This window comes from Rubrivivax sp. JA1055 (assembly GCF_020966565.1).
Lineage (GTDB): Bacteria > Pseudomonadota > Gammaproteobacteria > Burkholderiales > Burkholderiaceae_C > Rubrivivax > Rubrivivax benzoatilyticus.
The window spans coordinates 167,016-223,133 of record NZ_JAJKFP010000003.1; the positions used below are offsets into that span (position 1 = coordinate 167,016).

The window sequence follows — 56,118 nt, forward strand, 5'->3', positions numbered from 1 at the left end:
GCACGATCGCCCACGCGCAGAAGCTCGTCACCGAGCACGAGATGGGCGAGCTGTTCAAGGTGATCGGCTTTGCAAGGGGGCTGCCGGATTTCGCTCCCGTCGGGTTCGCCGCCGGCGACCGCACGCACACGCTGTAGCCGCGATGCGCTGGCTGCTGGTCTTCATCGTCGCCTGCCTGATCTTCAATAGCCTGCAGCACTGGTTCGCCAGGCTCGGGCTGGGCCGGCTGCCGGGCGACCTGCGCTTTCGTGTCGGCGGGCGCGACTGGTTCGTGCCGATCACCAGCTCGCTGGTGCTGAGCCTGATCGTCGGGCTGATCTCGCTGGTCGTCTGAGCCGGCGCTACAGCGCCGCGCCGACGGCGTCGGCCCGGGCGAGCTGGATCGCGGCGGCGATCTGCGGCCCCTTGGCGCCGCGGGCCGCGGCGGCCGCCGCCACGGCCGCGGTGTCGACACCGCGTGCGGCCTCCAGCAGCGCCGTCAGGCGTTCACGCTGCGGATAGGGCCGGTCCTCGAGCCCGCTGCGGCCGCGGGCGTCGCATTCGCAGGCCCACAGCGCCTCGGCAAAACGTTCCGGGCGGCGGAAGGCGTCGCAGCGTTCGAGCAGGCGCACGATGGCGGCGGCGCCGAACTCGTTGCTGCGGTGGAGGTTGCCGTGCTCGCGCGCGACCAGGTCGGCCAGCTCGCGGCAGGGGTTGGGCACACGCCAGCGATCGGCCACCGCCCGCGCCAGCGTGGCGCTGCGGCCTTCGTGGCCCAGGTGGCGCGGCAGCACGTCGGCCGGCGTCGTGCCCTTGCCCAGGTCGTGCATCAGGCAGGCCCAGCGCACCGTCAGCGGCGCCTGCAGCCTGGCGGCCATGTCCAGCACCAGCATCGTGTGCACGCCACAGTCGACTTCCGGGTGGTGCTCCGGCGGCTGCGGCACGCCCCAGAGCCGGTCGAGTTCGGGCAGCAGCCGCGCCAGCGCGCCGCAGCGGCGCAGGATCTCGAACATGCGGCTGGGCCGGGCCTCCATCAGCCCGCGCGACAGCTCCTGCCAGACCCGCTCGGGCACCAGCGCGTCGACCTCGCCGTCGGCGACCAGGCGTTCGAGCAGCGCCTCGGTCTCCGGCGCGACCGTGAAGTCGGTGAAACGCGCCGCCAGCCGCGCCAGGCGCAGCAGGCGCACCGGGTCCTCGACGAAGGCGTCGGAGACGTGGCGGAAGATGCGCGCCTGCAGGTCGCGCTGGCCGCCGTGCGGGTCGACCAGCGTGCCGTCCTCGGCGCGCGCGATCGCGTTGATCGTCAGGTCGCGGCGCAGCAGGTCGTCTTCCAGCGTGACCGACGGGTCGGCGTGGATCGTGAAGCCGCGATAACCCGGCGCCGACTTGCGCTCGGTGCGCGCCAGCGCGACCTCCTCGCCGGTCTCGGGGTGCAGGAAGACCGGGAAGTCGCGCCCGACGGGGCGAAAGCCCGCGGCGACCAGCTCCTGCGGCGTGCTGCCGACGACGACCCAGTCGCGGTCGCTCGCCGGCAGGCCCAGCAGCGCGTCGCGCACCGCGCCGCCGACGACGTAGAAACGTCCGCTCATCGGCTGCTGCGGTACGGTTCCTCGTCGGCGATGAAATCGGCTTCGGCCAGCGCGTCGGCGATCCAGGCGGCGACACCCGGCGCGGCGAGCACCCGCCGCACGTAGGCGCGCGTGGCGTCAGACACCGGCAGCGCGTAGCTCACGAGCCGCGTGCAGACCGGCGCGTAGAACGCGTCGGCGGCGCCGAACTCGCCGAACAGGAAGGGGCCGCCGCTGGCGTCCAGCGCCTCGGCCCACATCGCCTCGAGCCGCGCAACGTCGCGCTGCAGCGCCGGCTGCTCGGCCCACAGGCGCTCGCCGACGTCGGGCAGCGCGGCCTCGATGTTCATCGCGCAATGCCGGCGCAGCGCGCCGAAGCCGCCGTGCATCTCGGCGCACAGGCTGCGCGCCCGCGCCCGCTGCTTCGCATCGGCCGGCCAGACGCCGGCCTGCGGGAAACGTTCGGCCAGGTACTCGGTGATCGCCAGCGTGTCCCAGACGGCGAAACCGTCGTCCAGCAGCACCGGCACCAGCCCGGCCGGGCTGACGGCGGCGACCTGGCGGCGGAAGTCCGAGCCTTCGGCGAAGTCGAAACGCAGCTTGCGTTCGTCGAAGACGATGCCCAGCTGGCGCATCAGCACCCAGGGCCGCATCGACCACGACGAGTAGTTCTTGTTGCCGATCACCAGTTGCAGGCTCATCTCGGGCGTTCTTTCGTTCAGGACGTTCAGCCGCGGCGCGCGTGCCCGCGCCAGCGGTCGTAGCGTGCACGCCCGAAGGCGCGGCCCAGGTAGGCGGGTGCGATCGCTTCCATCGCCGCCGGCGTGATGCCCAGCGCCTCCAGGCCCGGCAGCTTGCCGCTGGCGACGTTGGCCACGCGCATCGAGTCGAGGTTGTCGCGCGACATCAGCGGCGTGCCCGGCATCATCTCCATCAGCAGCGCCTGCAGCCGGCCGACGGCGTCGGGCAGCGGGAACTGCGGCCGTTCGTGGCCCGACCAGCGCCCGGCCAGGCGCACGATCTCCGACAGCGTGTAGACCTTCGGGCCGGCCAGCTCGTAGACCTGGCCGATCGTCGCCTTGTCGTCCAGGCAGCGCACGATGGCCGTCGTGACGTCCTCGATCCACACCGGCTGCATCTTCGCGCCGCCGCCGGGCAGCGGCACGAACGGCGCCATCGCCTGCAGCTCGGCAAAGACGTTGAGCACACGGTCCTCGGTGCCGAAGATCAGCGACGGCCGCACGATGGTCAGCGCGACGCCGGGCGACTGCAGCGCGGCTTCGCCCTCGGTCTTGCTGCGCAGGTAGTTCGACGGCCCGCCGGCGCCGACACCCAGCGCGCTGACATGCAGCACACGCCGGCCGCCGGCGGCGGCACAGGCATGCGCGATGCGCCGCGGCAGCTCGACGTGCACGCGCTGGAACTGCTCGCGGCTGCCGTGCAGGATGGCGATCAGGTTGATGACCGCGTCGGCCTGGGCGACCAGGCGTGCCAGCGTGCGCTCGTCGTGCACGTTGGCCTCGACGAGCTCGACGGTGGGCAGCGAGCGCAGCACGACGCCGTGCGAGAGGCGGCGCGTCGGCACGATGACGCGGCCGCCGCCGCCGCCGTTGCGCTCGACCAGCCGTTCGACGAGCGAACGGCCGACGAAACCGGTACCACCGAGGACGAGAACGTTCTTCATGGTTCAGGGGAGGTCACGATCGACGGGAGGGGCATTCGGGGCGGGCGGGCCGATCGGGCCGCCCAGCCGGGCCTTCAGCGACGGCGGGGTGCCGCCCAGCACGGCGGAATAGTAGACGGCGTTGGACAGCACCTTCTTCACGTAGTCGCGCGTCTCGCCGATCGGGATCGCCTCGACCCAGGCGGCGGGCTCGACGGCCGGCGCGTCGCGCCAGCGCCGCGGACGGTTCGGGCCGGCGTTGTAGCCGGCGGTGGCCAGCGGCTGCGAGCCGGCGAAGTCGTCCAGCACCATCTTCAGGTAGCTCGTGCCCAGCAGCAGGTTGGTGTCCGGGTCGGTGAGCATCGCCGGCTTGTAGTCCAGGCCGATGCGGCGCGCGACGATGCGCGCGGTGGCCGGCATCACCTGCATCAGCCCGCTGGCGCCGACGCTCGACTGGGCGACGGTGATGAAGCGCGACTCCTGGCGGATCAACCCGAAGGCGTAGGCCGGGTCCAGGCCGACGCGGCGCGCGGTCTGCGTCAGCGCGGTGCGGTGCGGCGTCGGGAAGCGCTGGGCGATGTCGATCTCGGCCTTGCTGCGGTCGCTGGTGAAGATGCAGCGGTCCCAGACCTCGCGCTCGCAGGCCATCTGCGCGGCGGCGAGCAGGTCGCGCTCGGCCAGGCCGCGCAGCGAGAAGTTCCACTCGCGCTGGCCTTCGCTGCGCAGGCCCAGGTCGATCAGCTGCAGCGCGCGTGCGAAGCCGGGGTTGAGGCGCGCCGCCTCGCGTTCGGCCGGCTGCAGCGTGCGCGGCGGGGGCGGCAGCACGAACGGCAGCCCCAGATCCTCGGCGGCGAGCTGGCCGTAGAAGTGCATCTGGCCGGCGATCGACTGCAGCATCGCACGCGCCGCCGTGCGGTCGGCCTCGCCGGCGGCGCCCGCCGCGGCGCTGGCGGCCATCGCGCGCGAGCGCCAGTAGACCCAGGCCGCGTCGGCGCGTTCGCCCGGGCTCATGGCGTCGATCGCGCGTGCCAGCAGCGGCCAGCGGTCGGGCGCGTCGCCGGCACGCAGCGCCGCGCGTGCACCCCAGGCCAGCGTGTCGTCGCTCCAGCCGGGGGCCGAGGCGCCGGCCAGCGTCCAGGCGCGGCGGTAGTGGTCCAGCGCCTGCGGCTGCTGCAGCACCGCCGTCCACTTGCCGGTGAAGGCCCAGGCGAAGGCGGCGTCACGCCGGCCCAGGCGCTGCTCCCAGCCGCCGGCGGCGAGCTGCGCGGCGGCGGCCGGCGGGTCGTTGGACGCCAGCTTCAGCAGCGCCAGCAGCGCCACCGCCGGCGCGGTGTCGGTGCGCGCCAGCGTGCGCGCCGGGTTGGCCACCGCGTCGTCGACCGCCTTCGTGGTCTCGGGGCCGAGCAGGGCCACCGCGGCACGCAGCGAGCGCTGCCCGCGTGCCGAGTTCTGGCGCTCGAGCTCGAAGGCCAGGCGGGCCTGCTGCCAGACGTCGTCGGCGTTGAAGCGCCCGGCGGTGAACATCGATTGCGCCAGCAGCGTGCAGCCGTCGTCGGCCTCGCGCTGGGCGTACCAGGCTTCCAGCGCGGCCTGGCGCACGTCGCGGCCAGCCTGGTGCTCGATCAGCCGCGTGTAGCAGGTGACCTCGCGGTCGTCGTTCATGCGAAAGCGCGGCACGTCGCGGGCGAAGTTCGCCCAGTCGCGGCGCTTGCCGAGTTCGAGCAGCCAGTCGTTGCGCAGCCGGTCCTCGACGTACTGGCCGCTCCAGCGGCGGTAGAAGGCCTCGACCTCGGTGGCGTCGGCTTCGCGCAGCCGGCCCGACAGGTCCCAGTAGTCGACCCAGGGCGCCAGCGGGTGCGACGCGAACAGCGCCGCGGTGCGCAGCGCCGACAGCCGGGCGCGGTCGCCCTTCTGCGCCGCGGCGCGGGCGTCGAGGATCAGGTCGTCGCCGGTCTGCGCGCGGGCAGCCGGCAGCACGAAAGCCAGCGCGAGCGCGGCGACGGCGACGGTGCGCGCGGGGGCCCGGCGGATGATGCGATGCAGGGCGGTCATGGCTCGGAATCTAGCGGATCGCGAGTAACCGTCGGCCCGCGGCGCGATCAGGCCGACTCCAGCGCGGCCCGCGTGGCGAGCGCCTGCTCGAGCACCCAGTCCTCGAAGGCGGCGAGTTCGGGCCGCTCGCGCCGTGCCGGCCAGCGCACCAGCCAGTAGGCGAACGGCGAGCGCAGCCGCCCGGCCGGACCGAAGGGCTCGACGAGCTCGCCGCGCTCCAGCGACTCGCGCACCAGCGCCAGCCGGGCCAGCGCCACGCCCTGGCCGGCGGTGGCGGCCTGGATCTGCTGGTAGGTGTAGTTCAGGTAGAGCCAGCCGCGCGGCTCGAGGTCGGGCACGCCCTTGGCGGCGAGCCAGTGGCGCCAGCTCAGGTACTCGACGCTGGGCAGCTGCGAGTCCTCCTCGAGCAGCGTCATCGGCGCCAGGTCCTCCGGGCGCGCGAGCGGGCCGAGCGCGGGGCTGGCCACCGGCGTCAGCACTTCGCCGAACATCGGCGTCGAGCCCGGCGGCGCGTCATCGGGGTGGCAGTAACGCAGCGCGAGGTCGAGCTCCGGGTCGTCGAGCTCGACGATGGCGTCGGTGGCCGAGACCCGGATGTCGATGCCCGGGTGCTCGCGCTGGAACTGCTGCAGCCGCGGCAGCAGCCACATCGACGCGAACGACGGCCAGGTCGTCAGGTTCACCTGGCGCCGGCCCTGGGCGACGCGGATCTGGTGCACGGTGGCGTCCAGGCGGTCGAGCAGCGGCGCGACGGTGCGCAGCAAGGCCTCGCCGGCGCTGGTCAGCTCGACGTGGCGCGTGCCGCGCAGCAGCAGCGGCACGCCGATCTCGTCCTCCAGCGAGCGGATCTGGCGGCTGATCGCCGGCTGCGACAGGTGCAGCTCGTCGGCGGCGGCGCGAAAGCCGAGCCGGCGGGCGACCGCCTCGAAGGCGCGCAGCGGGCCGATCGACAGTGGGCGTTGGCGTGGGCGATTCATGCGCTTTGATTATCAATGCGGCGCAGATTTTCGATTGGACCCGGGGTCTTGCGCTGCCGAAAATAGCGGCCAGGCAGTCGAATTCTGGAGTCCGCGATGTCGCAAGCCGTCATGAGCAATCCGCATCAAAACGCACCGTGGGAGTGGGCCGTCGGTCCGGCCATGGCGATGCGCGTGCCGGCGGCGAACCAGCCGCGCTGGCTGGTGGTCTCCGAAGGCCGTGTCTGGCTGACGCGCAGTGGTGCCGGCCCCTACGAAGCCGACATCTGGCTGGACGCCGGCCAGCGCCACGAACTGCCCTGCGGCAGCGAGTGGGTCATCGAAGGCTGGCCCTCGGCGCAGGTCGAGCTGCTCGAGGCGCCGTGCAAGGCGCCGGCGCGTCGCCCGGCGCGTCCTGGCCGCTGGCACGCGCCCTGGGGCGCGGCGCACGCCGCCTGATTCGGCGCCGGAAGCCGCGCCGCAGCGCTCGGTGAACGGGGCCGGGCGCATCGCGCCCGTCTAGGCTGGCCGGGCGCCAGGCCTCACAATCGGAGGTCATGAACCTGCCGTTCCCGCTGCCGCTGCAGCCCTCCCGCGACAAGAAGACGCTGAGGCGCCAGCTCCAGGCCGAACGGCAGTCGCTGGTCGACCGCCACCAGCGCTCGGTGCACCTGCAGGAGGTGCTGCGCGTGTGGCTCATCGGCCGCGTCGAGAACACCATCGGTGCCTACTGGCCGATCAAGGGCGAGTTCGACGCGCTGCCGGCGCTGTACCGCTGGAGCGAGGCCGAGCCCGACCGCCGCATCGGCCTGCCGGTGATGGACCGCGAGACCAAGCAGCTGCGTTTCCATGTCTGGTATCCGGGCTGCCCGATGGAAGAGGACGCCTACGGCATCCCCAAGCCCAAGGACACCGAGCAGTTCGAGCCCGGCCTGCTGCTCGTGCCCTGCGTCGGTTTCGGCCCGGGCGGCGTGCGCCTGGGCTACGGCGGCGGTTTCTACGACCGCACGCTGGCGACGCTGCAGCCGCGGCCGCTGACCGTCGGCGTCGCCTATGCCCACGGCTTCGTGCCCTGGCTCGAGGCCGAGCCGCACGACGTGCCGCTGGACGTCGTCCTCACCGAGGACGGCGTGCACTGGCAGCATCCCGACATCTGAGCGCCGTGCGGCCGCCCGCCGCGCCGGGTGGCCCGTCCTCGAAGACGTCTTCCGGGCGTCGCAGGAGTCCACGATGAGCCAACTGGGTCGCCACCGTGCGCTGCACCCGCTGTCTGCCGCCCTGGCGGCTGTCGTGCTGGCGGTCCTGTCCGCCTGCGGCGGTGGTGGCGGCGGCGGCGGGAACGCGGTGGAGGGCACGCTGTCGGTGTCGTCCAACCTCGTCGTCGACGGCGACACCAACGACCCGAACCAGCGCCGCGTCGCCAACGACGACGCCGACAGCGCGCAGCCGATCGCCGCCACCAGCCAGGTGATGGGCACCGTCAACCTGGCCGGCGCCGGGCCCGCCGGCGCCAGCCGCGCCGGCGGCGATCCGGGCGACTTCTTCCGCGTGACGCTGGCCGCCGGGCAGACGCTGCAGCTGGACTTCACCGCCGACTCCGCCACCAACGACCTCGACCTGTACGTCTTCCGCCGCAACGGCGACTCGTACCTGCTGGTCGGCGTGTCCAACGGCGTGTCGCTGTCCGAGTGCGTGCGCATCAGCGCGGCCGGCGAGTACGTCGCGCTCGTCGACGCCTACGCCGGCGGTTCGCTCTACAACCTGCGCATCGCGGCGGCGGGGGCTTCCGGCGCGTGCTTCAACTCGACGGTCACCGGCGGTGCCGGGCCGCTCGTGCCGGGGCAGCTCGTCGTCGGCCTGGACGCCGGCAGCGCGCGCGTGCACGCCGCCGGCGCGCTGTCCCGGACCCACGGGCTGGCGCTGCTGGAAGGCGGCGTGGCGCCCGGGCGGGTCGGCCTGATGGCCCTGGCCGCCGACGAGAAGACCCGCCGCCGCGGCCTGCTCGCGCTGGCCGGCGCCGACGAGGCGGCCTGGCGTGAGGCGCGCCGCCCGGCCTGGATGGACCGCCTGTCCGCCGACTCGCGGCTGCAGGTCGAGACGCTGCAGTACGCCAAGCGCCTGGCGGCGAGCGGTGCCTTCGATCACGTCACCGTCAACCGCCCGCTGCGCGCCACGGCGCTGGTCGGCCGTTTCCCGCCGGACGACCCGCGCTATTCGCTGCAGCGCTGGCACTACGAGCAGATCGCGCTGCCGTCGGCGATGGACACGCTGGTCGCCATCGAGCCGCAGCCGACGCAGCGGCCGATCGTCGCGGTGCTGGACACCGGCATCGTCGCCGAGCATCCCGACTTCGCCGGCCAGATCACCCCCGGCTACGACTTCATCCAGGACCCGGCCTCGGCGGGTGACGGCGGCGGCCTCGACGCCGACCCGGACGACCTGCGCAGCGCCGCGTCGCAGCCGTCGTTCCACGGCACCCACGTTGCCGGCACCGTGGCCGCGGCCAGCTTCAACGGCGACGGTGTCGCCGGGGTTGCGCCGATGGCGCTGGTGATGCCGCTGCGTGTGCTCGGCCGGGGTGGCGAGGGCACGTTCTACGACGTCCTGCAGGGCCTGCGCTACGCGGCGCGGCTGGCCAACGACTCGGGCCGGCTGCCCGAGCGGCGCGCCGACGTCGCCAATCTCAGCCTGGGCGGCGCCGGCATCGCCTGCGACGCCGCCACCGTCGCGCTGCTCGGCCAGGTGCGGGCCCAGGGCACGCTGGTCGTCGCGGCGGCCGGCAACGACTCGGCGCGCGACGCCGGGCGGGTGGCGGCGGTGAACTACCCCGCCAACTGCGCCGGCGTGCTCGCGGTCACGGCCACCGACGCGCAGCGCGGCCTGGCCTACTACGCCAACGGCGGGGTCGAGGTGGCGCTGGCCGCGCCCGGCGGCGACATGCGCGTCGCGACCACCGGCAGCGGCCTGCCCGACGGCGTCTACAGCACGCTGGCCGGCTTCGATGCCGGCGGCGTGCGCGTGCCGACCTACGGCGCCTTCCAGGGCACCTCGATGGCGACGCCGCACGTCGCCGGCGTGCTGGCGCTGATGCGCTGGGTCCACCCGGCGCTGACGGTCGACGAGGTGGACGCGCTGCTGCAGTCCGGGCAGCTGAGCGACGATCAGGGGGCGGCCGGCCGCGACACCGCCTACGGCTGGGGCATCGTCAACGCGGCCAAGGCGGTGCGGGCCGCGCTGGCGCTGAAGAACGGCGGTGCCGTGCCCGGGGCGCAGGGCGTCCTGGAGACGCAGCCGTCGGCGCTGGACTTCGGCACCACCACGACCGGCCTGGACTTCGTCGTGCGTGCCACGGCCGCCACCGACGAGACCGTCACCGGCGTCGCGGCCGACAGCGTCGCGGTGACGGTCGCCGCCGTCGCGGTGGACGCGGCCGGCCTGGGCCGCTACCGCGTCACCGTGGACCGCAACGCCCTGGCCGCAGGCGTCTACACGCCGACGGTCACGGTGCAGACCAGCCGCCGCACGCTGAGCGTCACGCTGGCCGTGCAGAAGCTGGCCGCCACGACAGGCGTCGACATCGGCCCGATCTACGTGCTGGTATACGACACCGCGACCCGGGAGGTGGTGCGGCGAGGCCTGGTGCGCGCCAGCGGCGGCGTCTACCGCTACCGCGTCGACGGCGTGCGCTCGTCTTCGGTGGCGATCGTCGCCGGCAGCGACTACGACAACGACGGCAGCCTCTGCACCAGCGGCGAGGCTTGCGGCGCCTACCCGGTGCTGGGCGCGACCTTGACCCCGGTGGACCTGACCGGCGACCGCAGCGGGCTGGACTTCCTGCTGTCGGCGCTGGGGGCCGCAAACGCGGAGGCCGCCTCGCGGGCGGCCTCCTGGAAACGCTAGGACGTTGGACACGCGGCCCGGCATGGCCGGGCTCGCGGGGGCATCAGAAGCGCTTGCCGATGCCGATGCCGACGAGCAGCGGGTCGACCTTGAAGGTGCCGTGGTCGGTGCCGCCGATCGAGACGTCGGTGCGGATCTGGACCTTCTTCACGTCGACGTTGAACAGCCAGCCGTCGCCCAGCGGAACGTCGACGCCGACGTTCAGCGCCGCGCCGAAGCTGTTCTTGTCGATCTTCGCGCCGGGAACGTCGAGGTCGACGCTCGAGAAGCGGGTGTAGTTGATGCCGGCGCCGACGTACGGGCGGAAGCCGTTCAGGCCGGTGAAGTGGTACTGCAGCGTCAGCGTCGGCGGCAGGTGCTTCAGCGTGCCGATCTTGGCGCTGCCGGCCTTCACGTCGTGCTTCTGCGGGTAGGTCAGGATCAGCTCGGTGGCCAGGTTCGGCGTCCAGAAGTAGGTGATGTCCACTTCCGGGAACGTCTTCGAGTTGGCGTTGAGGTCCAGGTCCGTGCCCTTGTTGGCCGGATCCAGGTACAGCGCGCGGCCGCGGACGATCCAGGAGCCGGAGTCGTCGGCCTGGGCCTGGGCCAGCGGGGCGGCCAGACCGGCCGACAGGGCGACGAGGGCGAGCGCGGTGCGCTTGAACATGGAGAAACTCCTCAACTTTTGATCTGGCCACATGGCCTGGATCAATTTGGCGCGCCTGCGCAAACGTCAACTTTGAGCTGGCGCAAAGCCCTAGGGGCAAACACCAGTTCCGCCGGCTCTTGTGTTGCTCTTGACCGACGTCAGGCGTCTTGAGCCAAGCCGAGTCTGCGGCAGATCTCCAGCGAAAGCGAGGACTGGTTCAGCGTATAGAAATGCAGCGCCGGAGCACCGCCGGCGATGAGCCGTTCGCACAGCCGCGTGACGACCTCGATGCCGAAGGCGCGCACCGACGCGGTGTCGTCCATGAAGCCTTCCATCTTCAGCGCCACCCAGCGCGGGATCTCGATGCCGTCGCGCGCGGCGAACTGGGCGATGCGCGCGTAGTTGTGGATCGGCATGATCCCCGGGACGATGGGCACACGCACGCCCAGCTTGTGCACCTCGTCGACGAAGTGGAAGTAGGCGTCGGGGTTGAAGAAGAACTGCGTGATCGCCGAGTTGGCGCCGGCGCCGACCTTGTTCGCGAAGTGCTCGAGGTCGCGGCGCGCGTAGCGCTGCTGCGGGTGGTATTCGGGGTAGGCGGCGACCTCGATGAACCAGTCGTCGCCCTGGGTGCGGCGGATGAACTCGACGAGGTCGCTGGCATAGCGGAACTCGCCCGCGGTCGCGGTGCCGCTGGGCAGGTCGCCGCGCAGCGCGACGATGCGGCGGATGCCCTGCTCGCGGTAGGTGGCCAGGATCTCGGCGATGTTGGCTTCGGTGCTGCCGACGCAGGACAGGTGCGGCGCGGCCTCGTGGCCCATCGCGGCGATGGCCTTGACGGTGTCCAGCGTGCGCTCGCGCGTCGTGCCGCCGGCGCCGTAGGTGACGCTGAAGAACTCGGGGTTCACCGCCGCCAGATCCTGGACGACGGTGCGCAGCTTGTCCGCGCCGACCGGCGTGTTCGGCGGGAAGAACTCGAAGCTGACGGGCGTGGTGCTCATGGGCGAACTCGCGGGCGGGCATGAGAGAAGCGGGCCGTGTCCGCCTCTTGGCGGAACAGCGGCCCATCAAGCAAGCGCCGCGACCCGGCTCTGCCGGGCCGCGGGGGAGCGCCGAAGGCGCTGCGGGGGCTCAGTACCGGTACGTATCCGGCTTGTAGGGCCCTTGCTTGGGCACGCCGATGTAGGCCGCCTGCTCTTCGGTCAGCTCGGTCAGCTCGGCGTTCAGCGTCTTCAGCTGCAGGCGCGCGACCTTCTCGTCGAGGTGCTTGGGCAGCACGTAGACCTTGCCGACCTCGTAGTAGTCGCTGTGCGTGAACAGCTCGATCTGGGCGATCGTCTGGTTCGCGAACGACGAGCTCATCACGTAGCTCGGGTGGCCGGTGGCGCAGCCCAGGTTCACCAGGCGGCCCTTGGCCAGCATGATGATGCGCTTGCCGTCCGGGAAGATGACGTGGTCGACCTGCGGCTTGATCTCCTCCCACTGGCACTTCGCTTCGAGCGACGCGACGTCGATCTCGTTGTCGAAGTGGCCGATGTTGCAGACGATCGCGTTGTGCTTCATCTTCGCCATGTGGTCGAAGGTGATGACGCTCTTGTTGCCGGTGGCGGTGACGAAGATGTCGGCCTTGTCGGCGGCCCAGTCCATCGTCACGACGCGGTAGCCTTCCATCGCCGCCTGCAGCGCGTTGATCGGGTCGATCTCGGTCACCCAGACCTGGGCCGACAGCGCGCGCAGCGCCTGCGCGCTGCCCTTGCCGACGTCACCGTAGCCGGCGACGACGGCGATCTTGCCGGCGACCATCACGTCGGTGGCGCGCTTGATGCCGTCGACCAGCGACTCGCGGCAGCCGTAGAGGTTGTCGAACTTGCTCTTCGTGACCGAGTCGTTGACGTTGATCGCGCGGAACAGCAGCGTGCCCTTGGCCGACATCTCGTTCAGGCGGTGCACGCCGGTCGTCGTCTCCTCGGTGACGCCGATGATCTCGGCGCTCTTGCGGCTGTACCAGGTCGGGTCGACGGCGAGCTTGGCCTTGATCGCGGCGAACAGGCAGGTCTCTTCCTCGCTCGTCGGCTTGTCCAGCACCGACAGGTCCTTCTCGGCGCGCTTGCCCAGGTGCATCAGCAGCGTCGCGTCGCCGCCGTCGTCGAGGATCATGTTCGGGCCTTCGCCCGGCGTGCCGGCGGGGCCGAACTCGAAGATGCGGTGGGTGTAGTCCCAGTAGTCGGTCAGGTTCTCGCCCTTGTAGGCGAAGACCGGCGTGCCGCGCTCGACCAGCGCCGCGGCGGCGTGGTCCTGGGTCGAGAAGATGTTGCACGAGGCCCAGCGCACCTGCGCGCCCAGCGCCTGCAGCGTCTCGACGAGCACCGCGGTCTGGATGGTCATGTGCAGGCTGCCGGTGATGCGCGCGCCCTTGAGCGGCTGGCTCTCGGCGTACTCGCTGCGGATGGCCATCAGCGCGGGCATCTCGCACTCGGCGATGTTGAGTTCCTTGCGGCCCCAGGCGGCGAGCGACAGGTCGGCGATCGCGTAGTCGGGGTGGTGCTGTGCTTTCAGGACGGCGTTCATCACGGGGCTCCAGTTCGGTTGGAACCCGCGCGGCAGGCGTCAGGGGAGGTTCAAGCGCATCGCCCACCACCCACGACGTCAGTCGTGCGGGTGAGCGCAGTTGCAATGGGGGTGAGATTTCCGAGCCTGGCCTCAAGCGGGTGAGGTTGCAACGCTCCTCGGAAACGGTGCGCGATTGTAGCCACGGGCCGGCCGCGCGCGAAACGGCGCCGGCCCGCGGCCGGGGTCAGGCGTCGGCGGCCGGCGTGAATTCGTCCGCGCGGAAGCTGGCGATCGCCGCGCGCCCGACGAGCAGCGTGTCGACCGTGCCCAGCGTGTGCAGGTCCTTGTTCGAGTACGGCAGGCGGTGCAGCAGGTAGCGCATCGCGTTCAGGCGCGCGCGCTTCTTGCAATCCGACTTGATGACGATCCACGGCGCGTCCGAGGTGTCGGTGTGCAGGAACATCGATTCCTTGGCGCGGGTGTAGTCGTCCCACTTGTCCAGCGAGGCGACGTCGATCGGCGACAGCTTCCACTGCTTGAGCGGGTGGGCGCGGCGCTCCTTGAAGCGGCGGCGCTGCTCGTCGCGGCTGACCGAGAACCAGAACTTGAACAGGTGCACGCCGCTGCGCACGAGATGGCGCTCGAACTCCGGCGCCTGGCGCATGAACTCGTCGTACTCGTTGTCCGAGCAGAAGCCCATCACGCGTTCGACGCCGGCGCGGTTGTACCAGCTGCGGTCGAAGAGCACGATCTCGCCGCGTGTCGGCAGGTGCTGGATGTAGCGCTGGAAGTACCACTGGCCGCGTTCGACGTCGCTGGGCTTCTCCAGCGCGACGACCCGCGCGCCGCGCGGGTTCAGGTGCTCCATGAAACGTTTGATCGTGCCGCCCTTGCCGGCGGCGTCGCGGCCCTCGAAGAGGATCACGACACGCTGGCCGGTCTCCTTGACCCAGGCCTGCAGCTTCAGCAGCTCGACCTGCAGCCGGTACTTCTGGCGCTCGTAGCTGCGCCGCGACATCAGGTTCTTGTACGGGTAGCCGCCGTCGCGCCAGCCGGGGCGCAGCTCGAGGTCGGGGTCGACGCCCTCGGGGACGACGGTCTCGCGTGCGAACAGCAGCCGGCGCAGCGCCTTGGCCTCGTCGGGCGAGGCGCCGGCGATCAGCGCCTGCATCTGGCGCAGCCACTCGCCGTCGGGGCCGGCATCGCCGTTGGCGTGTGCGGCCAGCACGTCCTTCAGTGCCATCGCGGTCGCGGTCTGGTGGCGCTCGGCGGCGCGCTGCACGACGCTGGCCTCGATGGCCGGCGCCGACAGCGTCGGCGCGGTGTCGCCGCTGGCGACGGCACGCGGGCGACGGGGGCGTCGCGCAGGCTTGGGGGGCGGGGGGCTTGCGGCAGAATCCTGGGCCATGAGACGCGCTCGCGACGTTTCGACCTGCCCATGATCGACCGTCCAGCCGAGCTGTCAATTATCTTGAGTCAAGCCGTCGACCTCGTCCCCGCCGCACTTCACGGCAGCCTCGGCGTCTTCACCGACATCGACGACACGCTGACCGCCGACGGCCGCATCGACCCGCCGGCCGCCACCGCGCTGGCCGAACTGCGGGCCGCCGGCGTGCCGGTGATCGCGATCACCGGGCGGCCGCTGGGCTGGTGCCTGCCGCTGCTGGGCGCCTGGCCGCTGGACGCGATGGTCGCCGAAAACGGCGGCGCGGCGCTGATCCCCGACGGCGACGGTGCACGCGTCGAGTTCGCCCAGCCCGCGGCCGAACGCGTGCACAACGCCGAGCGCCTGCGCGCCGCCGCGGCGCGCGTGCTGCACGAGGTGCCGGGCGCGACGCTGGCGCGCGACAGCGACGGCCGCGTCACCGACATCGCCGTCGACCATTCCGAGTTCGCCCGGCTGGACGAGGCGCAGATCGAGACCGTCGTGCGCCTGATGCGCGACGAAGGCCTCACCGCCACCGTCAGCTCGATCCACGTCAACGGCTGGATCGGCACGCACACCAAGCTGAGCGCGGCGCACTGGATGCTGCGCCGGCTGTACGGGCGCGAGCTGGCCGGCGAGATCGACCGCTGGGTCTACGTCGGCGACTCGACCAACGACCAGCTGATGTTCGGGGCCTTCGAGCGTTCAGTCGGCGTCGCCAACCTGCGGCGCTTTGCCGCCCAGCTGCACACCTGGCCGCGCTGGATCACGCGGGGCGAGCGCGGCGCCGGCTTCGCCGAGGTCGCGCAGGCGGTGATCGCCGGCTTCGGGCGCTGATCAGGCCAGCGCCAGCGGGCCCAGGCGGCGGTACGGCGCCTCGATCAGCTCGCGGTGGTGCCAGCCGCGCGCCGAGCGGATCGGGTGCTCGGCGGCGTACTGGCCGTCCTCGGACGCCAGCTCGACGTAGAGCACCGGGCGGCGCTTGATCTTGCGTTCGCAGACGTAGACGAACAGCGCCTCCGGCCGCGGCTCGGCCAGCAGCTCGGCCAGCGTCGCGCGGCGCAGGCCGTTGTCGGCCAGGCGTTCCGGGTCCGACGCGGTGCCGGCCACCGGCGCGATCCAGGTCGAGCCCAGCAGCTCGCCGGGGATGCAGGGGTCCATCTCGATGCCGTACAGCTGGCCCTCGATGGTCATGCCGCGGCGCACGTTGGCCTGCAGCGGGCGGAACAGCTCGCGGAAGACGATGTTGATGTCCGCCGACTCCATGAAGCGGTGCTGGCGGTCGCCACGGTGCTCGTGCAGCGGGGCGCCGAAGAGGTCGTCGAGGTGGGCCATGCCTGACTTTCGGCTGTCCGGCGAAGTCGTTGAGCGGGAAAAGCCGGGCAAAGGTCGCGTTGTGTCGCGCGACAAGCGGCCCGCGGCATGCCTGCGGCGACAATCCGGGCCCTCCGTCCGACTTCCGCCCCATCCGTCATGAGCACCGTCATCGGCACGCCGCTGTCCCCGTCCGCCACCCGTGTCCTGCTGCTGGGCAGCGGCGAACTCGGCAAGGAGGTACTGATCGCGCTGCAGCGCCTGGGCGTCGAGACGATCGCCGTCGACCGCTACGAGAACGCGCCCGGCCAGCAGGTCGCGCACCACGCGCGCACGATCACGATGAGCGACCCCGAGCAGCTGCGTGCGCTGCTCGAGGCCGAGAAGCCGCAGCTCGTCGTGCCCGAGATCGAGGCCATCGCGACGCCGGTGCTCGAGCAGCTGGAGGCCGAAGGCCGCATCCGCTGCATCCCGACGGCGCGCGCCGCGCGCCTGACGATGGACCGCGAAGGCATCCGCCGCCTGGCCGCCGAGACGCTGGGCCTGCCGACCAGCCCCTACCGCTTCTGCGATTCGCTGGAAGAACTGCAGGCGGCGATCGACGGCGGCATCGGCTACCCCTGTGTCGTCAAGCCGGTGATGAGCTCCAGCGGCAAGGGCCAGAGCAAGATCGACGGCCCCGACGGCGTGAAGAAGGCCTGGGATTACGCGATGGCCGGCGGCCGTGTTGCCGGCGGCCGCATCATCGTCGAGGGCTTCATCGATTTCGATTACGAGATCACCCAGCTCACCGTGCGCGCGCTGGGTGCCGACGGCCAGCCGCAGACGCATTTCTGCGACCCGATCGGCCACGTGCAGGTCAGCGGCGACTACGTCGAGAGCTGGCAGCCGCATCCGATGAGCCCGGCGGCGCTGGCCGCCTCGCGCGACATCGCCAAGAAGATCACCGACGACCTGGGCGGCTTGGGCCTTTTCGGCGTCGAGCTCTTCGTCAAGGGCGACCAGGTCTGGTTCAGCGAGGTCAGCCCGCGGCCGCACGACACCGGCATGGTGACGATGGCCACGCAGTGGCAGAACGAGTTCGAGCTGCACGCGCGCGCCATCCTCGGCCTGCCGGTCGACGCCTCGCTGAAGAGCCCGGGCGCCAGCGCCGTGGTCTACGGCGGCGTCGACGCCGCCGGCATCGTCTTCGACGGCGTCGCCGACGCGCTGGCCGTGCCGGGCAGCGAGCTGCGCCTGTTCGGCAAGCCCGAGAGCTTCGTCAAGCGCCGCATGGGCGTGGCGCTGGTGCACGCCGACGACGTCGACACGGCGCGCGAACGCGCCAAGCTCGCAGCGTCGAAGGTCCGGCCGCGGGTGGCCTGAGTCGGGAAGGCCGGGGTCAGAACGCCGGGGAAGGCCGGGGTTAGGTCTTGTGAGACCTGACCCCTCTTGCCGCGGCGGGGCGTGCAGCCCGGCAGCGCCGCCGCTTTTCCTGCGCCAACGAAAACGCCGGCGCGAGGCCGGCGTCGGGTGCAGCGGAGGTCCGCGAAAAGCTGGGGTCAGGTCTCGTGGAGGTCTGGGGTCAGGTCTCGTGAGACCTGACCCCTCTTGCCTGACCCCTCTTGCCGCGGCGGGGCTTACAGCCCGGCGGCTGCGCGAAGCGCCGCAGCCTTATCCGTGCGCTCCCACGTGAATTCCGGCTCTTCACGGCCGAAGTGGCCGTAGGCGGCGGTCTTCTCGTAGATCGGGCGCAGCAGGTCGAGCATCTGGATGATGCCCTTGGGGCGCAGGTCGAAGTGGGTCTCGACCAGCTTGGCGATCTCGGCGTCGGAGATGACGCCGGTGCCTTCGGTGTAGACCGTGATGTTCATCGGCTTGGCGACGCCGATCGCGTAGGCGACCTGCACCTGGCACTGGCGCGCCAGGCCGGCGGCGACGACGTTCTTGGCGACGTAGCGCGCGGCGTAGGCGGCCGAGCGGTCGACCTTGGACGGGTCCTTGCCCGAGAACGCGCCACCGCCGTGCGGGCAGGCGCCGCCGTAGGTGTCGACGATGATCTTGCGGCCGGTCAGGCCGCAGTCGCCTTGCGGGCCGCCGATGACGAAGCGGCCGGTCGGGTTGACCAGGTAGCGCGTGTCCTGCAGCCATTCCTTGGGCAGCACCGGCTTGATGATCTCCTCGATGACGGCCTCGTAGAAGCTGGCCTTCAGCTTGGTGGCGGTCTCGCTCTGGTCGGGGTGGTGCTGGGTCGACAGCACGACGGTGTCGATCGAGTGCGGCTTGCCGTCGACGTAGCGCATCGTCACCTGGCTCTTGGCGTCGGGGCGCAGGAAGGGCAGCTTGCCGTTCTTGCGCAGCTCGGCCTGGCGCTCGACGAGGCGGTGCGCGTAGTAGATCGGCGCCGGCATCAGCTCGGGCGTCTCGTCGCAGGCGTAGCCGAACATCAGGCCCTGGTCGCCGGCGCCGGTGTTCAGGTGGTCGTCGGACGCGTGGTCCACGCCCTGGGCGATGTCGTTGCTCTGCTTGTCGTAGGCGACGAGCACCGCACAGCCCTTGTAGTCGATGCCGTAGTCGGTGTTGTCGTAGCCGATGCGCTTGATCGTGTCGCGCGCGACCTGGATGTAGTCGACGTGCGCGTTGGTCGTGATCTCGCCGGCCAGCACCACGAGGCCGGTGTTGGTCAGCGTCTCGGCGGCCACGCGGCTGCGCGGGTCCTGCTTGAAGATCGCATCGAGGATCGCGTCCGAGATCTGGTCGGCCACCTTGTCGGGATGGCCTTCGGAGACGGATTCGGAGGTGAAGAGGAAATCGTTCGCCACTGCTGAAAAGCTCCTGTCTGTCTGTCTATCGAACCCTGACTTCGCGATCGTCGGGGTCAGATGCATCTGGAGCCGCGGCGAACGCTTTAGCGGATTTGTTGAGCCAACACCACCCGAAGCGGCGTCTCGCCCGGCGGGGCCTCGGTATCCTTCGGCTCCCGCGTCGCCCCGCAAGTTGTCCTGTTAACTCGGCGACGGCCGGATCATACAAGCATGTTTTTCCTGGTTCGCTGGCTGTCTCGCCGTTCCTTGCGTTTTCTCCACGTCCTGGGCGCTTTCCTTGGCTGGCTGGTCTACTGGGCTTCGCCGTCCTACCGCCGCCGCCTGGACGCCAATGCCGCGCTGGCCGGGCTGACCGCGGCCGAGCGCCGCGAGGCGGTGGCCGATGCCGGCCGCCTGGTGATGGAGGTGCCGCGCCTGTGGCTGCGCCCGCGCGAGCAGCCGATCGCCGACCCGGTGCGCTGGGAAGGCGCCGAGCTGATGGAGTCGCTGCTGGGCCGCGGCAAGGGCCTGGTGCTGCTGACGCCGCACATGGGCAGCTTCGAGATCGCCGCCCAGGCCTACGCCGAACGTTTCGGCGCGCGCCAGCCGCTGACCGTGCTCTACCGCCCGGCGCGCAAGCAGCTGCTGCGCGAGCTGGAGGAGACCGCACGCGCGCGCCCGGCGCTGGCCACCGCACCGGCCACGCTGGCCGGCGTGCGCCAGATGCTGCGGGCGCTGAAGAAGGGCGAGACCGTGGGCCTGCTGCCCGACCAGGTGCCGCCCGAAGGCCAGGGGGTCTGGGCGCCGTTCTTCGGCCAGCCCGCCTACACGATGACGCTGGCCGCGCGCCTGGTGCAGCAGACCGGCGCCGCGGTGGCCATCCTCTGGGCCGAACGCCTGCCGCGTGGTGCCGGTTACGTGGTGCGCCTGATGCCGATGCCGGTGCCGCTGCCCGAGGACGGCGGTGACGAAGCGGGTGCGATCGCCGTGAACCGCTCGATGGAAGCCGTCATCCGCCTCAAGCCCACGCAGTACCTGTGGGGCTACCACCGCTACAAGGCGCCGCGCAGCGGCGCGTCCTCATGACTCTGCTGTCCCGCGCCGTGCTGGCGCTCGTCTGGCTGCTGCATTGGCTGCCGCTGGGGGTGCAGGCCGCGCTCGGCCGCGGCCTCGGCGCCCTGTTCTTCCGCCTCGCCGGCTCGCGGCGGCGCATCGCGCTGCGCAACCTGGAGCTGTGTTTCCCCGACAAGCCCGCCGCCGAGCGCGAGCGCATCGCGCGCGAGCACTTCGGCTGGCTCGGCCGCAGCCTCATCGAACGCGGCCTGCTCTGGTACGCCCCCCCCGAGCGCCTGAAGCGCCTGATCCACGTCGAAGGCCAGGTGCACCTGGCCGACGAGAGCGAGCGCCCGGTGATGTGGCTGGTGCCGCACTTCCTGGCGCTGGACGTCGCCGGCGCCGCCACGCAGCTGTTCCAGCAGCGCTGGGTGGCCTCGATCTACCAGCGCCAGAGCAATGCGGTGATGGACGCGGCGATGCGCGCCGGGCGGCTGCGCTTCGGGCGCGGCGAGGTGTTCTCGCGCCAGGAGAGCGCGCTGCCGCTGGTGCGTGCCGTCAAACGCGGCGCGGCCTTCTTCAACCTGCCCGACATGGACTTCGGCCGCCGCGAGGCGGTGTTCGTGCCGTTCTTCGGCGTGCCGGCGGCGACGCTGACGGCGCCGTCGAAGATGGCGCGCGGGCTGAAGATGACGGTGCAGCCGGTGGTCGCCGAGTTCCTGCCCGGCGGTGCCGGCTACCGCGTGCGTTTCCTGCCCCCGTTCACCGACTGGCCCAGCGACGACGCCGAGGCCGACGCCCGGCGCATGAACGAGTGGATCGAGAGCGAGGTCGTGCGCAACCCGTCGCAGTACCTCTGGGTGCACAAGCGGTTCAAGACCCGCCCCGAGGGCGAGCCCGGGCTGTACACGAAGCGATAATCCGCCGATGCGACTGCGCTTCACCAAGATGCACGGCGCCGGCAACGACTTCGTCGTGCTCGACGCCACCGGCGCGCCGCTGGCGCTGTCGCGCGAGCAGATCCGCCGGCTGGGTGACCGGCGCTTGGGCGTCGGCGCCGACCAGATCCTCGTCATCGAGCGCAGCACGACGCCCGGCGTCGACTTCCGCTACCGCATCTTCAACAACACCGGCGACGAGGTCGAGCAGTGCGGCAACGGCTCGCGCTGCTTCGTGCGCTACGTCGTCGACCACGGCCTGACCGACAAGACGACGATCCGCGTCGAGACCGTCAACAACCTGCTCGAGCTGTCGCTGGCCGCCGACGGCCGCGTGCGTGTCGACATGAACCGCCCCGTCTTCGACCTGGCGCGTGTGCCCTTCGACGCCAGCGGGCTGATGCCGCGCCTCGTCAACGGCTTCGAGCTCTGGCCGCTGGCCGACGCCGGAGTCGAGGTCGCCGTGCTGTCGATGGGCAACCCGCACGCGGTGATGCGTGTAGCCGACGTCGACGCCGCGCCGGTGGCCGCCGTCGGCCCGCGGGTCGAGAGCCATGCGCGCTTCCCGCGCCGCGTCAACGCCGGCTTCCTGCAGGTCTTGTCGCGCAGCGAGGTGAAGCTGCGTGTCTACGAGCGCGACGCCGGCGAGACGCTGGCCTGCGGCACCGGCGCCTGCGCCGCGGTCGTCGCCGGCATCCGCCTGGGCTGGCTGGACCGCCGCGTCGAGGTGCACGCGCGCGGCGGCGACCTGCTGATCGAGTGGCCCGACGACAGCGCCTCGGTGCTGATGACCGGCCCTGCCGTGACCGTCTTCGAAGGAGAAATCGAGCTGTGAACCTCCAGGGCATCACCGAGAACGACATCGCCGAGTACCTGGCCAACACGCCCGGCTTCTTCGAGCGCCACGCCGAGCTGCTGTCCAGCGTGCAGCTCACCAGCCCGCACGGCCAGCGCGCCGTCTCGCTGCAGGAGCGGCAGATGGAAATGCTGCGCGACCGCATCAAGGGCCTGGAGATGCGCATCGTCGAGATGATCCGGCACAGCCAGGAGAACGTCGGCATCGCCGAACGCCTGCACCGCTGGACACGCGCGCTGCTCGTCACCGCCGACGCCGCCGCGCTGCCCGCGGTGCTGGTCGACGAGCTGCAGCACCAGTTCATGATCCCGCAGGCCGCGCTGCGGCTGTGGAACGTCGCCCCGGCGCACGAAGGCCAGCGCTTCAGCGAGCCGGTCAGCGACGACGTGAAGAGCTTCGCCGACAGCCTGTCGCAGCCGTACTGCGGCGTGAACGCCGGTTTCGAGGCCGTGAGCTGGCTGCCCGAGCCGGGCGCCATCGCCTCGGTGGCGCTGATCCCGCTGCGCGGCGCGGCCGGCAGCTTCGGCCTGCTGATCCTGGGCTCGCCCGACCCGACGCGCTACAGCGCCGACATGGGCACCGAGTTCCTGGTGCGCATCGGCGACACCGCGGGAGCGGCTCTCTCGCGTCTGACGGCCTGAGCCCGGCGATGGGCGCCACGCTGCCCGACGACGTGCAGCGCTGGCTGGACCACCAGGGCGTCGAGCGGCGGCTGGCGCCGCGCACGCTGGCGCTGTACCGCGACGCCCTCGGCCGGCTGGCGGCCTCGGCCGCAGCCGACGGCGTCGAACTGCGCGCCGCCCAGCCGCACCACGTGCGCCGCTGGATGGCGCAGCTGCGCACCGCCGGCCTCGCGCCGCGCAGCATCGCCCTGGTGCTGTCGGCCTGGCGCGGGCTGTACCGCTGGTGGGGCCGCGAAGGCCTGGTGCCGGCGAATCCGGTCGACGGCCTGAAGGCGCCCAAGACCGGCAAGCCGCTGCCCAAGGCGCTGCCGGTCGACCAGGCCGTCGCGCTGGCCGAAAAAGAGAACGAAGACGGCGACACCCGCCTGGCGGCGCGCGACCACGCGATCGTCGAGCTGCTCTACGGCTGCGGGCTGCGCATCGGCGAGCTGCTGGCGCTGGACGTGGCGCCGTCGGCCACGGCCGCCGGCTGGATCGACGCCGAAGACGCCAGCGCCCACGTGCTCGGCAAGGGCCGCAAGCGGCGCAGCGTGCCGGTGGGCGCCAAGGCGCTGGAGGCGCTGGCCGCCTGGCTGGCGGTGCGCGGGCAATTGGCCGCGGCCGGCGAGCCGGCGCTCTTCGTCAGCCGGCGTGGCGAACGCCTGTCGCAAGGCGCGCTGCGCGCACGCTTGAAGCAGATCGCACTGCAGGCCGGGCTGCCGACGCACGCGCACCCGCACATGCTGCGCCACAGCTATGCCAGCCATCTGCTGCAGAGCAGCGGCGACCTGCGTGCGGTGCAGGAGCTGCTGGGCCACGCCAGCATCTCGACGACCCAGGTCTACACCCAGCTCGACTTCCAGCACCTGGCACGCGCCTACGACGCCGCGCATCCGCGGGCCAAACGCAAGACGCCCGAAGGCGGCTGAGGCCGCGCCGGCGGTCTGGGGTCGGCGGTCTGGGGTCAGGTCTCAGCGGTCAGGGGTCAGGTCTCGCAAGACCTGACCCCGTTCTTCCGCTCTTCAGCGGCCGTCAGGGGTCAGGTCTCACGAGACCTGACCCCGTTCCTCCCGTTCCTCCGAGACCTGACCCCGTTCTTCTGAACCCGTTCTTCAGGGCGCGGCGACAATCGCGCCCATGAAAACGATCCGACTGCGCGAAGGCAAGGAGCGCTCGCTGCAGCGCCGCCACCCCTGGGTGTTCCAGGGCAGCATCGAAAAAGGCAAGGCCGACGCCGGCGAGACCGTTCGGGTGGACGCCGCCGACGGCAGCTTCCTCGCCTGGGGGGCCTACAGCCCGAACTCGACGATCCGCGTGCGCGCCTGGAGCTTCGAGGCCAGCGAACGCATCGACGCCGACTTCTTCCAGCGCCGCATCGCGCGTGCGCTGGCGCTGCGTGCGCGCCTGCCGGTGGCCAGCGACGGCGTGCGCCTGATCCACGGCGAAGCCGACGGCCTGCCGGGCCTCGTCGTCGACCGCTACGGCGACCTGCTGTCGGTGCAGTTCCTGTCGGTGGGCAGCGTGCGCTGGAAGGACGTGATCGCCGACGCGCTGATGGCGCAGACCGGCGCGCGCGGCCTGTATGAACGCTCCGACGCCAGCGTGCGTTCGCTCGAAGGCCTGGAGCCGGTGACCGGCTGGCTGCGCGGCGGCGGCGGCACCGAGGTCACGATCCGCGAACACGGCTGGAAGCTGACGCTGGACGTGGCCACCGGCCACAAGACCGGCTTCTACCTCGACCAGCGCGACAACCGCGCGCGTTTCGCCGAGCTGGTGCGCCAGCAGGGCGCCCAGCGCGTGCTGAACTGCTTCTGCTACACCGGCGGCTTCAGCGTCGCGGCGCTGGCCGGCGGTGCGCGCCACGTCACCAGCATCGACTCGTCGGCGCCGGCGCTGGAGCGGGTGCAGGCCCACGTCGAGCTGAACGGCTTCGACGCCGCGCGCAGCCGCACGCAGGACGCCGACGTCAACCAGTTCCTGCGCGACGAGCTGAAGGCGGGGCAGCGCTACGACGCCATCGTGCTCGACCCGCCGAAGTTCGCGCCCACCGCGGCGCACGCCGAACGTGCGTCGCGCGCCTACAAGGACATCAACCGCCTGGCGCTGAAGCTGCTGGAGCCGGGTGGGCTGCTGCTGACCTTCAGCTGCTCGGGCGGCATCAGCGCCGACCTGTTCCACAAGATCGTCGCCGGCGCGGCGATGGACGCCGGTGTCGATGGCGCGATCCTGGCCCGGCTGGAAGGCGCGCCCGACCACCCGACGACGCTGTTCTTCCCCGAGGGCGAGTACCTGAAGGGGCTGGCGATCGTCAGGCAGTAGCGCCGGCGTTCAGCGGCCGCTCGGGGTCAGGTCCCGCAGGACCTGACCCCAGACTTCAGCGGCCGCGCACCAGTGGCTGCTCGAGGCTGCTCGGGGTCAGGTCCTGAGGGACCTGACCCCAGGCTTCCAGGCTTCCCCAGGCTTCCAGGCTTCTGACCCCAGCCTTCCTGGCCTCACCGCCCCCCGCGCACCATCGCCATCACCTTCTGCACGTCCAGCGTGCGCGCCTGCTGCTGGATCTGCGGCGCGTACTGGCTCTGCATGCCGCGCGCCTGCTGCAGCAGCTCGGTATAGGTGCTGCGCAGCATCTCGGTGGAGAAGGTGCGCCCGCCGGCGTAGTAACGCTTGGCGACCTGACCCAGCGCCCAGGTCGTCGCGAAGCTCAGCCCTGAGCTGACGGCCTGCTTGCCGAGGCCGCCGAGCAGCCCGCCGCCGACGCGCCCGAGCAGGCCGCCCAGCAGCTTGCGCCCGGCCTGCTCCAGGTATTGCGAGGTGAGGCCGACGCCGGCGGTGGCCAGGAAGTCCTTCACGTGGCCGCTGTCCAGCGGGTAGCCGTAGGCCAGGCCGACGCGGTGCACCAGCTTCATCTGCAGCGGGATGATGGCCAGCGTCGACAGCGACTCGGGCAGCAGCTCCAGCGCGCCGTTCAGGATCGCGGCGTTGAGGATCGCGCGGTCCAGCTCGGCCTCGTCGACCGCGGGCCGGGCCGGGCGCGCCACGGTGTCCGCCGCGGCCGCCGGCGCAGCGGCCTCCACCACCTCGCCGGCGACGTCCGCCGACGCCAGCGTCTCGGCCTGCGCCGCGTAGGCGCCGGCCTCGCCGTCGTCGAGGCCGAGACGACGCGCCAGGTCGGCGAGGAAGGCGCGCTCGGCATCGCTCTGCGTGCCGTCGGCGTCGCAGACGCCCACTGCCATCTCGTAGGCCAGCTGGCGCGCGTCGGCGCTGCTCAGCGCGGCGGCGGCCGCGGCCACGTCCACACGCTTGAGCAGCACGTCCTGCACCAGCGACGGCAGGTCGACAGCCGCGTCCTGCGCCAGGCCTTCGGCGATGCGGCGGATCTGTTCACGCTCGCGTTCGTGCTTGCGGCCGTCGGCGAAGGCGGCGAGCAGGGCGATCGTCAGGACGGCGCGGGTGTCGGCGGTGTTCATCGGGCGGTGGCGGCGGGTGTTGACGCGCGCACTCTAGCGAGTGCGCGTTGTCCGCTGCGCCGCGGGTGCTTGCCGCGTCAGCGTGCCGGCGCCGGCAGCGGCAGCCGCGGGTCGAACTTGGCGCGCTTGACGCTGAAGAAAGCCTTCACGTTGCGCACGTTGGCGTCCTGCGTGAACAGGCGCTGCACCAGCGCGTGGTAGCCGGCCATGTCGGCGGCGTGCACGACGAGCACGAAGTCCGGCCCCGGCGACACGCGGTAGCACTGCTGCACCGCGGCGTCGCCGGCGACACGGGCCTCGAAGGCGTCCAGGTGCTCGGCGCCCTGTCGGTCCAGCGTGATCTCCACCAGCGCCGTCAGCCCGGCGCCCAGGCGTTCGGGCGAGAGCAGCGCGACGCGGCGCTCGATGACGCCGCCGTCGACCAGCCGCCGCACGCGCCGCAGCGCCGTCGCTGGCGAGGTGTGGGCGCGTTCGGCCAGTGCCTGGTTGGACAGCGAGGCGTCGTCCTGCAGCAGCTCGAGCAGGCGGTAGTCGGTGGCGTCGAGATCCATGACGAAAGGATATGCCATCCGATGTGAAGTAACGAAATAAAATGCCGATACCTCATTCGTGTGGGTGAATCGTTCACGATCACGCCATCAATGAACGAAAACTTCATCCGCCCCGGCCTAGCATCCGGCCACCGAAGTTCGAAAGGTTGAATCCATGTGCGGCATCGTCGGCGCGGTCAGCACGCGCAACATCGTCCCGATCCTGATCGAAGGCCTGAAGCGGCTGGAGTACCGCGGCTACGACTCCTGCGGCGTGGCCGTGCACCAGGACGGCGAGCTGCGCCGGGCGCGCAGCACCTCGCGCGTGGCCGAGCTGGAAGCCAACGTCGCGCATGACGGCATCGCCGCCACCACCGGCATCGCGCACACGCGCTGGGCGACGCACGGCGCGCCGCTGGTGCACAACGCCCACCCGCACTTCTCGGCCGGCCCCGGCGCCGAGGGCCCGGGCCGGATCGCGCTGGTGCACAACGGCATCATCGAGAACCACGACGAGCTGCGTGCCGAGCTGCAGCAGCGCGGCTACGTCTTCGCCAGCCAGACCGACACCGAGGTCATCGCCCACCTGGTGCACCGCTATTACGAAGGCGACCTGCTCGAAGCCGTGCAGCGTGCGCTGCCGCGGCTGCGCGGCGCCTACGCGATCGCCGTCTTCTGCCGTGACGAGCCGCACCGCGTGGTCGGTGCGCGCCAGGGGTCGCCGCTGGTGCTGGGCGTCGGCGAAGGCGAGAACTTCGTCGCCTCCGACGCGATGGCGCTGGCCGGCGTCACCGAACGCATCGTCTACCTGGAAGAAGGCGACGTCGTCGACCTGCAACTGGGCCGGGTGTGGATCAGCGCCGCCGACGAGCAGGGCCGCTACCGCGCCGTCGAGCGCGAAGTGCGCACCGTCGCCGCCTACAGCGGCGCCGCCGAGCTGGGGCCGTACCGGCACTACATGCAGAAGGAGATCTTCGAGCAGCCCAAGGCGATTGCCGACACGCTGGACGCGGTGCCCGGCATCAGCCCCGAGCTGTTCGGCGACGGCGCCTACCGCATCTTCAAGGACGTCGACCGCGTGCTGATCCTGGCCTGCGGCACCAGCTACTACGCCGGCAGCACCGCGCGCTACTGGCTGGAGTCGGTGGCCGGCATCCCGACGACGGTGGAGATCGCCAGCGAGTACCGCTACCGCGACAGCGTGCCCGACCCGCGCACGCTGGTCGTCACGATCAGCCAGAGCGGCGAGACCGCCGACACGCTGGCCGCGCTGAAGCACGCGCGCAGCCTGGGCATGAAGCACACGCTGACGATCTGCAACGTCGCCACCAGCGCGATGGTGCGCGAGTGCGAGCTGGCCTACGTCACACGCGCCGGCGTCGAGATCGGCGTCGCCAGCACCAAGGCCTTCACGACCCAGCTCGTCGCGCTGTACCTGCTGACGCTGGCGCTGGCGCAGGTGAAGGGCCGGCTGACCGACGAGCAGGAAGCCGCGGAGCTGAAGGCGCTGCGCCACCTGCCGCTGGCGCTGCAGGCCGTGCTGGCGCTGGAGCCGCAGGTCATCGCCTGGAGCGAGGACTTCTCGCGCAAGGAGAACGCGCTGTTCCTGGGCCGCGGGCTGCACTACCCGATCGCGCTGGAAGGCGCGCTGAAGCTCAAGGAGATCAGCTACATCCACGCCGAGGCCTACCCGGCCGGCGAGCTGAAGCACGGCCCGCTGGCGCTGGTGACCGAGCAGATGCCGGTGGTGACGGTGGCGCCGAACGATGCGCTGCTGGAGAAGCTGAAGAGCAACATGCAGGAAGTGCGCGCCCGCGCCGGCCAGCTCTACGTCTTCGCCGACGCCGACAGCCACATCGCCAGCGACACCGGCGTGCACGTCATCCGCATGCCCGAGCACTACGGCCGGCTGTCGCCGATCCTGCACGTGGTGCCGCTGCAGCTGCTGGCCTACCACGCGGCTTGTGCGCGGGGGACGGATGTGGACAAGCCGAGGAATCTGGCGAAGTCGGTGACGGTGGAGTGAGGGGGCGCCGCAGCCCTGACATGACGGAATATGGCCTGTCATAGTTTGAATAAGGCCTGTCGGGATGCGGGTTGCGCAGCCCGAGTGGTACAGGCTGGCGTATTAGTGGTCTTCTGAATGCGGAGGTGCAGAGAATCCTCCCCTTGCGTCCAACCTAAAGCAGAACTTGGGACTCCGGGTAGCCTAGGGCGTTGAGTTTTGGGCGGAAGCTTGTAGTTCTCGATCGAACGGTGGAAGGGCAAGAGGGGGTGTCCTCCGGTCCAGCTGGTTGCAGTTTCGACGGCACGCGAATACCCGGGGCAGTGCCGTCTCGTGCGGCGCCTATTTCATTGTCGGGTCGCTTAGGTTTGGACGCTAGCGGGCTGCTAAAAAAGGCTTGGCATGCCAGTTGCCATGGTGTCTATCTGTCGAGCCTTTGTCAGGTTGATCCGCGCAATCAGTCGCGCGCCCTGAGGCCGTTCTTAAACAGCCTGTTACGTAAAAGCGACGTTCACCGCTCTTGCGTCGAATGTAACGCAGATTAATCCCTCTCTGTTTGCGTTTGCGTAATATTGGATGGTCGGGTAAGCTGCTGCGGTCCGTCAAGTGAGGCTGGGGGAGTTGGTAATGGCTCGCGGTAGTGATGCCGTTACTGAGGCCCTGAGCCTGTGTGTTTGCCAAGTCTGAGGTTGGCGCTGCAGGTTACGCCCAGGAGGGCATGCAGAAGTAAGTCCCGGCATATCAAATTCTTTGCGCCGACATAATGCAGATGCCTCGGGTTTATCGCTGGCGAGCAGCGTTTCTCCGAGCAAAAACAAAAGTTCCCGATGATTATTCCTGACTGCGCGCCTCTAGCCCGGCACGGCGAGATGCCAATCACCGATGCAGACCGTCTACAAGCGATTGACTGGTCCTTCTCGGTTCGAGGTAAAGCCTCAAAAGTTGAGGCCATCCACCCGTATCCAGCCAAGTTCATTGGCGAAATTCCCGCTGCGTTCCTGTCTTCACTTCCTATCCCCGCCAACACGGCAGTGTTGGATCCATTCTGCGGGTCGGGTACAACTTTGCTTGAGGCGCAAAAGTTTGGGCGACCCTCGGTCGGCATTGATCTCAACCCAATCGCATGCCTCATCTCAAGAGTAAAGACTTCACCGCTGGCAGATGGTTTTCTTGAGGCTGTGCGGCAACTCTCTGAAGACGCTCAAGCAGTCAAGAGACCTTCCATTCCTGATATTCCAAACATTGATCATTGGTTTGAGGAGGGGATTCAGAAAGCAGTCGCTGCTTTGGCGGTAACTGTTGCGAAGCCATGCTACGAGCCTTGGCGGGATGCGCTTCGCCTGGCCTTGTCTAGCATATTGGTGAGAGTTTCAAATCAAGATAGTGATACTCGGTATGCTGCGGTGAATAAAGGCATCGTGCCTGCCGACGTTTTCGCGCAATTTCAGCTGGCTGCTCAAAAGATGAGCAAAGCACTGGCAACTCGTTCTTGGACGCTTCTCAGTGCCAAAGTCATTGAGTCTGATGTTTTGCGAGTTACGCCGGAGAAAATTGGTGTGCCTGTGGGTCTGATGGTTACCTCTCCGCCGTATCCAAATGCCTACGAGTACTGGCTTTATCACAAGTATCGGATGTGGTGGCTCGGGTTTGACCCGATCGCCGTTAAAGAACAGGAAATTGGTGCCCGTGCCCACTTCTTTAAGAAGCATCACCACACGGCCGAAATGTTTGTGGATCAGATGCGCGGCACCTTGGAGCTTGTCAATTCAGTTCTCGTGCCTGGCGGATACGCTTGTGTGGTTGTGGGTCGCTCAAGGATTCATGGGAAAATTCATGACAACGGCGCCATGATTTACGATCTGGGCTTGAGCATGGGTCTTGAGCCCATCATCAAGTTGGAGCGAGAAATCAATTCAAGTAGAAAGTCTTTTAATCTCTCCCACGCAAACATTAAGACTGAGACTGTGTTGGTCTTGAAGAAGAGGTAAGATGACTTCGCTCATTTGGCATAACTACAAGTATTTCCCTTACGAAAAAGACTTGGCGGCGCGGGAGATATTCGCCCTGCTTGGTGCTGGGGCTGTGGAGTTGACGAACATTGGGGCTACGGCGCAATCGTGTGCGACACCTTCCAATGCGTCTCGGCTAGTCTACTTTTCTTCCTTTGAAGACTCGCGGACTGGTGAACACCTGCCCACGCGGCAGGCGCTGTTAGAGCGGGTCAGTGGAAACGGGCGCAACCGGCAGTCGACTCGCTATTCTGCGCACGGGTTGCACGAGTACAAAGGCAAGTTCAATCCGCAAGTTGCGAAGGCACTTCTGAATATCTTTGGAGTGAAAGAAGGCCAATGGGTTCTAGACCCGTTCTGCGGAAGCGGCACTTCGTTGGTGGAGGCATCTCATCTGGGCGTAAACGGGGTTGGCACAGACATAAACCCTCTGGCGGTGTACTTGGCGAATGCAAAGGTTCTTGCTCTCTCAGTGGCGGCCAAAGATATTGAGCGGGCTTCGAAGCAGGCGTTGGCTTCGATTGGCAAGATGCGCAAGCGCGCGGTGCGGAAAGACGCGCGCCGTGAATACCTTGAGTCGTGGTTTCCGGCTGAGAACCTGAACGACATTGAGGCGCTTCGACTGGCGCTGCAAGAGCAGGACTGCGAGAAGTCTGGAATTTTGTTGGCGGTGGCATCCAACCTTCTGAGGGACTATTCTTTGCAGGAGCCGGGCGACCTTCGTATCCGCCGCCGCATTTCCCCATTCCCAGGGCAGACCTATCTCGCCGCCTACGACGAAGCCGTCGCGTCGTTCGTTCAAAAGTTGTCAGCTTCGCAGGATGTCTTGGGACTCGTAAAACCCGTCACGAAGGCCTGCTTGATGGACTCCCGCCAGTCCTTGGAAAGAACCAAAGAAATTGCTACCGCAGGTTTTGACGCCGCATTGACCAGCCCGCCGTACGCTACAGCGCTTCCCTACATTGACACCCAGCGCCTATCCCTGGTGTGGTTGGGACTGCTTGAGCCATCCGAAATCTTGGCGCTCGAGGCGCGGCTAGTGGGCAGTCGAGAAATTCGGGGTACAGGAAAAGCAGAGTTGCTGTCTTCCCTCGAAGCTAATAAAGCAGATTTGCCCGCTGAAGAGGCTGCCTTGTGCGTCAGGCTTCAGCAGACTTTGACCGAGCAAGACGGTTTCAGGCGCCAGGCGGTGCCTCGCTTGCTCTACAGATACTTCGCCGACATGGCTGAGTCCTTCGCTTCTGTGCGAAGAGTCATGAAGGCCGGAGCAAGGTATGGGCTCATCGTCGGCGGTAACCACACGGTCTTGGGGGGGCGGCGATTCGATATCAACACCCCGAACCACCTCGCCAGCCTTGCAGTATCGCGAGGGTGGAGACACCTCGAGACCGTGGAGCTTCAGACTTACAAACGGTACGGCCTTCATTCGAAGAATGCCAGCACCACAGAGGCACTGGTCATTCTTCAAGCCTGAGCTTTACCACTCTGGGCTAATACCCTTTTCCAGGCCACAAGAGCCACCCATGAGTTGGTTACTCTGTGCCGCATGCTCGTACGCAAGTGCCGCTCTGGTGTGTTCGGCGCAGCCGGGCTCCAAGAAAGTGATTCGGAAACTGCCAGAATCTTCGTTTGGCCACTCCATCAGAAAGATGTCGCCGTTCCTCGGAAGCTGCAGTTCGTTTTGTGTTATTTCCTTTGCAATCTTGCGAACGGCGGCTGGAAGTACCATACGGAGGTCGCCGTGCCCAGTGTCTTCGGGAAGGACCCCATATGCCATTACATTGGTCTCGCATGGCTGCTCGACTCGCAGCGCAGTAGAGTGATAGCGGAGTCGGAGAGAAAACTCTGCCCGAGGCCTGCCGGAGCGGGGGTAGACACCAAATCGGAAAGTCTCGGCCACTGCAACCGGAATACTGATGTTCGCAGTTCCTGTCCCACCCTCGAAGTGACGAGCACTGTCTCGGGTGAGCTTCATAATAAGGCCTACATAGGGGTCCTTTAGCTTGGCCCCTGACAACGCTGTCCATCCGCTGGTCGCGTCTACAGCGCCTGGCTCAAACAAGATGTGGGCAGGGAAGCCCGGTCGCTTCTCTACGCTCAATCCGAATCCATCTTCTGCATCGTCTACGCCAAACGCAGGTGCAGGCGCTTGCGCAGCAGCTGCAGCTGGAGCCGCCAGAGGTTCGGGTTCCTTCGCCACAAGGACTGTGGCGGTAGCCTCCTCCTCTGGTTCATCCAAATCGAGCGCAGCATCGTCTTCGACCTCGGGCGCTTCATCATCTGGCCACGGCGGCAACACGATGAGCTTGGAACGACGCGCACCAGGCTGAGCGCCTGGCTGCTTTGCAACGGCTTGGTTAAGTGCTCCCCGAGCGGAACGCTGTTTCGCCAGCACGCCAGCCTCGAGCAGGGCTTCGATGTCGGCGAGAGCCGCGACCAAGTGCACACCGTGAATACCGTCTCCGGTCAACCAGTAGTCAATGGCTTCGGCAATCTGGTCGAGCACTTTGGCTGAATCACCGGTTCGCGTGTCCAGAGTAACGGCTGCTTCAACGTTTCCGCCCAAGATCGCTGCTTCTGTAAAGTTGGCTGAACCAACAAAGGCTGCCTGACTTCCGTCGGAGCGGGTAATGTGATAGACCTTGGGGTGAAACAAGGCATTGGTGAATTGAACAATCCCGAGCTTTGCGCTCTCTCTGGGCATCTCCAGCTTTGAAAACAGTCTTGCTACGTCCGAATACAGGGTCTCCGAGTCGTTTGATCCAATGAGGATATGCGTAGGGATATCGTGGGTTGCGAGCCTAGCCAGCAATGGCATAAGCGCACGTGTCGCCCCGAATCGGAAGTAACCAGTCTGCATCCGCAGGGCGCTGACTTCCTCAGTCAGAGTGTCCATAAACCACCGCGTCAATGTCTGGCTGGCGTCCCTCTTCCCCGTGTCAAGATAGTTCATAAAATGCAGGAATTTTTCGATTTGTACTAAACGCTCTTCCGAGCATGGATCGATAGCGTAATACAGCTCGCGCGATAGAGTTTCAGCGGCAGCTCGAAAGTCTCATCCTTGGCCATGCAGACTGAGCCAGTCCATAGCTATCTCTGAGGCCAGGTTACTATGAGTCAGGCAGTTACTGCCTTACGAGTGGCGAGTTGCAGGTGGTAGTTTGCGTCCGCCTCTATCGGCGGGATGTGGTCGATGGGTTCGAGCAGGCGGCGGTTGACTGCTTGTCAGTGCGACTAACCGTGCGCTACGACGACGCCTCCGGCGAGTCGCTAGGGTGGCTCTACAGGCGTATTCAGAGAAAGGAGCTGAATCGCTGGAGGTTCGGCTGGCCGAAAAGCGCGGACTGTAGGCTGCCCCCAATCCCTCGCAAAAAAGAAGCACCAAACCCGATGGTCGCCTGCCCGTATCGTTGTCACTATTCGCAACAAGCGCCACTGCCGTTGTGCCGAAAGCCGGCGACCGCACTTAGGCCTCCATGGTCGTGCCAACCGGCGCCGTCGCGACTACAGCGTCTGAAGAAGCGCCGATGGAGGCACAGACAGGGCGGCAGCCAACCGGCAGATGTTAAGCAGAGCGATGTTCCGCTGACCGCGTTCGACGCCACCGAGGTAGCTGCGCGCCAACCCGCTCTCCAGGGCAAGGGCCTCTTGCGACATGCCGGCCTGACGCCGCAGCGTTGCCAACTGCTGACCGAAGACGACGCGCGGGTCGGTCTTGTCGATCGAGCGTTTGGTGGTGGGCCTCCGCGCCAATCTATGAATCGGGCTCTTTTGGGTCCACGCTCTATGAGTGACAATCGCGGCGTCGATGGCTTCTGTTCAGGAGCGCCGCTATGCCGGATCACCTTAGGACGCGAGCGCGGAGCGCCCCGTGGCAGGAACTCCTGTGCCGCAGCTATGTCGCGGTGTTCTTCCACGGCGCTGAGCATCTGGGGAAAGACGGCGACTCATGGCCGCCGGTTCTCTCCTGGGCCTTTGGCGCCCTGGGCAATGGCGACGCAGCGGTCATTGGCATGTGGGCGGAAGGCGCCTCCTGCGAGACGGTTTGGTTCCGCGCCCTCGCCGACCTGAAGGCCCGTGGCCTCGAACGCATCCGCTTCGCCGTCACCGACGACCCGACGGCCTTCGGTGAGGACCTGCAAACGCAGTTCCCCGGTGCCTTGTCGCTGCCGTCGTTCGCCGGCCTTCTGGACCGCAGCGTCCGACAAGTGCAGCCACGCGACCGCGCGCCGGTGAAGAACCACCTGCTCGCCATCCTGCAAGCCGGCTCCAGCCAGGCCGCCCAACAGTCCTTCTCCGAGTTCGAATCCAGCTGCTCGGCCGCCCGCTACCCGGCGCTCGTGACGGACTGGCGCCTCGCCCGGGACCAGGGACGGCTGTTGTGGTCGCTGGCACCCACCCTTCGGAGGGAGGTCCTTCGGGGGGATGCTCGTGCAACTTCGCTCCAACTGAGCGTCGGCAAGGCGCTCGCTCGCCACGGCGGTTTTGCCGACCCCAGCGCAGCGCTGTCCTTCGTGCAAACGGCGCTGGCGCGCGCGCAACGCCGGTTCGACGCCGCCCGGTCCACGGCCACCCGCGCGCAGCGCCCCCTTCTGGAGGTCTCGCCCTTCAGGGGTGTTGCGCTCGGCGGCTGAACGGTCGGCGCTTTCTGTTCGCGGAGCCCGGATGGTGAAGAACTGGCAAGGCGTCATTTCCCGCGTCAGGTCGGCCTTGATGCGCCGTGGCCGCACGGAGCAGGACGCCGACGACCTGGTGCAGGAAGCCTGGGTGCGGCTGGAGTGTTACCGGCGCGAGCAGGCGGTCGACGAGCCCGAGGCGTTCCTGATGCGCGTGGCGCTCAACCTGTCCATCGACGCCCACCGCTCGCGCCTGGCGCGGGGCGAAGAGGTGGCGCTGGACGACGTGGTGCTCGTCGACCGCACGCCCAGCGCCGAGGCAGTGCTGCTGTCGCGTGAACGTGTGGCGCGCCTCGGCGTTTGCCTGGGGCGCCTGAACGACAAGACGCGCGTTATCTTCCTGGCCAACCGCGTGGACGGCCTGAGCTACCAGCAGATCGCCACGCAGCACGGCGTCAGCGTCAGCGCGGTGGAGAAGCACATCGCCAAGGCCACGCTGCTGCTCACGGCCTGGATGGAGGGTTGGTAAACATGGGTCAGCCGCCCGCCGCCGCGGGCCACGGAACACCGGGCTCCCCGCCCCGGGTGACGCCCGAGATCGCCGCCGAGGCCGCCGTCTGGGTGGCGCGGCTGCATGGGCCGCAGCGCAGCCGGCAGATGGAGCTGGAATGCCTGGCCTGGCAGCAGCGCTCCGCCGCTCATCGCGAAGCGTTCGAGCGTTGCACCGACACCTGGCAGAGCGTGCCCGGCGTCACGCTGGCCAGCGCCTTTGCGGCTTCGGCTTCGGCAGAACGTTCGCGCGGCGGCGGCCGCTGGCGCCTGGGCCCCGTGCGCTGGGCATCGGCGGCGGCGCTGGGGGTGGCCGTGCTGGCCGGCGGCGTGGGCTACCAGCACTGGCGTGACCGCGGGCTCTACTTCACCGGCGTCGGCGAGCAGCAGCTCGTGGTGCTGGACGACGGCTCGCGCATGACGCTGAGCACCGATACGCGCGTGCGTGTCGCGCTGGGGCCGCAACGCCGGGAGGTGGCCCTTCAGAACGGCGAGGCCTTGTTCGAAGTGGCGAAAGACGCGCGGCGGCCCTTCGTCGTGCGGGCCGGCGGCAGCGAGGTGGTGGCGCTGGGCACGGTGTTCGCGGTCCGCTTGGCCGGGCCGCAGCCGGGTGGACAGGACACGCTGGCCGTGACGCTGATCGAAGGCCAGGTGGCGGTGCAGCCGGTGGCCGGTGCCGGCGGGCTGGCGCCGCCGGCCGCCGTGACTATGGTGGCGGGTGACCGTGTGCGGCTTTCCGCCCCGGCGGCCGGGCCCGACCACCGCGCCAAGGCCGAGCGCGACCGGCCGAACCTGGACCAGGTCGTCGCCTGGAAGCGCAGCGAGGCCGTGTTCGACGACAGCTCTCTGGCCGACGCGGTGGCCGAGATGAACCGCTACAGCCGAACGCCGATCGTGCTGCTGCAGCCGGCGGGCCTGGCCGGTTTGCGTGTCAGCGGCGTCTATCGCACCGGGGACTCCGCCGCCTTCGCCCATGCCGTGGCGGTATTGCACGGCTTGCGGGTGCAGGAGCAGGCGGGACGAGTGGAGTTGTCCAAAGCTCAGTAGCGAAATCGCCTTGAGTCCAGTTGTGGACTTTCTCGTCATCTGGTTGTCCCCCCAACGGCAACGCCAGAAGGTCACGAGATGCGATTCCAGCTACCCGCCATGGCGGCCCGCCGCCGCCCGCCCCTGGCCGCCCAGGCCCTGGCCCTGCTCGTGTGCGCGGCGCACGGCGCGGCGGCTGCCGCCGAGCCGCCGGCGCCGTCGCGGCACGTGGTCGAGCAGCCGGCGCAGGCGCTGGCCGACGCGCTGCGGTCCATCGCGCGGCAGACGGGCGCGTCGGTGCTGTTCGATCCGGGCGTCGTCGACGGCAAGACCGCGCGCGCCGTGTCGGGCCGTTTGTCGGCCGCCGAGGCGATCACACGCGCCCTCGAAGGCTCGGGGCTGACGGCCGAGGTCATGCCGGACGGCGCCATCGTCGTCAAGCCGGCGGCAGCCCCGGCGGGCGGGCTGCCGGCGTCGGCCGAGAAGATCGAGGTCACCGGGTCGCGGCTCAAGCGCATCGCCACCGAAGGCCCGGCGCCGGTCAACACGTACACGGCCAAGGACATCCAGAACAGCGGGCAGCCGACGCTGGAGCGCTTTCTCAGCAGCCTCAGCGAGGTCTCGGTGGCGGCAGGCGAGGGCTCTTTCGGCGCCACCGGCGGCCAGGGCACCGTGCAGCTGCGCGGCCTGCCGCTGGGCTCCACGCTCACGCTGATCAACGGCCGCCGCGTGCAGGCCGTGGGCATGTCCTCGGGCAACTACTTCAACCTCAACCTGATCCCGCTGTCGGCGGTGGAGCGCATCGAGGTGCTGCCGGTCGGCTCGTCGGCCGTGTACGGCGGCGACGCGCTGGCCGGTGTCGTCAACGTGATCCTGAAGAAGTCGATCGACGGCATGGCGCTGGACGCGCGCCTGGGCTCGGCCCAGGGCACCCGCGACGGCAGCCTGTCGCTGGCCGGCGGCGGCCACGGCGAGAACAGCTCGTTCCTGGTGCTGGGCTCGTACTCCAGGCGCTCGCCGCTGACGATGGCCGAGCGTTCGTTCTTCCGCGACGCCGACTACCGGCGCTACGGCGGCACCGACCAGCGCACACGCGCGTGCGTGCCGGGCACCGTCAGCAGCGCCGACGGCAGCCCGTTGCCGGGCCTGGCTTCCAGCTTCGCCGGCATTCCGTCGCTGCCCGCCGGCCAGCCGCTGACGGTGGCCGACTTCGTGCCGTCCGCCGGCGTGGCCAACCTCTGCAGCGCGCAGGCCACGGGCCTGGGCTACACGCTGATCCACGGGTCGGAGACGCTGGGCCTGCACGCCAGCGGCGAGCGGGTGTTCCCCGGCGGCTGGTCGCTCTTCGGCGAGCTGACGCGCACCGAAGACCGGCTCTGGTCCGACGAAGCGGCGCTGATGCTCAACAACGTCCTGGTGCCGGCGAGCAACCACTACAACCCGTTCGGCGTGGACGTGCGCGTGACGGGCGCGCTCGGGGCCGAGAACGGCGCGCAGAGCTCGGAGCGCCGCAGCCGCTACACGCGGGCCCTGGTCGGCCTGCGCGGTGATCTGCCGGGCGGCTGGGATTTCGAGGCCACGGGCTCCACCTCGCGCGACAGCGGCGACAGCCGCACCTCGGGCGTCAGCGCCGACCCGGCCGCACGCGCGGCCGCGCTGGCCAGTGCCTCGGCCGACACCGCGCTCGACCCGTTCACCACCGGCCGCGCTGCCAGCGACGAGCTGCTGCGCCGCATCTGGCCGGAGACCCTGCGCACCAACCACGGCCGCCACGACCAGCTGGGCGGCTTCGTGCGCGGGCCGTTGCTGCGGCTGCCGGCGGGGCCGCTGGAGGCGATCGCCGGGATCGAGACGGGGCGCGATCGCTACGACACGACGATCCCGGGGGCGCAGCCCATCGAAGCCGAACGCACGCAGCGTGCGGCGTATGCCGAGTTGCGGGCGCCGCTGCTGCGCGCGGCGCCCGGGGCCGGGCAGGGCTGGGATCTGGCGGCGCTGACGGTGGCCGCGCGCCGCGACCGCTACAGTGACTTCGGCTCGGCGGGCACCTACCAGGCGGGGCTCGAGGTGCGGCCGTCACGCACGCTGCTGCTGCGCGCGTCGACGGCCACGTCGTTCAAGCCGCCGACGCTGCTGCAGACGAACGTGCCCGACCAGAGCTTTCCTTCGGAAGCCTTCGGGCTGGTGGACCCGGCGCGCGGTGGCGAGCCGGTGGCCGGCGGCGAGGTGGTCCGCAGCACCAACCCGGCGCTGGGGCCCGAACGCGGCAAGGCGCAGACGCTCGGGGCGGTGTGGGAGCCCGACGGCACGCTGGGCACGCGGCTGGGCGTGACGGCCTGGCGCGTGCGCATCGACGGGCTGATCGGCCTGGTGTATCCGCAGGTGCTGGTGGACAACGAGAGCCTGTTCCCCGGCATCGTGACGCGCGGCCCGTCCGCCGGCGGCGTGCCCGGGCCGATCACGCGCGTGGCGTGGGCCGAGGTCAACTACGGCGGTGTCGACACCTCCGGCGTCGACGTCGAGGCCGCGCACGCCTGGCGGGCGCTGGACGGCACCTGGACGCTGGCGGCCAGCGCCACGCGCACCCGCGAGTACCGCGTGGTCCTGTCGCCCGCGGCGCCGGCCGACGACCGCCTGGGGCGGCGCTTCTACGACTTCTGGGCACCGGCCTGGAAGGGGCGGCTTTCGGCCGCGTTCAGCCGCGGCGGCTGGGGCGTCGGCCTCACCAGCCGCTACCTCGGCGCTTACAAGGACTCTGGCACCAGCCAGCGGCGCCTAGGCGACACCTGGACCCACGACCTGAACGCCAGTCTCGACCTGGTCCGGCTGGGCTGGGTTTCCGGCGCGATGGCCAAGGGCGCGACCTTGTCCTTCGGCATCGTCAACGTGACCGATCGGGCGCCGGAGTTCGTCGAGACTGCGCCGTTCTACGACCCCACCCAGGCCGACTGGCGTGGGCGCTACGCCAGCGCCCGGCTCTCGGTGGCCTGGTAGCGCCGCGGCGCGCCCGCCTTCTTCCCCCTTCACCCCCAGCCTCTGGTGGCGCCGCAACGGCGGCCGCCCGGGCCTGGCCGCCTTCGATAGGAAATCTCCGAATGCAATTCATGCCTCTTGCGCGCCGCTGGCTGGAGCGTCCGGGCGAGTGCCTGGTCACCGGGCTGCTGCGCTGGGTTCTGATCCTCATGTTCGGCATGGCCGTGGTCAGCGCCTGCCGTTCCGCGGAAAGAATCGGGCCCACGGTCCAGGACGTCGTCGAGTTCACCCGCATCGAGCAGCCGCGCAACAGCGATGCGGACGCGCTGCAGACGCAGGTCTCGCCGGATGGCCGCCGCGCGTTCATCGTCACGCGCACGGCCGAGGTGGCGACCGACCGCAACCTCTTTCGCATCCTGCTGCTGGACCTGGACCCGCAACGCCTGCAGGCGCAGCGGCCCGCAGAGCCGCGCACCGTGCTGACGATCGCCGCCCGCCGCGACTCTTCGTACCTCGACCCGGCGATCCGTGACGTGCGTTGGGTCGGGCCCGAGACGCTGGTGTTCCGCGGCCGCGTCGACGATGGCCTGGACCAGGTGTATCGCGTCGACGTCGGCACCGGCCGTCTGGCCGCACTGACGAGCGAGACCTTGCCGATCGTGTCCTTCGCCGTCTCGGACGACCTGCGCCAGGTGGTGTACGTCGCCCAGATCCCGAAGCCGCCGTTGCCCACCGGCGCGCGCAGCGTCGTCGTCGGCAACCAGTCGTTCTGGTCGATCAAGTTCGGGCAGGGGGACATGCGCGCGCAGGACCGGCAGTACCGCTACTTCGTCGCCTCGCGCGACGGCGGGCGACAGGCGCGGCCGCTGGGGCCGGTCTTCCTCGAGAGCAGCAGCCAGCCGCCGGGCGTGAGCATTTCGCCCGACGGCCGCTGGGCGCTGCTGCCGCGCTACGAGCCCCAGCGGCAGCTGGTGTGGGCGGACGAGTACCCGCTGGTCGGCGAACTGGCCCGGCTGGCCGGGCCGTCGCTGGGCATGGACCCGATCGGCTACTTCTCCCGCCCCAGGAGCTACGTGGCCCGGCGGCTGGTGGCTTATCGCCTCGCGGACGGGCACGAGCAGGCCGTGGTCGACGCACCGGACGACGCCTACCCGGGTGTCGGGCAGACGCGCTCGGACCGGCTGTGGCAGCGCGGCAGCCAGTCCGTCGTGATCGCTGGCACGCATCTGCCCTTGTCTGCCGGCCGGGGCAGCGGCTCGCATCTGGTCGAGTACTGGCCCGACACCGGGCGGCTGGAAGTCATCGCCAGCCTGCAAGGGCGTCTGGACGCGGCCCATCCGGTGCCGGGTTCGCACGATGCCTTCGTGGCGATCGACGGCACGCAACGCCGCTGGTTCGAACGTGCGCCCGACGGGCGCTGGAAGGAGCTGGACCGCGCGCCCGCACCCGCCAGCGGTTTGCAGGAGGTGTCGTTGCGCCTGGACCAGGCCTTGAACCAGCCGCCCGACGTCTGGGCGACCAACGCAGCCGGCCAGAGCGTGCGGCTGACCCAGCTGAACCCCGGCTATGCGGCCGAGACCTGGGGCGTCGCCAGGCCCTACACGTGGCGTGACGCCAAGGGCCGCCAATGGGATGGTGGCCTGCTGCTTCCCGCGGGGTTTGTGGAAGGAAGGCGCTATCCGCTCGTCATCCAGACCTACGGCTTCGCCGCTGACCGCTTCTACCTGGATGGCGCGAACATCGCCGACGGCGTCAGCAGCGGCTTCGCGGGCCGGGCCTTCCTCCGCGAGGGTTTGCTGGTGCTAGCGCTGCCGCTGGGGCCCAGCACCGGCCGCCCGACGAACGAGCGCGGCGGTGTCGACGCCTTTGCCGACGGTGTGCGCGGAGCGATTGACGCGCTGGTGGGCGAAGGGCTGGTCGACGCCGAGCGCATCGGCCTGATGGGCTGGAGCGCGACCGGCGAGCGGGCGCTGAACCTGCTGACCTTCACCGACACGCCGATCCGTGCGGCGACCTTGCTGGACGGGGACGCGAACACGCTGTTCTCGGTCGCCGTGACCTACGGCGCCGGCGACAACATGCTGACGCGCAAGGAGGCGATCAACGGCGGCTCTGCCTTCGGCAACACGCTGCGCGACTGGGTGCGCAACGACCCGGCGCTGCACACCGACTGCGTGCGCGCGGCGCTGCGCATCGAGACCTACGGGCCCTGGGTGCTGAACAACTGGGACATCTATGCGCTGCTGCGCCGCCAGTACAAGCCGGCCGAGATGGTCGTCATCCCCGACGGCACGCACTCGCTGTCGCGGCCCAGCGAACGCATGATCTCGCTGCAGGGCAACGTGGACTGGTACCGCTTCTGGCTGCTCGGCGAGGAACGGCACGACCCGGTGCTGAAGGGCGAGACGGCGCAGACGCTGGAGCAGCAGTACACGCGCTGGCGCCAGATGGCCGAGCTGCGCGGCGCCGACGAGCGCCGGCCGCGCTGCGAGCGGGTGCAGGCGGGCCAGTAGTCAGTTGGCAGGCCTGTTTGCGATGCTGCGCCAGCGCCGCAGCCAGGCTTCGACGGCGACGTGGCCGTGGATCTCGGTCACGTGCACGGTGGCCGCCTGCGGCCTGTCGGACAGCGCGGCTTCGACCTTCTGGCGGTCGAGCAGGCCGCGTGCGACGAGTTCGCCGTCGAGCAGCACTTCGCGCACCCACCGGAGGTTGCGCGCGAGCACTGTTCTCAGGTGGTCCTCGATGCTGCCTTTGGATCGCCTGGCGGCGGTCTCCGGCGGCAGGTCGCGCGCGAAGGCCTGGCGGACCAGCGCGCGGCCCCGCCCGCCCTGCGTGAGCCGGTACGTCGGCAGCCGCAGGCAAAGCTCGATCAGCGGCTGCGACAGCAGCGGGTTGACCACGTCCGGCGCGCGATCGCGCTCGTAAGGGTCGTAGTAGCCGATCGGGTGCAGCAGCATGCGCAGGTGGTTGAGCTTGCCGATCGGCAGCGTGGTGGCCGTGTTCAGCAGAGGGTGCGTGTAGCGCGCGGCCGCAGCGGCGTCCAGCGCGTCGCCCGCCACCAGCGCGAGCGGCCAGGACAAGGTGTCCGCGCCCGCAGCGCGGCCCATGCGCACGCGGAGCGCGAGCGACGCCGTCTGCCAGACGGACAGCCTGGCCAGGCGCGCGGCGTCCAGCATCGCGTGCGTCAGCCCTGGGCCGGCGCCGCGCAGTGACAGGAAGTCGGCCGCCGGCCACCAGGTGCGAAGCTCGAAGAACAGCTGGTCGCCGCCTGCCCCGGTGAACAGCGAAGGCGCCTGATGGCGCTGGCTCAGATCGGCGTCAAGCGCGGCTGCGGCCATGCGGCCGACGTAGGTGGCGGGCGAGGGCGTCAGCGCCACGTTCAAGACCCGTTCGAGCCGGTAGGCGTCGTCGCGCTCGCACTCGATCAGCTCGAGTCCGGCATGCCGCGCGGCCAGGCGCGCGTAGCGCCGCTCGTCGGTGTCGGCGCCCGGCGAGTGGTAGTTCACGCACAGGATGTCGGCCGGTGTGCCGCCGCAGGCCAGGCTGCAGGCCAGGATCGAGGAGTCGAGGCCGCCTGACAGGCGCAGCAGGATGCGGTGCTGCCCCTCGGCCCAGGACCGTGCGCAGTGGCGGACGGTGTCGCGAACGAGCGGTGCCAGCCGCGCCGGGTCGTCGTCGAGTGGCGAGCCTGCGAAGCTCAGAGCGTTCCAGACGCGTTCGCTTCGCCGGCCTGCGCGGCCGATGTGGAGCGCTTCCCCGGGGAGCAGACGTTCGACGCCATCCAGCAACGTGAGCTGGTTGCCGAGTTCGCCGAACTGGAGATGCGCAGGCAGCCGCTCCCAGGCGATCGGCGGCAGCGGCAGCCCGGGCAGGGCGAGGAGGTCCTCCAGCCAGGAGAACACGATCTGCACGCCCTCGTGTTCCAGCGCGAAGCAGGGCAGGGTGCCGGCCGGGTCACGCAGGACGGTCGTGGTGCCGTCCGCCGCTTTCAGAAAAGCGACGTAGCGCCCCCACCAGTCGGTGACCAAGGCATGGCTTCCGCGCTGCAGGACACCTTCGGCGTCTTCCGGTTCGAGCGGTCCGTGATGGACGAGGGCTTTCTCGTCGACGCCTCTGCGGAACAGCCGGCCGAGGACCACACCCCGTTCGGATGGCAGTGTGTACACCCCGTTGCCCGACGCATCTGCCCCGGTGACGAACACCGACAGCCCGTTCGTTCGCAGCGCGGTCTGCCACGCGCGCTTGCTGTCCAGATGCTGTGCCAGACGGCGCGCGGCCGCGCGTGATGCGGCCGCATCGTCGTCCCAGACCAGCGCGAGGTAGCGGAACAAGGCGCTTGCTCCGCGACGCGGTCATGCGACCAGGATGGGGGTGTAGCGGCGCACGTTCTCGTGCAGGTCGCTCAGCACCAGGCCGTCACTCTGTACCCAGGCATGGGCGGCGAAGGGGCGTGCGGTCACGCCGATGACCCAATGCGGAAACCAGCCCTCGGACGCCAGGAAACCGGCCAGCGACAGAGAGTCGTGCAGGCAACGGTCCTGCGCCGTGAGCAGCAGGGGCCGAAGACGAAGGTAGGCGGCAACCGCCTCACGCAACTGCGCGGGCTCGCCCGGTCGGGCGCGTTCCGCCGCGGGTCGGCGGCGCCGAGCGACCAGGCGAGCGGCGATGGTGTCGAGCGATTGCCAGCGCAGGCGCAGCGCCGCCGAGGTGCAGGCGCTGGCGATGCGAAGGGCGCGGGCCGGTGCCAACCGCGCCGCCGTGATCAGTTCGTCGGCGTTCAGCGACTCGTTCGCCTCTGGCAGCGGCTGCCGCGCAACCGGCGGAGCCGCGCCCGCGGTCACCAGGCCGTGCCGCAACAGCGGGGCAGCCAGTGCCTCGACCTCGGACGGCGTCAGCGTCGCGGCCTGCGGCGTCTCGGTGGCCTGTGGCCAACCTCGGACGAAGGGAGCCAGACGCGCGAAGCGCGCACCGGGCACGCCCAGGTAGCGACTGCGCCGCAAGTCCAGCAGGATGACCTGCCCCTCGCAGGCGCAGGCGCGAACGTGCGGCGCGAGACAGAGGGCGCTGTTCATGCGTGCCCTTGCCATGACGGACCTGGGCCCGGCGCCAAGCTCGCTGGCGAAGCGAGCAGCTTTGCGCCGGGCTGGCGGCTTCGGCTCAGGCGATCTGCCGGCCGGGCATCGTCACGTTGTCCTCGCTGCCCGGCAGCAGGATGCCCTTGGTCGTTTCCTTCGCATCGCCCAGGTCGACGATGTCCAGTTCGGTCTCTTCGTCCATGACGCACTCCTTGAGGTTGGATGACGGGGGCTGCCGTTGGCGTATCGCTTCCGGCCGGGGCAAGGTAGGACGGCCTTCGATGTCAGGACAATGAAATTTCGGCCTGCCGTGAAGCGTTCGGTCGACTCGCCGAAGGCCGCGGCGGACCCTCTCTTGGGGCAAGCTCGCCGGGGACCGGCGGGCGGCGTTTCCGCTGCGACGCTGCTGCCGTTCGGTGGCGGCCTGGTCCGGAACGCCTGCCGGCGCCATGCGACCGAACGCCGGGCGCGCTGCTTCGATGTTGGGGGTGAGGTCCTGGGCCGCTGGATCGTCAAGCGGTCATGGACCCCCCGGCTCCTGTCTCCGCGTCCACGACGACCTGGCATATCTGCTGGCAGGCCGTGGCGGGGCACGACCTGATCGCTGGCGGGGCGCTGGCTGAGCGCATCCGGTGCCGGCTCCTCGACGCTCATGCGCAGCGAGACCGGGTGCTGGTCGACTATCTGCTGGCCCCGACCGAGATCCACGTGCTGTCGAAGCTGCCGGCAGGCGACTCGCCGGGCGCCGTGGCCCGTGCCGTCTCCAGCATCGTGGCGCGGTGGGTGCGGGACGTCATGTCGGTGCGCGGGCCGGTCTTTGCCGGTCCTTTCCGGGCCCACCGGGTCGGCTCCCTCGACGCCTTGCGCACCGAGCTACGCATGCTCGCGTGGCGTCCGGTCGCGCTGGGCCTTTGCACCGCTCCCGCCTACTACCCGCACTCGGCGCTGCGAACGACCCTGGGCTTGCGGCGGGCGATGGGCTTCGACGCGAGACCGCAGCTCGCGTTGTTCGGTGACGAGGTGCCGGCCGCGCGCGCGGCGTTGCGTGCTTGGCTGGCCGGAAGACCGTACGCCATGGAGATGCGCCAGTGGGAGTTGTCCCGCGGCTTGGCACTCGCCGTCGGAACGGTCGGCCCGCTGCCGCGGATGTCGCGCCAGGTGCGCGGGGCCGCGGCAGCGCTCGTGGCCGCTGCCGGGGCAGACGGGATCGACGGAGCCTTGCGCATCCTGGAGCGCTGGCTTCTCGCCAGGCTCGGCCTTCGGGGCGTGGAGCGCCTCGCCGACGTGCCGGGCTCGATCGGCGTACGCGGCCGGGCGCTGGTGGCATGCCTGGCCGTGGACGTGTCGCTGTGTCCCGCCGCGTCGGTCGCGCGTCACTTCAAGCGGGCGAGAGCCACGCTGTGCGAGCAGATGAAGGCTTGCAGGCAAAGACCCGAGGACCGGCGGCTCCTCGCGATGCCGGCACACCGGATCGTCGAGGAGGCTGTCGGGCTTGCGGTCGCGTCCCGGGAGGCTGCTGACGGAACGCCGGGGATCCGGGCCGGGTGATGGTCACTCAGGTGGCGTCGCGGAGCGGGCTGCGCATGTGCTGCCGCTGCAGCTCCTGAGCGGCTGCGCCGGCACTGCCAGCCGTCAGCCAGGCGACCAGCGCTGAAGTCGCTCCATCACCTCGGCCTTGGGCAGCCGCCGCCGCGGGTGATTCCAGATCCGCGAAAGGCCTTCATGGAGCGTCGCGGCCCCGACCTTTCCTGATGCTTCCATCTGGTCCAGGACCCACAGCAAGCCGTAGACGACGCAGTGGCGCGCCTGGGCCTCGGCCCGCAGCAGCTTGTCGCCCGATACCAGGGCGTGGTCCTGGCGTCGGGCACAGCTCAGGGCAAAACAGTCCGGGAAGGACAGGCCGGGGCGCAGCTTGCGAAGCTGCTGTGCGAAGTCGACTTCGTCGGGGTTCAGCGCCACGACGCCCAGGCCGAGCGTGCGCAGCAAGGGGCCGTTCTCTGCCTCCAGTTCGCGGGCAAACAGAAGGTCCGGCACCACCATCGTCAAGTCGCAGGAGAAGGCGGGCTCCAGGAGCCCGCCCCGCTCCAGGTCGATCAGGACGGATGTGTCCGAGACCAGGATGATCATGGCCCGTCAGCCAGGCTGCCCCGCCAGCCGGCGGTCCAGTTCGCGCACGCTGATGCGCAGCAGTTCGGCCGCCCGCGCCTCCGAGATGGCGCCTTCGGCGACGGCGCGCAGACACAGGCGCTCCATGCGCAGCGGCACTTCGGGCATCAGCATGCCCGGCTCACCGGAGGCCTGGCTGTTCCAGCCCAGATCCCGGATCTGGGCCCACAGGCGGCCGTAGACCGCCTTGGTGATGATCCCCAACTGGGCACATCGCACCGCCAGTGACGCGATGCTGACCTTGAACAGCTTCTTCAGCTCGGCCAGCTCGCCGATCGAGATCGACGTCCGGTGCGGGCCCAGCAGCCTGAATACCATGTCGCGGGCCATCAGGAACGCGCCGGCAAAGCGGTCGGCGGCTTTCTCCTGCTCGGCGTCGCTGAGGCCGCTGAAGCGCAGCACCAGATGCGCCAGTTCGTGGGCCAGCGTGAACCGCTGCCGCTCGCCGTTGTGGCCCTGATTCACCACGATGACGGGGACGTCCTGGCGATCGGGTCGCTGCACGAACGCCTTGGAGCCCGACACGTTCTCCGGCAGGTCCAGGGCGATCACCTTGACGCCCTTGTCTTCCAGCAGTTCGGCCATGAAGGGGATCGGATCGATGCCCAGCTTCCACAGGCGGCGCAAGGCGTCCGCGGCCTGTTCCGCGTCTTCGACGCGTGCGATGTCGAACGCCTCGTCTTCAGGGGCCGCCCAGGGCTGCTCCACGCCGGGCAGCAGCTCTTCCAGTTCCAGGTAGCGCTCGACCTGATCCAGCACGGACGCCCGCACGGCGCGCTCCTCCTTGATGCCGGCATGCGGCGCCTTGCGAAAGTCCACGCCCGTCAGCTCGATCTCACGCTCGCTCAGCAGGTACTCGGGCGAGACGCGCAGGGCCTTGGCCAACGCCAGCAGGATCGTGGAGCTGGGCATCATCTCGTCGCGTTCGTACTTGCCGATGGCCTGCGCCGAGACTTGCCCCTGGATGGCCGCTTCCAGCTCGCGCAGTGACAACCCGAGAGCCTCTCGCGCCCTCTTGAGTCGGTTTCCGATCATGGTGTTCTCCGCAGCCTTGGGTTTACAAATAGATCATATGAATTTTGTTTTGTAAACTGCGTCGCGTCAACTTCTCCGATTGGAGGTTCGTGACGGCTAACCGGAACAACGTTCATGTCGTCCAACGCGACAACGGCTGGGGCACGCTGCGCGAAGGCGGGCAGCGGGCGACGCAGGTGTTCGACACCCAGGTCCAGGCCATCCAGGCCGGGCGGCAGATGGCTCAGCAGGGACAGGGCGAACTGCTGATCCACGGGCAGGACGGGCGCATCCGGGCCCGTGATTCCTACGGCAACGATCCCTGCCCGCCGAAGGACGCGAAGTCATCAGGCTGGATTTCCAGATGCCGGATCGGACGCCGGCGCGCGAGCGCCGCCTACCGGCCGGCCTCGCCGGCGCAGGCGTCGGCGTCCGCCGGCGGCAGCCAGCGCAGCAGGGTCTCGTAAAGCGTCATCGCCTCGACGGGCTTGGCGATGTGGTCGTTCATGCCGGCGGCCAGGCAGGCGGCACGGTCTTCGTCGAAGGCGTTGGCCGTCATCGCGACGATGGGCACGGCGTCGCCGAGTTGCGCGCGGATGCGGCGGGTCGCCTCCAGGCCGTCGGTGCCCGGCATCTGCATGTCCATCAGGATGATGTCGAAGCCGCCGCGCAGCGCCAGCTCGACCGCCTGCTCGCCGTCCGCCGCGACCTCGACGACGATGCCCGCATCCTCCAGCAGCGCGCAGGCCACCTCCTGGTTCACCAGGTTGTCCTCGGCCAGCAGCAGGCGCGGGCGGGTCGGCCGGCACTGCAGCCGCGTCAGCGCTTCCGACGGGGCTGCCGTGGCCTGCGCGCCGGACGGCAGGCTCAGCAGCGCCTGCGACACCGCGTCGTTGAGCGACGATGGCGTCACCGGCTTGGCGAGCACGGCGACGATACGCGCCTGCCGGGCGCCGTCGCGCAGCGTGTCGGCGTCGTGCGCGGTGACCAGGATGCACGGCGGCAGCTCGCCTTCGCGGCGGCGCAGTTCGAGCACGGTGGTGATGCCGTCCAGCCCCGGCATGCGCCAGTCGACGACGAGCAGGTCGGGCGGGCGCCCGGCGGCGCGGCCGGCAGCGAAACGCTCGATCGCCTGCGTGCCGTCGCTCGCCTCGTCGACCTCCAGGCCGAACCTGCGCAGCATCTCGGCGAGCACCTCGCGTGACTCGGGCAGGTCGTCGACCAGCAGCGCGCGCAGGCCGAACGGCGTCTGCACCACGGCCGGCCGCTCGGTGGCGGGCGTGTCGCCCAGGCCCAGCCAGCAGCTGAACCAGAAGCTGCTGCCCTGCCCGGGCACGCTGTCGACGCCGGCGTCGCCGCCCATCAGCCGCGCCAGGTGGCGGGTCAGCGCCAGGCCCAGGCCGGTGCCGCCGTAGCGGCGTGTCGTCGAGGTGTCGGCCTGCTCGAAAGCCTCGAACAGCCGCGCCTGGCGCTCCGCGGTGATGCCGATGCCGGTGTCGCGCACCTCGAAGCGCACCAGCACGCGGCTGTCCTCGGCCGCCACACGCTCGCCGCGCAGCCGGACCCAGCCGTGGTCGGTGAACTTGACGGCATTGACCAGCAGGTTGATCAGCGCCTGCGCCAGGTGCTGGGCGTCGCCGCGCAGGCGCTCGGGCAGCCGCCCGGTGTCCAGCACGAGTTCCAGGCCTTTGCGTGCCGCCGCGTCGGTCACCATGCCCAGCACGCGGTGCATCAGCTCGTCGCGCGAGAACTCGACGCTCTCCAGCGCCAGCCGGCCGGCCTCGATCTTGGACAGGTCCAGGATGTCGTTGATGACCTGCAGCAGGTGGCGCGCCGCGTCGTCCACCTTGTGCAGGCGCTCGCGCAGCGTCGTGTCGGCGGCGTCGCGGGCCATCAGATGCGTCAGGCCGATGATCGCGTTCATCGGCGTGCGGATCTCGTGGCTCATGTTGGCCAGGAAGGCGCTCTTGGCGCGGGTCGCGGCTTCGGCCTGGTCGACGCGCCGGGCGAGTTCCTCGTTGAGCAGCTCCAGTTTCTGCTCGGCCTGCTTCAGCGCGGTGATGTCGGTGCCCACCGACAGGTAGCGCACGATGCGGCCGTCCAGGCCCGTCACCGGGACGATGACGCAGTCCACCCAGAACCGGCTGCCGTCCTTCGCTCGGTTGCAGATCTCGCCCTGCCAGGTGCGGCCGGCGGTGATGGTCGCCCACAGGGCGCTCCAGAACTCGCGCGCATGGGTGCCCGAGCTGACGACACGGTGGGTGTGGCCCCGCAGCTCGTCGCGCGTGCGCCCGCTGACGCGGCAGAAGTGCTCGTTGGCGTCGAGGATCATGCCCTCGGGGGCGGTCACCGAGTACAGCGACTGCGCGGTGATCGCGGTCGACAGCGTCAGATAGTCGCGCTGCGCGGCGCCGAGCGTGGCTTCGGCGATCTCGGCGCGTTCGGTGGCGACGGCACGCTGCTGCTCGGCGCTGCGCAGCCGCGCCGCACGCTGGCCGGAATCGCGCACGATGGCCGCCACGCCGACGACACGGCCGGTCTCGTCGGCGATGGGGCCGAGGGCGATCGAGACGTCCAGCAGTCGCCCGTCGCGCCGCCGCCGCTGCGTGTCCAGCGGCTCGACGGCTTCGCCGGCGGCGGCGCGGCGCAGCAGCTCGGCGTCCTCCGCCTCGTGCCCCGGCGGCCGGATCAGCGCGGCCAGCGGCCGGCCCAGCGCTTCGGCGGCCGGATAGCCGAACAGGTTCTCGGCGCCGCGGTTCCAGTCGGTGACGACGCCGTCCAGCGACAGGCCGACGATCGCGTCGGCCGAACGTTCGACGATGGCCGCACGGCGCGAACGTTCGATGGCCGTCTGGCGCCGCTGCGCCGCCGCCCCGGCCAGCAGCGCCGCGGCGAAGGCCGCGAGCGCGCTGGCCGCGGCACCGGCGAGCAGGAGCGTGCGCGGCTCGGTGCCCACCGGCCGGGCCATGAAGGCCGGCGTGGCGCTCATCTGCAGCCGCCAGCGGCGGCCGAGCACCTCGCGCTCGACCACGGTGCGCACCGTCGCGTCGCCGGCCTGCAGGCCGCTGTCGTAGAAGCGGTCGGCGCCGGCTTCGGTCACGTCCTCGGCGGCGAGTTCGAAGAGGTCGGTCGCCAGGCCGGTGGCGGCGATCAGCTCGGGCGCGATGATGGGCGCATAGGTCCAGCCCCAGACCTCGCCGTCGGCGGGCGTGCCGGCCAGCCGCACCGGCAGCAGCATCAGAAAACCCTGGGACGGCGCGGAGGTGGCCTGCACCAGCGTGATCGGCGCAGTGATCGCGCTCGTGCCGCTGCGCATCGCCAGCGCCGCGGCGGCCCGGCGCCGGGGCTCGGACGCGATGTCCAGACCGGATGCCCCCACGTTGCGCGCGCCGGGCGCGACGTCGACGATCACCCAGTGTTCGCCGTCGTGCGGTGCCAGATGGCGGATCTCGAAGTCCGTCCAGCCGCGGCGGCGGATGTCCGCCGTGAAGGCGGCCTCGTCGCCCGGTGCCACACGCTGGATGTAGCCGATGCCGCGGGCGCCGGGGAATTCGCGGTCCAGTGAGCGTGTCCCGCTGTAGGCCATAAAGGCCGCCCGGTCCAGCCGCTGCGGCCCCAGCGCGACGATGGCGCCGCGCAGGCCGCGCAGGCCGCGTTCGTAGCTGAGAACGTTGGCCTTCAGCTGGTCGGCCGCGCCGGTGGCGAGATGCTCGAACTGCGCCTGGCGCTGCTCGGTGATCGAGCGCTGCTGGTGCCAGGCCAGCGCCGCGCTGATGCCCAGGCCCGCCAGCAGCACGGCTGCGGCCGTCAGGGCCTTGGTGGTGGAGACCTGCGACACCGGGGCGAGGTTCATCGCCGTCGATGGTACGGTGCAAGCGGCCGTCAGCGCATGCGGGCTGTCTCGCAGCGAGGCCCCTCCCGCCGAGCCGGGGGAGGGGCCTGCCCGATCACGCGCCCAGCTTCTCGAACCGGCAGGTGAAGTGCCGCATCAGCCTGGGCTCGCTGACGATGCGGTAGCCGGCCAGTCGGTCCTTGGCGGCCGCGACCTCCTCGAAGGCCTCGACGACGTAGTCGGCGTGGCTCTGGGTGTAGGTGCGGCGCGGGAAGGCCAGGCGCACCAGGTCCATTGCCGCGGGCTTTTCGCTGCCGTCGGGCTGGCGGCCGAACATCACCGTGCCGATCTCGCAGCTGCGGATGCCGGCCGTCTCGTACAGCGCCACGGCCAGCGCCTGGCCCGGGTACTGCAGCGGCGCGATGTGCGACAGCCAGGCGCGTGCGTCGACGAACACCGCGTGGCCGCCGGCCGGCTTGACGACCGGGATGCCCATCGCGTCCAGGCGCTCGACGATGTAGGCGTTGGTGCGGATGCGGTAGCGCAGGTAGTCCTCGTCGACGATCTCGCGCAGCCCCTGCGCCAGCGCGTCCAGGTCGCGCCCGGCCAGGCCGCCGTAGGTCGGGAAACCTTCGGTGCGGATCAGGTGCTGGCGCGCCTGTTCGGCCAGCTCGTCGTCGTTCAGTGCCAGCCAGCCGCCGATGTTGCCGAAGGCGTCCTTCTTGGCGCTCATCGTCATGCCGTCGGCCACCGAGAAGCAGTCGCGCACGATGTCCTCGATCGAGCGCTCTCCCTGGCCCGGCTCGCGCGACTTGATGAACCAGGCGTTCTCGGCAAAGCGGCAGCCGTCGATGACGAAGGGCTTGCCGTGGCGGTGCGCCAGCTCGGCGACGGCGCGGATGTTGGCCAGGCTCACCGGCTGGCCGCCGCCGGCGTTGTTGGTGATCGTGATCATCACCAGCGGCACCTCGGCGCCGTGCTGCTGCAGGTAGGCCTCCAGCCGCTCCAGGTCCATGTTGCCCTTGAACGGGTGCTCGCTGCGCGGGTCACGGCCTTCGGCGATGACCAGGTCGTCGCCGATCGCGCCCGAGGCCTCGATGTTGCCGCGCGTCGTGTCGAAGTGCGTGTTCGACGGGATGCGCCGGCCGGCGCCGCCGAAGATCGAGAACAGGATCGCCTCGGCCGCGCGGCCCTGGTGCGTCGGGATGACGTGCCTGAACGGCATCAGGTGCTTCACCGCCGCCTCGAAGCGGTAGAAGCTGGGGCTGCCGGCGTAGCTCTCGTCGCCGCGCATCACCGCGGCCCACTGCAGCGAGGACATCGCGCCGGTGCCGGAGTCGGTCAGCAGGTCGATCAGCACCGCCTCCGAAGGCAGGCCGAAGAGGTTGTAGCCGGTGGCGGCGAGGTGTTGCTGGCGCTCTTCGCGGGTCGTCAGGCGGATCGGTTCGACCGACTTGATGCGGAAGGGCTCGATGATGGTTTTCATCCAAGGGGCTCCAGTACGGCCCCGTACTCCCGCGGCAACCGTTGCGCGATGGGGCCGATGCGCTGCGGTTGCCCGGAAATGCCGGACCGCGCTCAGCGCCCAAAGGGGTTGCGGGGCGGATTTTGCTCGGCTTCGCCCGGCGGTCAAGACGGCCGCGGCGGCCGTCGGCTCAGCGGGCGCCCAGCAGCTCGTCGTCCAGCGGCTCGTCGGTGATGTGCCCGCCCCAGGAGGCGACCAGCTCCTGGATGGTCTGGGCCACCACGCGGCAGGGCGGTGACAGCTTGCCGTGCCGCGGCAGCGCCAGCGCCAGGTGGCGGCGCAGGTCGGGCTGCACCAGGCGGCTGGCCTGCAGGCGGCCGATCTTCAGGTCGTTGGTGATGGAGTAGGGGCCCAGCACCGAGTACAGCCGGCGGCCGCTGCCGCGCGCCACCAGTTCGCGCTGCACCGTCAGCGAGTCGGCCTCGAGCACCGCACGCAGCTGGAATCCCAGGCCGCGCGCGGCGTCGTCCAGCGCGCTGCGCCAGTGGCTGGGCCGGCGCGGCAGCACCAGCGGCAGCCCGTCCAGACGCGAGAACGGCACCGTCGGCTGGCGCGTCAGCTCGTCGCCGGGTGCGCTGACGAGATAGGTCTGGGCCACGCACAGCGGGATCTCCTCGCCGCCGGCCGGCTTGCGGAAGCGGATCAGGATCGCCAGGTCGACGGCGCCGCTGTCCAGCATCGCGTCCAGCTCGGTGCCCTGGGCTTCGGCGATGTCGAGCTGGATGCCCGGCTGGGCCACTTCCAGGCGCTCGTGCAGCCGCGTCAGCAGCGGGTGCGCGGCCGACGGGATGATGCCCAGCCGCACCTGGCCCAGCAGCTGGCCGGCGTCGGCGCGCAGGTCCTGCGCCAGCTGCTCGGTCTCGTGCAGCCAGGCGCGCAGCCGCACCGCGGCGCGTGCGCCCAGCTCGGTGAGCACCACGCCGCGGCCGGTGCGGCGGAACAGCGGCCCGCCGCACACCGCCTCGAACTCGGTGATCTGGCGGCTGATGTGCGACTGCACGGTCTGCCGCCGCGCGGCCACCTTGCTGATGCCGCCGGCCTCGGCCACCTCCAGGAACAAACGCACCATCGCGACGTTCATGACCCTGTCTCCGACCCAGTCTTAGGTTTGCCTGTAGCGGCAACTCTGAAAGCTCGGAATTGTATCTATGAAGATATCGCGACAATTCCTACAGTGGCCTCCATCGCAACCCCTTAGCTGAAAGGAAACAGACATGAATGCGATCGATCTGCGAGGCCTGAACCCCGCCCCCGTCACCCCCTTCACCCAGGACGGCGCGGTGGATTACGCCGCGATCCAGCGCCTGGGCAGCTGGCTGGCCAGCGTGCCGGGCGTCAAGAGCCTGACCGTGCTGGGCCACGCCGGCGAAGGCACCTTCCTGGAACGCGACGAGCAGTGCCGCGTCATCGAAGCCTTCCGCGAGTCGGTCGGTGACAAGCTCCCGATCATTGCCGGCATCACGCTCGAAGGCACGCAGGTCGCTGCCGAGGAAGCCAAGCGCGCCGTCAAGGCCGGCGCTTCGGCCGGTCTGCTCTACCCCTCGCACGGCTGGCTGCGTTTCGGCTACCAGAAGGGCGCGCCGCAGGACAAGTACAAGGCCGTCTACGAAGCCAGCGGCCTGCCGCTGATCCTGTTCCAGTACCCGGACGTCACCAAGTGCACGTACGACCTGGAAACCCAGCTCGAGATCGCCGCGCTGCCGGGCGTCTTCGCGATGAAGAACGGCGTGCGCAACATGAAGCGCTGGGACCGTGAGATCCCCGTCATCCGCAAGGAACGTCCGGACCTGCAGATCCTGACCTGCCACGACGAATACCTGCTGCACACGATGTTCGATGTCGACGGCGCGCTGGTCGGCTACGGCTGCATCGCCCCGGAACTGCTGGTCGAGATGATCGCCGCCGGCAAGGCCAAGGACTACAAGAAGGCGCGTGAACTGCACGACCGCCTGCTGCCGGTCACGGCCAACGTCTACCACCGCGGTTCGCACATGGAAGGCTCGGTCGCGCTGAAGTGGGCGCTGGTCGCGCGCGGCATCCTCGAGCACGCCGCCGTGCGTTCGCCGCTGCTGCCGCTGGCCCCGGGCGCCGAGCACGAGATCGCCGCCGCGATGGCCGCCGCCGGCCTCGGCCGGGTGCGCTAAGCCCCTGGCAGGCGGGGCTGCCGGCTCGCGCCGCCCCGCCTGCCCGCCACCGCGAGCCTGCATCGCCCACGATCGTCACGATCGGCCAGAACCAGAACGAGACCCATACGGCGGAGACTGGCGCATCGCAGTGAGCCCGCGCGCACAGCGGGTGGCGCTATCTCGCCGAGCCATGAGAGAGATAGACCATGACAAGCTTACCGCTCCCCGCCTGGCGCTCGCCGCCAGCGGCGGCCCGGGCCGCCGGCACGCTGTGCGTGCTCGCGCTGGCCGCCGGTGCCGCAGATGCCCAGGTCACCCTGGGCGGCACGCTCGACCTCGCCACCCGCCATGTGCGCAACGGTGACCTCGGTTCGATGAACTCGGTCGTCAGCGGTGCCAACACCACCAGCAAGCTCGTCATCCGCGGCCGGGAAGACCTGGGCGGCGGCTTGAGCGCCGGCTTCTTCCTGGACGGCACCATCCTTGCCGACAGCGGCGCGGCGAACTCGCCGTTCTGGGACCGCCGCGCCACCATCGGCCTGACGCACCAGCGCTACGGTGAGATGCGCATGGGCCGCGACTGGGTGCCGACGCAGCTGGTCTGGAACTCGATGGACCCGTTCGCGACGCTGGGCATCGCCGGCGCCAACACCTTCCGCTCGGTCTACGGCTCGCGGGCTCTGGGCCAGGCCTTCGGCAGCAATGCCGCCGGCGCATCGCAGAACCCGACGCTGCGCGTGGCCAATGCCGTCGAATACATCCTGCCGGGCGGTCTCGGCGGCTTCAACGGTGCGCTGATCGCCACCGCAGGCGAGGGCGGCTCGGCCGGTGCCGGGCAAACCAAGGGTGACGGTTTCCGCCTCGGCTGGGCGCAGGG

General features: G+C 70.0%; 48 protein-coding genes and 1 riboswitch (2 of these 49 running past the window's edge). Of the genes, 25 read left to right on the top strand and 23 right to left on the bottom strand.

Annotated features, from left to right (window positions below; all coding sequences use genetic code 11):
• On the top strand, positions 1-137 hold the 3' portion of the coding sequence (locus tag LOC65_RS06375; protein WP_230246967.1) for an SAM-dependent methyltransferase. Its footprint begins 949 nt before the window's first position; only the last 137 of its 1,086 coding nucleotides appear in the window; the start codon falls outside the window, past its left edge; the stop codon is at positions 135-137.
• A 5-nt stretch (positions 138-142) separates the two neighbouring features.
• Positions 143-334, top strand: coding sequence for a DUF2905 domain-containing protein (locus LOC65_RS06380; protein ID WP_230246968.1), 192 nt, complete (start codon positions 143-145; stop codon positions 332-334).
• 7 nt (positions 335-341) lie between these two features.
• On the opposite strand, the gene LOC65_RS06385 is transcribed toward LOC65_RS06380, so the two are convergent.
• The 5 genes from LOC65_RS06385 to LOC65_RS06405 are packed head-to-tail and all read right to left on the bottom strand — an operon-like array spanning position 342 to position 6,239.
• Positions 342-1,568, bottom strand: a complete 1,227-nt coding sequence (locus LOC65_RS06385) for a multifunctional CCA addition/repair protein (RefSeq protein WP_009858773.1) — start codon at positions 1,566-1,568, stop codon at positions 342-344.
• On the bottom strand, positions 1,565-2,248 hold the full coding sequence (locus tag LOC65_RS06390; protein ID WP_230246969.1) for a glutathione S-transferase family protein: 684 nt from the start codon (positions 2,246-2,248) through the stop codon (positions 1,565-1,567). The genes LOC65_RS06385 and LOC65_RS06390 overlap by 4 nt, the downstream gene beginning before the upstream one ends.
• A gap of 26 nt (positions 2,249-2,274) precedes the next feature.
• A complete protein-coding gene (locus tag LOC65_RS06395) occupies positions 2,275-3,231 on the bottom strand; it encodes a complex I NDUFA9 subunit family protein (RefSeq protein WP_230246970.1) in 957 nt (318 codons plus the stop codon).
• 3 nt (positions 3,232-3,234) lie between these two features.
• Positions 3,235-5,262, bottom strand: a complete 2,028-nt coding sequence (locus LOC65_RS06400) for a transglycosylase SLT domain-containing protein (RefSeq protein ID WP_230246971.1) — start codon at positions 5,260-5,262, stop codon at positions 3,235-3,237.
• 47 nt (positions 5,263-5,309) lie between these two features.
• Positions 5,310-6,239 carry a LysR substrate-binding domain-containing protein gene (locus LOC65_RS06405; RefSeq protein WP_009858769.1) on the bottom strand — a complete coding sequence of 310 codons (930 nt, stop codon included), beginning with the start codon at positions 6,237-6,239 and terminating at the stop codon, positions 5,310-5,312.
• A 96-nt stretch (positions 6,240-6,335) separates the two neighbouring features.
• On the opposite strand from LOC65_RS06405, the gene LOC65_RS06410 reads away from it, so the two are divergent.
• From LOC65_RS06410 to LOC65_RS06420, 3 genes are all read left to right on the top strand, one after another.
• Positions 6,336-6,677 carry a DUF2917 domain-containing protein gene (locus tag LOC65_RS06410; RefSeq protein ID WP_164962662.1) on the top strand — a complete coding sequence of 114 codons (342 nt, stop codon included), beginning with the start codon at positions 6,336-6,338 and terminating at the stop codon, positions 6,675-6,677.
• A gap of 98 nt (positions 6,678-6,775) precedes the next feature.
• Positions 6,776-7,375, top strand: a complete 600-nt coding sequence (locus LOC65_RS06415) for a 5-formyltetrahydrofolate cyclo-ligase (RefSeq protein ID WP_164962663.1) — start codon at positions 6,776-6,778, stop codon at positions 7,373-7,375.
• Between the two features lie 73 nt (positions 7,376-7,448).
• Positions 7,449-10,118, top strand: a complete 2,670-nt coding sequence (locus LOC65_RS06420) for a S8 family serine peptidase (RefSeq protein ID WP_230246972.1) — start codon at positions 7,449-7,451, stop codon at positions 10,116-10,118.
• Positions 10,119-10,161: 43 nt separating this feature from the next.
• On the opposite strand, the gene LOC65_RS06425 is transcribed toward LOC65_RS06420, so the two are convergent.
• From LOC65_RS06425 to ppk2, 4 genes are all read right to left on the bottom strand, one after another.
• Complete coding sequence (locus LOC65_RS06425; RefSeq protein WP_009858765.1) at positions 10,162-10,764, bottom strand: OmpW family protein; 603 nt, start codon at positions 10,762-10,764, stop codon at positions 10,162-10,164.
• A gap of 140 nt (positions 10,765-10,904) precedes the next feature.
• Positions 10,905-11,747 (bottom strand): methylenetetrahydrofolate reductase [NAD(P)H], encoded by an 843-nt coding sequence (gene metF / locus LOC65_RS06430; RefSeq protein ID WP_230246973.1) that lies wholly within the window; start codon positions 11,745-11,747, stop codon positions 10,905-10,907.
• A 130-nt stretch (positions 11,748-11,877) separates the two neighbouring features.
• Complete coding sequence (ahcY, locus tag LOC65_RS06435; protein ID WP_009858763.1) at positions 11,878-13,314, bottom strand: adenosylhomocysteinase; 1,437 nt, start codon at positions 13,312-13,314, stop codon at positions 11,878-11,880.
• A gap of 85 nt (positions 13,315-13,399) precedes the next feature.
• A riboswitch (S-adenosyl-L-homocysteine riboswitch) is annotated at positions 13,400-13,480 on the bottom strand.
• 60 nt (positions 13,481-13,540) lie between these two features.
• The gene (gene ppk2, locus LOC65_RS06440; RefSeq protein ID WP_009858762.1) at positions 13,541-14,704 is read right to left on the bottom strand and encodes a polyphosphate kinase 2; all 1,164 of its coding nucleotides are present in this window, start codon (positions 14,702-14,704) and stop codon (positions 13,541-13,543) included.
• Positions 14,705-14,734: 30 nt separating this feature from the next.
• Between ppk2 and LOC65_RS06445 the strand changes: the two genes are divergently transcribed.
• Entirely contained in the window at positions 14,735-15,559 is an 825-nt protein-coding gene (locus tag LOC65_RS06445) for an HAD-IIB family hydrolase (RefSeq protein ID WP_230246974.1), read from the top strand.
• Here the strand turns inward: LOC65_RS06445 and LOC65_RS06450 are convergent, their stop codons facing one another.
• Positions 15,560-16,057 (bottom strand): hypothetical protein, encoded by a 498-nt coding sequence (locus LOC65_RS06450; protein WP_230246975.1) that lies wholly within the window; start codon positions 16,055-16,057, stop codon positions 15,560-15,562.
• Positions 16,058-16,195: 138 nt separating this feature from the next.
• Between LOC65_RS06450 and purT the strand changes: the two genes are divergently transcribed.
• Entirely contained in the window at positions 16,196-17,401 is a 1,206-nt protein-coding gene (purT, locus tag LOC65_RS06455) for a formate-dependent phosphoribosylglycinamide formyltransferase (RefSeq protein ID WP_230246976.1), read from the top strand.
• Positions 17,402-17,655: 254 nt separating this feature from the next.
• Here purT and metK read toward each other — a convergent pair whose 3' ends face one another.
• Positions 17,656-18,837: a methionine adenosyltransferase gene (gene metK / locus LOC65_RS06460; protein ID WP_009858758.1), complete on the bottom strand. Its 1,182-nt coding sequence runs from the start codon at positions 18,835-18,837 to the stop codon at positions 17,656-17,658.
• Positions 18,838-19,050: 213 nt separating this feature from the next.
• Between metK and LOC65_RS06465 the strand changes: the two genes are divergently transcribed.
• The 6 genes from LOC65_RS06465 (at position 19,051) to LOC65_RS06490 (ending at position 24,647) form a co-directional block, all read left to right on the top strand.
• The gene (locus LOC65_RS06465; RefSeq protein WP_009858757.1) at positions 19,051-19,905 is read left to right on the top strand and encodes a lysophospholipid acyltransferase family protein; all 855 of its coding nucleotides are present in this window, start codon (positions 19,051-19,053) and stop codon (positions 19,903-19,905) included.
• Complete coding sequence (locus LOC65_RS06470; RefSeq protein ID WP_230246977.1) at positions 19,902-20,792, top strand: lysophospholipid acyltransferase family protein; 891 nt, start codon at positions 19,902-19,904, stop codon at positions 20,790-20,792. The genes LOC65_RS06465 and LOC65_RS06470 overlap by 4 nt, the downstream gene beginning before the upstream one ends.
• 7 nt (positions 20,793-20,799) lie before the next feature.
• Positions 20,800-21,645 (top strand): diaminopimelate epimerase, encoded by an 846-nt coding sequence (dapF, locus tag LOC65_RS06475; protein WP_230246978.1) that lies wholly within the window; start codon positions 20,800-20,802, stop codon positions 21,643-21,645.
• On the top strand, positions 21,642-22,307 hold the full coding sequence (locus tag LOC65_RS06480) for a DUF484 family protein (protein ID WP_009858754.1): 666 nt from the start codon (positions 21,642-21,644) through the stop codon (positions 22,305-22,307). The genes dapF and LOC65_RS06480 overlap by 4 nt, the downstream gene beginning before the upstream one ends.
• An 8-nt stretch (positions 22,308-22,315) precedes the next feature.
• Entirely contained in the window at positions 22,316-23,257 is a 942-nt protein-coding gene (locus tag LOC65_RS06485; protein WP_230246979.1) for a tyrosine recombinase XerC, read from the top strand.
• Positions 23,258-23,465: 208 nt separating this feature from the next.
• Positions 23,466-24,647 (top strand): class I SAM-dependent rRNA methyltransferase, encoded by a 1,182-nt coding sequence (locus tag LOC65_RS06490; RefSeq protein WP_230246980.1) that lies wholly within the window; start codon positions 23,466-23,468, stop codon positions 24,645-24,647.
• Between the two features lie 173 nt (positions 24,648-24,820).
• On the opposite strand, the gene LOC65_RS06495 is transcribed toward LOC65_RS06490, so the two are convergent.
• Positions 24,821-25,795 (bottom strand): YcjF family protein, encoded by a 975-nt coding sequence (locus LOC65_RS06495; protein ID WP_230246981.1) that lies wholly within the window; start codon positions 25,793-25,795, stop codon positions 24,821-24,823.
• 77 nt (positions 25,796-25,872) lie between these two features.
• Positions 25,873-26,346: an Lrp/AsnC family transcriptional regulator gene (locus LOC65_RS06500; RefSeq protein WP_009858750.1), complete on the bottom strand. Its 474-nt coding sequence runs from the start codon at positions 26,344-26,346 to the stop codon at positions 25,873-25,875.
• A gap of 154 nt (positions 26,347-26,500) precedes the next feature.
• Here LOC65_RS06500 and glmS point away from each other — a divergent pair, with 154 nt between their 5' ends.
• From glmS to LOC65_RS06515, 3 genes are all read left to right on the top strand, one after another.
• Positions 26,501-28,351, top strand: a complete 1,851-nt coding sequence (glmS, locus tag LOC65_RS06505) for a glutamine--fructose-6-phosphate transaminase (isomerizing) (RefSeq protein WP_230246982.1) — start codon at positions 26,501-26,503, stop codon at positions 28,349-28,351.
• Positions 28,352-29,199: 848 nt separating this feature from the next.
• Positions 29,200-30,318 carry a DNA methyltransferase gene (locus LOC65_RS06510; protein ID WP_230246983.1) on the top strand — a complete coding sequence of 373 codons (1,119 nt, stop codon included), beginning with the start codon at positions 29,200-29,202 and terminating at the stop codon, positions 30,316-30,318.
• Position 30,319: 1 nt separating this feature from the next.
• A complete protein-coding gene (locus tag LOC65_RS06515; protein WP_230246984.1) occupies positions 30,320-31,813 on the top strand; it encodes a TRM11 family methyltransferase in 1,494 nt (497 codons plus the stop codon).
• A gap of 3 nt (positions 31,814-31,816) precedes the next feature.
• On the opposite strand, the gene LOC65_RS06520 is transcribed toward LOC65_RS06515, so the two are convergent.
• Positions 31,817-33,235, bottom strand: coding sequence for a phospholipase D family protein (locus LOC65_RS06520; RefSeq protein ID WP_230246985.1), 1,419 nt, complete (start codon positions 33,233-33,235; stop codon positions 31,817-31,819).
• Positions 33,236-33,843: 608 nt separating this feature from the next.
• A complete protein-coding gene (locus tag LOC65_RS06525; protein WP_230247000.1) occupies positions 33,844-34,062 on the bottom strand; it encodes a helix-turn-helix domain-containing protein in 219 nt (72 codons plus the stop codon).
• A 110-nt stretch (positions 34,063-34,172) separates the two neighbouring features.
• Between LOC65_RS06525 and LOC65_RS06530 the strand changes: the two genes are divergently transcribed.
• The 5 genes from LOC65_RS06530 to LOC65_RS06550 all read left to right on the top strand — a co-directional run bounded on the left by LOC65_RS06530 (position 34,173) and on the right by LOC65_RS06550 (position 42,016).
• A complete protein-coding gene (locus LOC65_RS06530; protein ID WP_230246986.1) occupies positions 34,173-34,973 on the top strand; it encodes a transposase in 801 nt (266 codons plus the stop codon).
• Positions 34,974-35,004: 31 nt separating this feature from the next.
• Positions 35,005-35,484 carry an RNA polymerase sigma factor gene (locus tag LOC65_RS06535; protein ID WP_255718348.1) on the top strand — a complete coding sequence of 160 codons (480 nt, stop codon included), beginning with the start codon at positions 35,005-35,007 and terminating at the stop codon, positions 35,482-35,484.
• A 56-nt stretch (positions 35,485-35,540) separates the two neighbouring features.
• Positions 35,541-36,551 (top strand): FecR domain-containing protein, encoded by a 1,011-nt coding sequence (locus LOC65_RS06540; protein WP_230246988.1) that lies wholly within the window; start codon positions 35,541-35,543, stop codon positions 36,549-36,551.
• A gap of 99 nt (positions 36,552-36,650) precedes the next feature.
• Positions 36,651-39,524 (top strand): TonB-dependent receptor, encoded by a 2,874-nt coding sequence (locus LOC65_RS06545; protein ID WP_230246989.1) that lies wholly within the window; start codon positions 36,651-36,653, stop codon positions 39,522-39,524.
• A gap of 101 nt (positions 39,525-39,625) precedes the next feature.
• The gene (locus LOC65_RS06550) at positions 39,626-42,016 is read left to right on the top strand and encodes a hypothetical protein (protein ID WP_230246990.1); all 2,391 of its coding nucleotides are present in this window, start codon (positions 39,626-39,628) and stop codon (positions 42,014-42,016) included.
• On the opposite strand, the gene LOC65_RS06555 is transcribed toward LOC65_RS06550, so the two are convergent.
• The 3 genes from LOC65_RS06555 to LOC65_RS06565 all read right to left on the bottom strand — a co-directional run bounded on the left by LOC65_RS06555 (position 42,017) and on the right by LOC65_RS06565 (position 44,780).
• The gene (locus tag LOC65_RS06555; protein ID WP_230246991.1) at positions 42,017-43,834 is read right to left on the bottom strand and encodes an asparagine synthase C-terminal domain-containing protein; all 1,818 of its coding nucleotides are present in this window, start codon (positions 43,832-43,834) and stop codon (positions 42,017-42,019) included.
• Positions 43,835-43,855: 21 nt separating this feature from the next.
• Positions 43,856-44,575, bottom strand: coding sequence for a lasso peptide biosynthesis B2 protein (locus tag LOC65_RS06560; RefSeq protein ID WP_009858734.1), 720 nt, complete (start codon positions 44,573-44,575; stop codon positions 43,856-43,858).
• 85 nt (positions 44,576-44,660) lie between these two features.
• Positions 44,661-44,780 (bottom strand): benenodin family lasso peptide, encoded by a 120-nt coding sequence (locus tag LOC65_RS06565; protein ID WP_230246992.1) that lies wholly within the window; start codon positions 44,778-44,780, stop codon positions 44,661-44,663.
• Between the two features lie 320 nt (positions 44,781-45,100).
• Here LOC65_RS06565 and LOC65_RS06570 point away from each other — a divergent pair, with 320 nt between their 5' ends.
• Positions 45,101-46,126 carry a hypothetical protein gene (locus tag LOC65_RS06570; RefSeq protein WP_009858732.1) on the top strand — a complete coding sequence of 342 codons (1,026 nt, stop codon included), beginning with the start codon at positions 45,101-45,103 and terminating at the stop codon, positions 46,124-46,126.
• Positions 46,127-46,210: 84 nt separating this feature from the next.
• Here LOC65_RS06570 and LOC65_RS06575 read toward each other — a convergent pair whose 3' ends face one another.
• Both LOC65_RS06575 and LOC65_RS06580 read right to left on the bottom strand, forming a co-directional pair.
• Complete coding sequence (locus LOC65_RS06575) at positions 46,211-46,705, bottom strand: hypothetical protein (protein ID WP_230246993.1); 495 nt, start codon at positions 46,703-46,705, stop codon at positions 46,211-46,213.
• Positions 46,706-46,711: 6 nt separating this feature from the next.
• A complete protein-coding gene (locus tag LOC65_RS06580) occupies positions 46,712-47,779 on the bottom strand; it encodes an ImmA/IrrE family metallo-endopeptidase (RefSeq protein ID WP_230246994.1) in 1,068 nt (355 codons plus the stop codon).
• Between the two features lie 44 nt (positions 47,780-47,823).
• Here LOC65_RS06580 and LOC65_RS06585 point away from each other — a divergent pair, with 44 nt between their 5' ends.
• Complete coding sequence (locus LOC65_RS06585) at positions 47,824-48,225, top strand: DUF2188 domain-containing protein (RefSeq protein WP_230246995.1); 402 nt, start codon at positions 47,824-47,826, stop codon at positions 48,223-48,225.
• Here LOC65_RS06585 and LOC65_RS06590 read toward each other — a convergent pair.
• From LOC65_RS06590 to LOC65_RS06600, 3 genes are all read right to left on the bottom strand, one after another.
• Complete coding sequence (locus LOC65_RS06590; RefSeq protein WP_230246996.1) at positions 48,156-51,611, bottom strand: response regulator; 3,456 nt, start codon at positions 51,609-51,611, stop codon at positions 48,156-48,158. The two genes, LOC65_RS06585 and LOC65_RS06590, sit on opposite strands and share 70 nt — an antisense overlap.
• A gap of 94 nt (positions 51,612-51,705) precedes the next feature.
• Positions 51,706-53,076, bottom strand: a complete 1,371-nt coding sequence (locus LOC65_RS06595; RefSeq protein ID WP_230246997.1) for a tryptophanase — start codon at positions 53,074-53,076, stop codon at positions 51,706-51,708.
• Between the two features lie 169 nt (positions 53,077-53,245).
• On the bottom strand, positions 53,246-54,196 hold the full coding sequence (locus LOC65_RS06600) for a LysR family transcriptional regulator (protein WP_009858726.1): 951 nt from the start codon (positions 54,194-54,196) through the stop codon (positions 53,246-53,248).
• Between the two features lie 133 nt (positions 54,197-54,329).
• Here LOC65_RS06600 and LOC65_RS06605 point away from each other — a divergent pair, with 133 nt between their 5' ends.
• Both LOC65_RS06605 and LOC65_RS06610 read left to right on the top strand, forming a co-directional pair.
• On the top strand, positions 54,330-55,259 hold the full coding sequence (locus LOC65_RS06605; protein WP_009858725.1) for a dihydrodipicolinate synthase family protein: 930 nt from the start codon (positions 54,330-54,332) through the stop codon (positions 55,257-55,259).
• Positions 55,260-55,447: 188 nt separating this feature from the next.
• Positions 55,448-56,118: the 5' portion of a porin gene (locus tag LOC65_RS06610; RefSeq protein WP_230246998.1), read on the top strand. It continues 463 nt past the right edge of the window; the window shows 671 of its 1,134 coding nt (coding positions 1-671); it begins with the start codon at positions 55,448-55,450; its stop codon lies off the right edge, out of view.

What these genes read in the sequence shown, in the direction of transcription:
- LOC65_RS06380 (WP_230246968.1), top strand. Translation starts at nt 143, where the DNA reads ATGCGCTGGCTGCTGGTCTTCATCGTCGCCTGCCTGATCTTCAATAGC.
- LOC65_RS06385 (WP_009858773.1), bottom strand. Translation starts at nt 1,568, where the DNA reads ATGAGCGGACGTTTCTACGTCGTCGGCGGCGCGGTGCGCGACGCGCTG.
- LOC65_RS06390 (WP_230246969.1), bottom strand. Translation starts at nt 2,248, where the DNA reads ATGAGCCTGCAACTGGTGATCGGCAACAAGAACTACTCGTCGTGGTCG.
- LOC65_RS06395 (WP_230246970.1), bottom strand. Translation starts at nt 3,231, where the DNA reads ATGAAGAACGTTCTCGTCCTCGGTGGTACCGGTTTCGTCGGCCGTTCG.
- LOC65_RS06400 (WP_230246971.1), bottom strand. Translation starts at nt 5,262, where the DNA reads ATGACCGCCCTGCATCGCATCATCCGCCGGGCCCCCGCGCGCACCGTC.
- LOC65_RS06405 (WP_009858769.1), bottom strand. Translation starts at nt 6,239, where the DNA reads ATGAATCGCCCACGCCAACGCCCACTGTCGATCGGCCCGCTGCGCGCC.
- LOC65_RS06410 (WP_164962662.1), top strand. Translation starts at nt 6,336, where the DNA reads ATGTCGCAAGCCGTCATGAGCAATCCGCATCAAAACGCACCGTGGGAG.
- LOC65_RS06415 (WP_164962663.1), top strand. Translation starts at nt 6,776, where the DNA reads ATGAACCTGCCGTTCCCGCTGCCGCTGCAGCCCTCCCGCGACAAGAAG.
- LOC65_RS06420 (WP_230246972.1), top strand. Translation starts at nt 7,449, where the DNA reads ATGAGCCAACTGGGTCGCCACCGTGCGCTGCACCCGCTGTCTGCCGCC.
- LOC65_RS06425 (WP_009858765.1), bottom strand. Translation starts at nt 10,764, where the DNA reads ATGTTCAAGCGCACCGCGCTCGCCCTCGTCGCCCTGTCGGCCGGTCTG.
- metF (WP_230246973.1), bottom strand. Translation starts at nt 11,747, where the DNA reads ATGAGCACCACGCCCGTCAGCTTCGAGTTCTTCCCGCCGAACACGCCG.
- ahcY (WP_009858763.1), bottom strand. Translation starts at nt 13,314, where the DNA reads ATGAACGCCGTCCTGAAAGCACAGCACCACCCCGACTACGCGATCGCC.
- ppk2 (WP_009858762.1), bottom strand. Translation starts at nt 14,704, where the DNA reads ATGGCCCAGGATTCTGCCGCAAGCCCCCCGCCCCCCAAGCCTGCGCGA.
- LOC65_RS06445 (WP_230246974.1), top strand. Translation starts at nt 14,735, where the DNA reads ATGATCGACCGTCCAGCCGAGCTGTCAATTATCTTGAGTCAAGCCGTC.
- LOC65_RS06450 (WP_230246975.1), bottom strand. Translation starts at nt 16,057, where the DNA reads ATGGCCCACCTCGACGACCTCTTCGGCGCCCCGCTGCACGAGCACCGT.
- purT (WP_230246976.1), top strand. Translation starts at nt 16,196, where the DNA reads ATGAGCACCGTCATCGGCACGCCGCTGTCCCCGTCCGCCACCCGTGTC.
- LOC65_RS06465 (WP_009858757.1), top strand. Translation starts at nt 19,051, where the DNA reads ATGTTTTTCCTGGTTCGCTGGCTGTCTCGCCGTTCCTTGCGTTTTCTC.
- LOC65_RS06470 (WP_230246977.1), top strand. Translation starts at nt 19,902, where the DNA reads ATGACTCTGCTGTCCCGCGCCGTGCTGGCGCTCGTCTGGCTGCTGCAT.
- dapF (WP_230246978.1), top strand. Translation starts at nt 20,800, where the DNA reads ATGCGACTGCGCTTCACCAAGATGCACGGCGCCGGCAACGACTTCGTC.
- LOC65_RS06485 (WP_230246979.1), top strand. Translation starts at nt 22,316, where the DNA reads ATGGGCGCCACGCTGCCCGACGACGTGCAGCGCTGGCTGGACCACCAG.
- LOC65_RS06490 (WP_230246980.1), top strand. Translation starts at nt 23,466, where the DNA reads ATGAAAACGATCCGACTGCGCGAAGGCAAGGAGCGCTCGCTGCAGCGC.
- LOC65_RS06495 (WP_230246981.1), bottom strand. Translation starts at nt 25,795, where the DNA reads ATGAACACCGCCGACACCCGCGCCGTCCTGACGATCGCCCTGCTCGCC.
- LOC65_RS06500 (WP_009858750.1), bottom strand. Translation starts at nt 26,346, where the DNA reads ATGGATCTCGACGCCACCGACTACCGCCTGCTCGAGCTGCTGCAGGAC.
- glmS (WP_230246982.1), top strand. Translation starts at nt 26,501, where the DNA reads ATGTGCGGCATCGTCGGCGCGGTCAGCACGCGCAACATCGTCCCGATC.
- LOC65_RS06510 (WP_230246983.1), top strand. Translation starts at nt 29,200, where the DNA reads ATGCCAATCACCGATGCAGACCGTCTACAAGCGATTGACTGGTCCTTC.
- LOC65_RS06515 (WP_230246984.1), top strand. Translation starts at nt 30,320, where the DNA reads ATGACTTCGCTCATTTGGCATAACTACAAGTATTTCCCTTACGAAAAA.
- LOC65_RS06520 (WP_230246985.1), bottom strand. Translation starts at nt 33,235, where the DNA reads ATGGACACTCTGACTGAGGAAGTCAGCGCCCTGCGGATGCAGACTGGT.
- LOC65_RS06530 (WP_230246986.1), top strand. Translation starts at nt 34,173, where the DNA reads ATGCCGGATCACCTTAGGACGCGAGCGCGGAGCGCCCCGTGGCAGGAA.
- LOC65_RS06535 (WP_255718348.1), top strand. Translation starts at nt 35,005, where the DNA reads ATGGTGAAGAACTGGCAAGGCGTCATTTCCCGCGTCAGGTCGGCCTTG.
- LOC65_RS06545 (WP_230246989.1), top strand. Translation starts at nt 36,651, where the DNA reads ATGGCGGCCCGCCGCCGCCCGCCCCTGGCCGCCCAGGCCCTGGCCCTG.
- LOC65_RS06550 (WP_230246990.1), top strand. Translation starts at nt 39,626, where the DNA reads ATGCAATTCATGCCTCTTGCGCGCCGCTGGCTGGAGCGTCCGGGCGAG.
- LOC65_RS06560 (WP_009858734.1), bottom strand. Translation starts at nt 44,575, where the DNA reads ATGAACAGCGCCCTCTGTCTCGCGCCGCACGTTCGCGCCTGCGCCTGC.
- LOC65_RS06565 (WP_230246992.1), bottom strand. Translation starts at nt 44,780, where the DNA reads ATGGACGAAGAGACCGAACTGGACATCGTCGACCTGGGCGATGCGAAG.
- LOC65_RS06570 (WP_009858732.1), top strand. Translation starts at nt 45,101, where the DNA reads ATGGACCCCCCGGCTCCTGTCTCCGCGTCCACGACGACCTGGCATATC.
- LOC65_RS06575 (WP_230246993.1), bottom strand. Translation starts at nt 46,705, where the DNA reads ATGATCATCCTGGTCTCGGACACATCCGTCCTGATCGACCTGGAGCGG.
- LOC65_RS06580 (WP_230246994.1), bottom strand. Translation starts at nt 47,779, where the DNA reads ATGATCGGAAACCGACTCAAGAGGGCGCGAGAGGCTCTCGGGTTGTCA.
- LOC65_RS06590 (WP_230246996.1), bottom strand. Translation starts at nt 51,611, where the DNA reads ATGAACCTCGCCCCGGTGTCGCAGGTCTCCACCACCAAGGCCCTGACG.
- LOC65_RS06595 (WP_230246997.1), bottom strand. Translation starts at nt 53,076, where the DNA reads ATGAAAACCATCATCGAGCCCTTCCGCATCAAGTCGGTCGAACCGATC.
- LOC65_RS06600 (WP_009858726.1), bottom strand. Translation starts at nt 54,196, where the DNA reads ATGAACGTCGCGATGGTGCGTTTGTTCCTGGAGGTGGCCGAGGCCGGC.
- LOC65_RS06605 (WP_009858725.1), top strand. Translation starts at nt 54,330, where the DNA reads ATGAATGCGATCGATCTGCGAGGCCTGAACCCCGCCCCCGTCACCCCC.